The organism is Pseudomonas neuropathica (assembly GCF_051174785.1).
GTDB lineage: Bacteria > Pseudomonadota > Gammaproteobacteria > Pseudomonadales > Pseudomonadaceae > Aquipseudomonas > Aquipseudomonas neuropathica_A.
The window spans coordinates 5,796,552-5,851,828 of sequence record NZ_CP195111.1 but is presented as its reverse complement, the minus strand read 5'-3'; the positions used below and the strand labels follow the sequence as shown (position 1 = coordinate 5,851,828).

General features: G+C 58.3%; 58 protein-coding genes and 1 pseudogene (2 of these 59 cut by a window edge). 27 read left to right on the top strand and 32 right to left on the bottom strand.

Annotated elements, in window-relative coordinates; all coding sequences use genetic code 11:
- The 6 genes in view from ACRRSD_RS26420 to ACRRSD_RS26395 are tightly spaced (each overlapping or abutting the next) and all read left to right on the top strand, a layout consistent with a single transcriptional unit that may run on beyond the window.
- Positions 1-2,353, top strand: partial view of a monovalent cation/H+ antiporter subunit A gene (locus ACRRSD_RS26420; protein ID WP_435036229.1) — the 3' portion only. The gene continues 566 nt to the left of window position 1, outside the view; only the last 2,353 of its 2,919 coding nucleotides appear in the window; its start codon lies off the left edge, out of view; it ends in the stop codon at positions 2,351-2,353.
- Complete coding sequence (locus ACRRSD_RS26415; protein WP_007910763.1) at positions 2,353-2,697, top strand: Na+/H+ antiporter subunit C; 345 nt, start codon at positions 2,353-2,355, stop codon at positions 2,695-2,697. The genes ACRRSD_RS26420 and ACRRSD_RS26415 overlap by 1 nt, the downstream gene beginning before the upstream one ends.
- Positions 2,694-4,373: a monovalent cation/H+ antiporter subunit D gene (locus tag ACRRSD_RS26410; RefSeq protein WP_435036228.1), complete on the top strand. Its 1,680-nt coding sequence runs from the start codon at positions 2,694-2,696 to the stop codon at positions 4,371-4,373. The genes ACRRSD_RS26415 and ACRRSD_RS26410 overlap by 4 nt, the downstream gene beginning before the upstream one ends.
- Entirely contained in the window at positions 4,370-4,858 is a 489-nt protein-coding gene (locus tag ACRRSD_RS26405) for a Na+/H+ antiporter subunit E (protein ID WP_435036227.1), read from the top strand. The genes ACRRSD_RS26410 and ACRRSD_RS26405 overlap by 4 nt, the downstream gene beginning before the upstream one ends.
- Positions 4,855-5,133, top strand: a complete 279-nt coding sequence (locus ACRRSD_RS26400) for a K+/H+ antiporter subunit F (protein ID WP_007910754.1) — start codon at positions 4,855-4,857, stop codon at positions 5,131-5,133. Before ACRRSD_RS26405 ends, ACRRSD_RS26400 begins: the two co-directional genes overlap by 4 nt.
- Positions 5,130-5,492, top strand: a complete 363-nt coding sequence (locus ACRRSD_RS26395; protein WP_435036226.1) for a Na+/H+ antiporter subunit G — start codon at positions 5,130-5,132, stop codon at positions 5,490-5,492. The genes ACRRSD_RS26400 and ACRRSD_RS26395 overlap by 4 nt, the downstream gene beginning before the upstream one ends.
- A 134-nt stretch (positions 5,493-5,626) precedes the next feature.
- Here ACRRSD_RS26395 and ACRRSD_RS26390 read toward each other — a convergent pair whose 3' ends face one another.
- Positions 5,627-6,067: a DUF3995 domain-containing protein gene (locus ACRRSD_RS26390; RefSeq protein WP_435036225.1), complete on the bottom strand. Its 441-nt coding sequence runs from the start codon at positions 6,065-6,067 to the stop codon at positions 5,627-5,629.
- A 94-nt stretch (positions 6,068-6,161) separates the two neighbouring features.
- Here ACRRSD_RS26390 and ACRRSD_RS26385 point away from each other — a divergent pair, with 94 nt between their 5' ends.
- Together ACRRSD_RS26385 and ACRRSD_RS26380 are read left to right on the top strand one after the other, a co-directional pair.
- Entirely contained in the window at positions 6,162-6,551 is a 390-nt protein-coding gene (locus ACRRSD_RS26385; protein WP_435036224.1) for a DUF2946 domain-containing protein, read from the top strand.
- A gap of 92 nt (positions 6,552-6,643) precedes the next feature.
- Positions 6,644-8,776, top strand: coding sequence for a TonB-dependent receptor (locus ACRRSD_RS26380; RefSeq protein WP_435036223.1), 2,133 nt, complete (start codon positions 6,644-6,646; stop codon positions 8,774-8,776).
- Positions 8,777-8,866: 90 nt separating this feature from the next.
- Here the strand turns inward: ACRRSD_RS26380 and ACRRSD_RS26375 are convergent, their stop codons facing one another.
- The 3 genes from ACRRSD_RS26375 to ACRRSD_RS26365 form a co-directional block, all read right to left on the bottom strand.
- Positions 8,867-9,883: an ABC transporter substrate-binding protein gene (locus tag ACRRSD_RS26375; RefSeq protein WP_435036222.1), complete on the bottom strand. Its 1,017-nt coding sequence runs from the start codon at positions 9,881-9,883 to the stop codon at positions 8,867-8,869.
- 127 nt (positions 9,884-10,010) lie between these two features.
- A complete protein-coding gene (locus ACRRSD_RS26370; protein ID WP_435036221.1) occupies positions 10,011-10,208 on the bottom strand; it encodes a hypothetical protein in 198 nt (65 codons plus the stop codon).
- Positions 10,205-10,675 (bottom strand): hypothetical protein, encoded by a 471-nt coding sequence (locus tag ACRRSD_RS26365; protein WP_038366424.1) that lies wholly within the window; start codon positions 10,673-10,675, stop codon positions 10,205-10,207. The genes ACRRSD_RS26370 and ACRRSD_RS26365 overlap by 4 nt, the downstream gene beginning before the upstream one ends.
- Before the next feature lie 460 nt (positions 10,676-11,135).
- Between ACRRSD_RS26365 and ACRRSD_RS26360 the strand changes: the two genes are divergently transcribed.
- Both ACRRSD_RS26360 and ACRRSD_RS26355 read left to right on the top strand, forming a co-directional pair.
- Positions 11,136-11,348: a hypothetical protein gene (locus ACRRSD_RS26360; RefSeq protein WP_435038547.1), complete on the top strand. Its 213-nt coding sequence runs from the start codon at positions 11,136-11,138 to the stop codon at positions 11,346-11,348.
- Positions 11,349-11,398: 50 nt separating this feature from the next.
- A complete protein-coding gene (locus tag ACRRSD_RS26355; RefSeq protein WP_435036220.1) occupies positions 11,399-11,638 on the top strand; it encodes a DUF2789 family protein in 240 nt (79 codons plus the stop codon).
- A 6-nt stretch (positions 11,639-11,644) separates the two neighbouring features.
- Here ACRRSD_RS26355 and ACRRSD_RS26350 read toward each other — a convergent pair whose 3' ends face one another.
- The 3 genes from ACRRSD_RS26350 to ACRRSD_RS26340 form a co-directional block, all read right to left on the bottom strand.
- A complete protein-coding gene (locus ACRRSD_RS26350; protein WP_435036219.1) occupies positions 11,645-11,848 on the bottom strand; it encodes a hypothetical protein in 204 nt (67 codons plus the stop codon).
- A 113-nt stretch (positions 11,849-11,961) separates the two neighbouring features.
- A complete protein-coding gene (locus ACRRSD_RS26345; RefSeq protein ID WP_435038546.1) occupies positions 11,962-13,185 on the bottom strand; it encodes a methyl-accepting chemotaxis protein in 1,224 nt (407 codons plus the stop codon).
- A 609-nt stretch (positions 13,186-13,794) separates the two neighbouring features.
- Positions 13,795-14,199 carry a TraR/DksA family transcriptional regulator gene (locus ACRRSD_RS26340; protein WP_008084239.1) on the bottom strand — a complete coding sequence of 135 codons (405 nt, stop codon included), beginning with the start codon at positions 14,197-14,199 and terminating at the stop codon, positions 13,795-13,797.
- Positions 14,200-14,600: 401 nt separating this feature from the next.
- Here ACRRSD_RS26340 and ACRRSD_RS26335 point away from each other — a divergent pair, with 401 nt between their 5' ends.
- The 4 genes from ACRRSD_RS26335 to ACRRSD_RS26320 all read left to right on the top strand — a co-directional run bounded on the left by ACRRSD_RS26335 (position 14,601) and on the right by ACRRSD_RS26320 (position 18,404).
- On the top strand, positions 14,601-15,509 hold the full coding sequence (locus tag ACRRSD_RS26335; RefSeq protein WP_435036218.1) for a MurR/RpiR family transcriptional regulator: 909 nt from the start codon (positions 14,601-14,603) through the stop codon (positions 15,507-15,509).
- Between the two features lie 61 nt (positions 15,510-15,570).
- Positions 15,571-16,176 carry a glutathione S-transferase gene (locus ACRRSD_RS26330; protein ID WP_110720452.1) on the top strand — a complete coding sequence of 202 codons (606 nt, stop codon included), beginning with the start codon at positions 15,571-15,573 and terminating at the stop codon, positions 16,174-16,176.
- A gap of 2 nt (positions 16,177-16,178) precedes the next feature.
- Positions 16,179-17,285 carry a DNA alkylation repair protein gene (locus ACRRSD_RS26325; protein ID WP_435036217.1) on the top strand — a complete coding sequence of 369 codons (1,107 nt, stop codon included), beginning with the start codon at positions 16,179-16,181 and terminating at the stop codon, positions 17,283-17,285.
- Positions 17,286-17,411: 126 nt separating this feature from the next.
- Complete coding sequence (locus ACRRSD_RS26320; protein WP_435036216.1) at positions 17,412-18,404, top strand: hypothetical protein; 993 nt, start codon at positions 17,412-17,414, stop codon at positions 18,402-18,404.
- A gap of 615 nt (positions 18,405-19,019) precedes the next feature.
- Here ACRRSD_RS26320 and ACRRSD_RS26315 read toward each other — a convergent pair.
- From ACRRSD_RS26315 to ACRRSD_RS26255, 13 genes and pseudogenes are all read right to left on the bottom strand, one after another.
- A complete protein-coding gene (locus ACRRSD_RS26315) occupies positions 19,020-19,676 on the bottom strand; it encodes a DUF2931 family protein (protein ID WP_435036215.1) in 657 nt (218 codons plus the stop codon).
- A gap of 31 nt (positions 19,677-19,707) precedes the next feature.
- Positions 19,708-20,361 carry a DUF2931 family protein gene (locus ACRRSD_RS26310; RefSeq protein WP_435036214.1) on the bottom strand — a complete coding sequence of 218 codons (654 nt, stop codon included), beginning with the start codon at positions 20,359-20,361 and terminating at the stop codon, positions 19,708-19,710.
- Complete coding sequence (locus tag ACRRSD_RS26305; protein WP_435036213.1) at positions 20,361-21,902, bottom strand: T6SS phospholipase effector Tle1-like catalytic domain-containing protein; 1,542 nt, start codon at positions 21,900-21,902, stop codon at positions 20,361-20,363. The genes ACRRSD_RS26310 and ACRRSD_RS26305 overlap by 1 nt, the downstream gene beginning before the upstream one ends.
- Before the next feature lie 136 nt (positions 21,903-22,038).
- Positions 22,039-22,401, bottom strand: a complete 363-nt coding sequence (locus ACRRSD_RS26300) for a DUF6124 family protein (protein WP_016982978.1) — start codon at positions 22,399-22,401, stop codon at positions 22,039-22,041.
- 567 nt (positions 22,402-22,968) lie between these two features.
- Positions 22,969-23,787 carry a diaminopimelate epimerase gene (gene dapF / locus ACRRSD_RS26295; protein ID WP_435036212.1) on the bottom strand — a complete coding sequence of 273 codons (819 nt, stop codon included), beginning with the start codon at positions 23,785-23,787 and terminating at the stop codon, positions 22,969-22,971.
- On the bottom strand, positions 23,768-24,271 hold the full coding sequence (locus ACRRSD_RS26290; protein ID WP_435036211.1) for a GNAT family N-acetyltransferase: 504 nt from the start codon (positions 24,269-24,271) through the stop codon (positions 23,768-23,770). The genes dapF and ACRRSD_RS26290 overlap by 20 nt, the downstream gene beginning before the upstream one ends.
- Positions 24,268-24,485 (bottom strand): annotated as a pseudogene (locus tag ACRRSD_RS26285) (DUF4287 domain-containing protein). Before ACRRSD_RS26285 ends, ACRRSD_RS26290 begins: the two are co-directional and overlap by 4 nt.
- A gap of 350 nt (positions 24,486-24,835) precedes the next feature.
- Positions 24,836-25,525, bottom strand: coding sequence for an arsenical resistance protein ArsH (arsH, locus tag ACRRSD_RS26280; protein ID WP_435036210.1), 690 nt, complete (start codon positions 25,523-25,525; stop codon positions 24,836-24,838).
- Between the two features lie 12 nt (positions 25,526-25,537).
- Positions 25,538-26,008, bottom strand: a complete 471-nt coding sequence (locus ACRRSD_RS26275) for an arsenate reductase ArsC (RefSeq protein ID WP_435036209.1) — start codon at positions 26,006-26,008, stop codon at positions 25,538-25,540.
- A 14-nt stretch (positions 26,009-26,022) separates the two neighbouring features.
- The gene (locus ACRRSD_RS26270) at positions 26,023-26,370 is read right to left on the bottom strand and encodes a metalloregulator ArsR/SmtB family transcription factor (protein WP_435036208.1); all 348 of its coding nucleotides are present in this window, start codon (positions 26,368-26,370) and stop codon (positions 26,023-26,025) included.
- Between the two features lie 148 nt (positions 26,371-26,518).
- Entirely contained in the window at positions 26,519-26,941 is a 423-nt protein-coding gene (locus ACRRSD_RS26265; RefSeq protein ID WP_435036207.1) for a VOC family protein, read from the bottom strand.
- Positions 26,931-27,383 (bottom strand): GNAT family N-acetyltransferase, encoded by a 453-nt coding sequence (locus ACRRSD_RS26260; RefSeq protein ID WP_435036206.1) that lies wholly within the window; start codon positions 27,381-27,383, stop codon positions 26,931-26,933. Before ACRRSD_RS26260 ends, ACRRSD_RS26265 begins: the two co-directional genes overlap by 11 nt.
- Before the next feature lie 74 nt (positions 27,384-27,457).
- Positions 27,458-28,363, bottom strand: coding sequence for a LysR family transcriptional regulator (locus tag ACRRSD_RS26255; protein WP_435036205.1), 906 nt, complete (start codon positions 28,361-28,363; stop codon positions 27,458-27,460).
- A 133-nt stretch (positions 28,364-28,496) separates the two neighbouring features.
- Here ACRRSD_RS26255 and ACRRSD_RS26250 point away from each other — a divergent pair, with 133 nt between their 5' ends.
- The 3 genes from ACRRSD_RS26250 (at position 28,497) to ACRRSD_RS26240 (ending at position 33,098) form a co-directional block, all read left to right on the top strand.
- The gene (locus tag ACRRSD_RS26250; protein WP_435036204.1) at positions 28,497-30,158 is read left to right on the top strand and encodes a GMC family oxidoreductase; all 1,662 of its coding nucleotides are present in this window, start codon (positions 28,497-28,499) and stop codon (positions 30,156-30,158) included.
- A gap of 134 nt (positions 30,159-30,292) precedes the next feature.
- Positions 30,293-31,915, top strand: a complete 1,623-nt coding sequence (locus ACRRSD_RS26245; protein WP_095047447.1) for an MFS transporter — start codon at positions 30,293-30,295, stop codon at positions 31,913-31,915.
- A gap of 196 nt (positions 31,916-32,111) precedes the next feature.
- On the top strand, positions 32,112-33,098 hold the full coding sequence (locus tag ACRRSD_RS26240; protein ID WP_435036203.1) for a hypothetical protein: 987 nt from the start codon (positions 32,112-32,114) through the stop codon (positions 33,096-33,098).
- A gap of 19 nt (positions 33,099-33,117) precedes the next feature.
- On the opposite strand, the gene ACRRSD_RS26235 is transcribed toward ACRRSD_RS26240, so the two are convergent.
- Together ACRRSD_RS26235 and ACRRSD_RS26230 are read right to left on the bottom strand one after the other, a co-directional pair.
- Entirely contained in the window at positions 33,118-33,486 is a 369-nt protein-coding gene (locus ACRRSD_RS26235) for a DUF427 domain-containing protein (RefSeq protein ID WP_435036202.1), read from the bottom strand.
- Positions 33,487-33,792: 306 nt separating this feature from the next.
- Positions 33,793-35,199: a serralysin family metalloprotease gene (locus ACRRSD_RS26230; protein ID WP_435036201.1), complete on the bottom strand. Its 1,407-nt coding sequence runs from the start codon at positions 35,197-35,199 to the stop codon at positions 33,793-33,795.
- A gap of 277 nt (positions 35,200-35,476) precedes the next feature.
- Between ACRRSD_RS26230 and ACRRSD_RS26225 the strand changes: the two genes are divergently transcribed.
- The 3 genes from ACRRSD_RS26225 to ACRRSD_RS26215 all read left to right on the top strand — a co-directional run bounded on the left by ACRRSD_RS26225 (position 35,477) and on the right by ACRRSD_RS26215 (position 38,812).
- On the top strand, positions 35,477-37,420 hold the full coding sequence (locus tag ACRRSD_RS26225) for a DNA topoisomerase III (RefSeq protein WP_435036200.1): 1,944 nt from the start codon (positions 35,477-35,479) through the stop codon (positions 37,418-37,420).
- Positions 37,421-37,468: 48 nt separating this feature from the next.
- On the top strand, positions 37,469-37,972 hold the full coding sequence (locus ACRRSD_RS26220) for a GNAT family N-acetyltransferase (protein ID WP_435036199.1): 504 nt from the start codon (positions 37,469-37,471) through the stop codon (positions 37,970-37,972).
- 510 nt (positions 37,973-38,482) lie between these two features.
- Positions 38,483-38,812, top strand: coding sequence for a hypothetical protein (locus ACRRSD_RS26215; protein ID WP_093437124.1), 330 nt, complete (start codon positions 38,483-38,485; stop codon positions 38,810-38,812).
- Positions 38,813-39,069: 257 nt separating this feature from the next.
- Here the strand turns inward: ACRRSD_RS26215 and cynR are convergent, their stop codons facing one another.
- Positions 39,070-39,957 (bottom strand): transcriptional regulator CynR, encoded by an 888-nt coding sequence (cynR, locus tag ACRRSD_RS26210; protein ID WP_435036198.1) that lies wholly within the window; start codon positions 39,955-39,957, stop codon positions 39,070-39,072.
- Positions 39,958-40,078: 121 nt separating this feature from the next.
- Here cynR and cynS point away from each other — a divergent pair, with 121 nt between their 5' ends.
- The 3 genes from cynS (at position 40,079) to ACRRSD_RS26195 (ending at position 41,536) form a co-directional block, all read left to right on the top strand.
- Positions 40,079-40,546: a cyanase gene (cynS, locus tag ACRRSD_RS26205; RefSeq protein ID WP_435036197.1), complete on the top strand. Its 468-nt coding sequence runs from the start codon at positions 40,079-40,081 to the stop codon at positions 40,544-40,546.
- Positions 40,547-40,627: 81 nt separating this feature from the next.
- Positions 40,628-40,864 carry a DUF2790 domain-containing protein gene (locus ACRRSD_RS26200; RefSeq protein ID WP_435036196.1) on the top strand — a complete coding sequence of 79 codons (237 nt, stop codon included), beginning with the start codon at positions 40,628-40,630 and terminating at the stop codon, positions 40,862-40,864.
- Positions 40,865-40,876: 12 nt separating this feature from the next.
- Positions 40,877-41,536 carry a carbonic anhydrase gene (locus ACRRSD_RS26195; RefSeq protein ID WP_150652467.1) on the top strand — a complete coding sequence of 220 codons (660 nt, stop codon included), beginning with the start codon at positions 40,877-40,879 and terminating at the stop codon, positions 41,534-41,536.
- Positions 41,537-41,658: 122 nt separating this feature from the next.
- Here ACRRSD_RS26195 and ACRRSD_RS26190 read toward each other — a convergent pair whose 3' ends face one another.
- Together ACRRSD_RS26190 and glsB are read right to left on the bottom strand one after the other, a co-directional pair.
- Complete coding sequence (locus ACRRSD_RS26190; RefSeq protein WP_435036195.1) at positions 41,659-43,161, bottom strand: aldehyde dehydrogenase family protein; 1,503 nt, start codon at positions 43,159-43,161, stop codon at positions 41,659-41,661.
- 189 nt (positions 43,162-43,350) lie between these two features.
- Complete coding sequence (gene glsB / locus ACRRSD_RS26185; RefSeq protein ID WP_034152462.1) at positions 43,351-44,259, bottom strand: glutaminase B; 909 nt, start codon at positions 44,257-44,259, stop codon at positions 43,351-43,353.
- Positions 44,260-44,397: 138 nt separating this feature from the next.
- On the opposite strand from glsB, the gene ACRRSD_RS26180 reads away from it, so the two are divergent.
- Positions 44,398-44,886: a GFA family protein gene (locus tag ACRRSD_RS26180; RefSeq protein ID WP_435036194.1), complete on the top strand. Its 489-nt coding sequence runs from the start codon at positions 44,398-44,400 to the stop codon at positions 44,884-44,886.
- A gap of 158 nt (positions 44,887-45,044) precedes the next feature.
- On the opposite strand, the gene ACRRSD_RS26175 is transcribed toward ACRRSD_RS26180, so the two are convergent.
- The 3 genes from ACRRSD_RS26175 to ACRRSD_RS26165 all read right to left on the bottom strand — a co-directional run bounded on the left by ACRRSD_RS26175 (position 45,045) and on the right by ACRRSD_RS26165 (position 47,828).
- Positions 45,045-46,331 (bottom strand): ATP-binding protein, encoded by a 1,287-nt coding sequence (locus ACRRSD_RS26175; RefSeq protein WP_435036193.1) that lies wholly within the window; start codon positions 46,329-46,331, stop codon positions 45,045-45,047.
- Positions 46,332-47,039: a winged helix-turn-helix domain-containing protein gene (locus tag ACRRSD_RS26170; RefSeq protein ID WP_435036192.1), complete on the bottom strand. Its 708-nt coding sequence runs from the start codon at positions 47,037-47,039 to the stop codon at positions 46,332-46,334.
- A gap of 180 nt (positions 47,040-47,219) precedes the next feature.
- Positions 47,220-47,828 carry a tRNA-(ms[2]io[6]A)-hydroxylase gene (locus ACRRSD_RS26165; RefSeq protein WP_435036191.1) on the bottom strand — a complete coding sequence of 203 codons (609 nt, stop codon included), beginning with the start codon at positions 47,826-47,828 and terminating at the stop codon, positions 47,220-47,222.
- Between the two features lie 159 nt (positions 47,829-47,987).
- On the opposite strand from ACRRSD_RS26165, the gene ACRRSD_RS26160 reads away from it, so the two are divergent.
- A complete protein-coding gene (locus tag ACRRSD_RS26160; RefSeq protein ID WP_435036190.1) occupies positions 47,988-48,851 on the top strand; it encodes a universal stress protein in 864 nt (287 codons plus the stop codon).
- Positions 48,852-48,938: 87 nt separating this feature from the next.
- Here the strand turns inward: ACRRSD_RS26160 and ACRRSD_RS26155 are convergent, their stop codons facing one another.
- Positions 48,939-49,409 (bottom strand): DUF1289 domain-containing protein, encoded by a 471-nt coding sequence (locus ACRRSD_RS26155; RefSeq protein WP_026000439.1) that lies wholly within the window; start codon positions 49,407-49,409, stop codon positions 48,939-48,941.
- Positions 49,410-49,877: 468 nt separating this feature from the next.
- On the opposite strand from ACRRSD_RS26155, the gene acnB reads away from it, so the two are divergent.
- Complete coding sequence (gene acnB / locus ACRRSD_RS26150; protein ID WP_042704862.1) at positions 49,878-52,487, top strand: bifunctional aconitate hydratase 2/2-methylisocitrate dehydratase; 2,610 nt, start codon at positions 49,878-49,880, stop codon at positions 52,485-52,487.
- Between the two features lie 235 nt (positions 52,488-52,722).
- Here acnB and ACRRSD_RS26145 read toward each other — a convergent pair whose 3' ends face one another.
- The 3 genes from ACRRSD_RS26145 to ACRRSD_RS26135 form a co-directional block, all read right to left on the bottom strand.
- Complete coding sequence (locus ACRRSD_RS26145) at positions 52,723-54,003, bottom strand: HAAAP family serine/threonine permease (protein WP_435036189.1); 1,281 nt, start codon at positions 54,001-54,003, stop codon at positions 52,723-52,725.
- A 254-nt stretch (positions 54,004-54,257) separates the two neighbouring features.
- Positions 54,258-54,428 carry a hypothetical protein gene (locus ACRRSD_RS26140; RefSeq protein ID WP_191630892.1) on the bottom strand — a complete coding sequence of 57 codons (171 nt, stop codon included), beginning with the start codon at positions 54,426-54,428 and terminating at the stop codon, positions 54,258-54,260.
- A 50-nt stretch (positions 54,429-54,478) separates the two neighbouring features.
- Positions 54,479-54,673 (bottom strand): hypothetical protein, encoded by a 195-nt coding sequence (locus ACRRSD_RS26135; RefSeq protein ID WP_150650709.1) that lies wholly within the window; start codon positions 54,671-54,673, stop codon positions 54,479-54,481.
- Positions 54,674-54,914: 241 nt separating this feature from the next.
- Between ACRRSD_RS26135 and ACRRSD_RS26130 the strand changes: the two genes are divergently transcribed.
- Positions 54,915-55,277: the 5' portion of a tautomerase family protein gene (locus ACRRSD_RS26130; RefSeq protein ID WP_435036188.1), read on the top strand. It continues 21 nt past the right edge of the window; the window shows 363 of its 384 coding nt (coding positions 1-363); the start codon lies at positions 54,915-54,917; its stop codon lies beyond the right edge, outside the window.

Here is a 55,277-nt window from a genome sequence, read left to right as displayed (position 1 = left end):
CCTCGACAAGGTCCTGGCCGCCGGCGACATGATTCGTGCACACGTTCTCTACCCTATCCTGCTACCCCTCATTCTTATTGGCGCACTCAGCAAAAGTGCGCAGTTTCCTTTCCATTTCTGGCTGCCCCACGCGATGGCGGCGCCAACACCGGTTTCGGCTTATCTGCACTCGGCGACCATGGTCAAGGCCGGGGTGTTCCTGCTGGCGCGTCTATGGCCGTCGCTGTCCGGCAGCGAAGAATGGTTCTACATCGTCAGCGGCGCTGGCGCGTGCACGCTATTGCTCGGCGCTTATTGCGCGATGTTCCAGAACGATCTCAAGGGCCTGCTGGCTTACTCGACCATCAGCCACCTCGGCCTGATCACTCTGCTGCTGGGTCTGAATAGCCCTCTGGCGGCAGTGGCGGCGGTATTCCACATCCTCAACCATGCGACGTTCAAAGCTTCGCTGTTCATGGCTGCGGGCATCATCGACCACGAAAGTGGCACTCGGGATATCCGCAAACTCAGCGGGCTGATCAAACTGATTCCCTTTACCGCGACGCTGGCCATGGTTGCCAGCGCCTCGATGGCGGGTGTGCCATTGCTTAACGGCTTCCTGTCGAAAGAAATGTTTTTCGCTGAAACCGTGTTCATCAACGCCACGGCGTGGGTCGAAGCGGCGCTGCCAATCGTCGCGACCATTGCCGGTACGTTCAGCGTTGCCTACTCGCTGCGCTTCACCGTCGATGTGTTCTTTGGCCCGCCGGCCACCGACCTGCCGCACACCCCGCACGAACCGCCGCGCTGGATGCGTGCACCGGTCGAGCTGCTGGTGTTCACTTGCTTACTGGTGGGAATTTTCCCGGCGCAGATCGTCGGTCCATTGCTCGCAGCAGCGGCATTGCCCGTCGTCGGTGGCGAACTGCCGGAATACAGCCTGGCGATCTGGCACGGTCTGAACGCACCGATGATCATGAGTCTGATCGCCATGTCCGGCGGCATCATCGTCTATCTATTGCTACGCAATCAGCTCAAACGCGGGCGCTTCAAGTATCCGCCACTGGTGGGGCGCTTCAATGGCAAGCGCCTGTTCGAGCGCAGTCTGGTGGTGATGATGCGCCTGGCCCGACGCCTTGAGCGGCGACTCGGCACCAAGCGTCTGCAGATGCAGCTGTTCCTGATGGTGTTGGCGGCGGTACTCGCCGGTTTGATCCCGATGTTGCACAGCACGCTGAGCTGGGGCGACCGGCCGAAGATTCCCGGCTCGATCGTCTTCGTGACCTTGTGGCTACTGGCGATTACCTGCGCCCTCGGCGCCGCGTGGCAGGCCAAATATCACCGTCTCGCCGCCCTGACCATGGTCAGCGTCTGCGGGTTGATGACTTGCGTGACCTTCGTCTGGTTCTCCGCGCCCGATCTGGCGCTGACGCAACTGGCGGTCGAAGTGGTCACCACCGTGCTGATCCTGCTTGGCCTGCGCTGGCTGCCACGCCGCATCGAAGAAGTCTCGCCACTGCCAAGCAGCCTGCGCAAGGCACGCATTCGCCGCCTGCGCGACTTGCTGCTGTCGATTGCCGTCGGCGCTGGCATGGCGCTGCTGTCTTACGCGATGCTGACGCGGCAGACGCCGAACGACATATCTTCGTTCTACCTCAGCCGCGCCATGCCTGAGGGCGGCGGCAGCAACGTGGTCAACGTAATGCTGGTGGACTTCCGTGGCTTCGATACCCTAGGTGAAATCACCGTGCTGGTTGCCGTGGCGCTGACCGTGTTCGCCCTGTTGCGCCGCTTCCGCCCACCGAAAGAAAGCCTGCAACTGCCCGCCCAGCAACGCTTGCTGGCACCGGACGTGGTCACCGATCTGGTCAACCCGCGTTCGGCCAGCGACACCGCGCTCGGCTTCATGATGGTGCCGGCCGTGCTGGTGCGCCTGCTGCTGCCGATTGCGCTGGTGGTGTCGTTCTACCTGTTCATGCGCGGGCACAACCAACCGGGTGGCGGCTTTGTCGCCGGGCTGGTGATGTCGGTGGCGTTCATCCTTCAATACATGGTCGCCGGTACGCAGTGGGTCGAAGCGCAAATGAGCCTGCGGCCGCTGCGCTGGATGGGCACCGGACTGCTGTTCGCCACCGCTACCGGCCTGGGCGCGATGCTGGTCGGTTATCCGTTCCTGACCACGCACACCTGGCATTTCAGCTTGCCAGTGCTGGGTGACATCCATATCGCCAGCGCACTGTTCTTTGACATTGGCGTGTACGGCGTGGTGGTCGGTTCGACGCTGTTGATCCTCACCGCCCTCGCCCACCAATCGGTACGGGGTCACAAGACCGCATCGCTGCCCAAATCAGTCGCCAGCAAAGGAGCCGTCTGATGGAAGAAGTCATCGCAATCGCCATCGGCGTACTCGCCGCGTCCGGCGTCTGGCTGATCCTGCGGCCACGGACGTTTCAAGTGGTCATGGGCCTGTGCCTGCTGTCGTATGGCGTCAATCTGTTCATCTTCAGTATGGGCAGCCTGTTCATCGGCAAGGAGCCGGTGATCAAGGACGGCGTCACCCAGGACTTGCTGCACTACACCGACCCGCTGCCACAGGCACTGGTACTCACCGCGATCGTCATCAGCTTCGCCATGACCGCTCTGTTCCTCGTCGTTCTGCTCGCCTCGCGCGGCTTGACCGGCACTGACCACGTCGACGGCCGGGAGCCTAAAGAATGATGGCGATGACTCACCTGATCGCCGCACCGATTCTGCTGCCGCTGCTGACCGCCGCCATCATGTTGATGCTCGGCGAACGGCACCGACCGCTGAAGGCGAAAATCAACCTGTTCTCCAGCCTCGTCGGCCTGTTCATTTCGGTGCTGTTGCTGCAATGGACGCAAACCACGGGCGTGCCCGGCTCCATCGGCGTTTACCTGCCGGGCAACTGGCAGGCGCCGTTCGGCATTGTGCTGGTGGTTGATCGCCTGTCGGCGCTGATGCTGGTGCTGACCGGGATCATCGGCGTCAGCGCCCTGCTGTTTGCCATGGCCCGCTGGGACGGCGCCGGCTCGAGCTTCCACGCGCTGTTCCAGATCCAGTTGATGGGCCTGTACGGCGCGTTCCTGACGGCGGATCTGTTCAACCTGTTCGTGTTCTTCGAAGTGTTGCTCGCTGCGTCTTATGGTTTGCTGTTGCATGGATCGGGTCGGGCGCGGGTCTCGTCGGGGCTGCATTACATCTCGATCAACCTGCTCGCATCCTCTCTGTTCCTGATTGGCGCGGCATTGATCTACGGCGTCACCGGCACGCTGAACATGGCCGATCTGGCGCTGAAGATTCCGCTGGTGCCGGAAGCCGACCGTGGCTTGCTGCATGCCGGCGCCGGGATTCTCGCCGTCGCGTTCCTGGCCAAGGCCGGTATGTGGCCGCTGAACTTCTGGCTGGTGCCAGCGTACTCCTCGGCCAGTGCACCGGTGGCGGCGATGTTCGCGATCATGACCAAGGTCGGCGTCTACACCTTGCTGCGCCTGTGGACGCTGCTGTTCTCAGGTCAGGCTGGAGCGTCTGCGTTCTTTGGCGGCGACTGGCTGATCTACGGCGGCATGGCGACCATGGCCTGCGCGGCGCTGGCGATTCTCGCCGCGCAACGCCTGGAGCGCATGGCCAGTCTGAGCATTCTGGTGTCGGCCGGTATCCTGTTGTCCGCCGTAGGCTTCGCCCAACCGAACCTGATCGGCGCGGCGCTGTTCTATCTGGTCAGCTCGACTCTGGCGTTGAGTGCACTGTTCCTGCTGGCCGAGTTGATCGAACGTTCGCGCTCGGCCAATGAGATCCCGCTGGAAGACGAAAGCGAACTGCTGCCGCGCCCGCAGGAATCCCTGCAACCGCCCAAAGGCATCAACCTCGACGACGAGCAAAAAGCTGTGGTCGGTCAGGTCATCCCGTGGACCATGGCGTTTCTCGGCCTGAGCTTCATCGCCTGCGCCCTGCTGATCATCGGCATGCCGCCGCTGTCCGGTTTTATCGGCAAACTCAGTCTGATCGGCGCGCTGCTCAATCCGCTGGGTATAGGCACCAGTGCGCCGATTTCCAACGCCGCATGGGCGTTGCTGGCACTGCTGATCCTCACCGGACTCGCGTCGCTGATGGCGTTCTCACGCCTCGGCATCCAGCGCTTCTGGACGCCCGAAGAGCGGCCTTCGCCGCTGCTGCGCAAACTCGAATGCGCACCGATCTTCCTGTTGCTCGGGCTGAGCATTGCCCTGACCTTCAAGGCTGAGCCGCTGCTGCGCTACACCCAGGCTACCGCCGAAGCGCTGAACAATCCGCAGCAATACGTGATGGCGGTGCTTGGCACCCGTGCCGTACCGAGCCCGGAAGCCAAATCGGCGATGCTGGAGGTGCAGCCATGAAGCGTGTGCTACCTGCACCGTTGTTGTCGCTGGCACTGTGCGTTCTATGGCTGACCCTGAACCTGTCGGTCAGCCCGGGCAATCTGTTGCTTGGCGCGATATTGGGTTTTGCTGCACCGTTGATGATGCGCAAGCTGCGTCCGAAACAAGTGCGCATTCGCCGTCCCGGGACGATCCTGCGCCTGTTCTTTCTCGTCGGTCGTGACGTGGTGGTGTCCAACCTCATCGTCGCGTGGGGCGTGCTCAACGCCGGTCGGCGCCCGCCGCGCTCAGGCTTTGTCAAAGTGCCGCTGGACCTGCGCGATGCCCACGGTCTGGCGACCCTGGCGATGATCTGCACGGTGGTGCCCGGCACAGTATGGTCGGAACTGTCGCTGGATCGCAGCATTCTGTTGTTGCACGTCTGGGACCTTGATGACGAAGCGCAATTCATCGAGCACTTCAAGAGCACCTACGAGCGGCCGTTGATGGAGATTTTCGAATGAGCCCATTACTGTCGAATGCGATCCTGCTGACGCTGTTCCTGTTCTCACTGGCTATGGTGCTGACTCTGGTGCGCTTGTTCAAAGGCCCGTCGGCGCAGGATCGGGTCCTGGCGCTGGACTACCTGTACATCGTCGCCATGCTGATGATGCTGACCTTGGGCATTCGCTATTCCAGTGACACTTACTTCGAAGCGGCGCTACTGATTGCGCTGTTCGGCTTCGTCGGCTCGTTTGCCCTGGCGAAATTCCTGCTGCGTGGCGAGGTGATCGAATGAATGCTGAATTGTCTCTGTGGATCGAGATTCCGGTGGCGATCCTGCTGGTACTCAGCGGTCTGTTCACGCTGATCGGGGCGATCGGGTTATTGCGCATGAAGGATTACTTCCAGCGCATGCACCCGCCGGCGCTGGCTTCGACACTGGGGGCATGGTGCGTGGCACTGGCGTCGATCATCTGCTTTTCGGCGTTGAAGTCGGGGCCGGTGGTGCATGCCTGGCTGATTCCGATTCTGCTGGCGATCACAGTGCCGGTGACGACATTGCTGCTGGCGCGGGCGGCGCTGTTCCGCAAGCGCATGGCCGGGGATGATGTGCCGGCCGAGGTCAGTAGCCGGCGGACTGAAAGCGGTAGCTAGTCCAGCCTGTTCTGCGTCTGGTCTGGCCCCTTCGCGAGCAAGCTCGCTCCCACAGTTGGAATGCGTTCTCCTGTGGGAGCGAGCCTGCTCGCGAAAGCGACCTCAAGATCGCCTCAAAACCTGAAACCAAAACCTCAAACCCAAGCCACCGCCAACAACCCCGTCCCCAACACCGCACACAACGGCGAATACACCCAGGTATCCAGCCGCGCAAACCGCGAATCCTTCACTTCCTTGAAGAACCCGACCAGATTCGAATCACCAATCGCCCGGGCAAACATCAACAGCGCAATCGCGCTGATCACCCATTGCAACGCTTTGTGCGTCACCGCTGGCATGCCCCAGCCAACCCGCATACACACCAACGCAGCAATCACCAACAACGCCGCTGCCACGATCAACGTGAGCCAGCCTGACGGTTTGAACGCCGGCCGCACCGTTGCGACAAATCCGCGCACCGGCACCTGCGGCACCACCACCGCTGCCGCCCACTGCCCACCCAGCGCCCAATACACGTGCATCAAGGCGATCACCGCAAACGTTGTCACCAGCCATTGAGCCAACACAAAGGTCATGGTTGAAATCCTTGGAAAGGGATTTGAACAAATCATCCTAGTCGGATTTTTTTCAAGTGCACGACCGATCAGCGGTACGGTAAAGTGCCGCCCCATGAAATTCTCCCGTTCCGATCGCTCACTGCTGGCCTGGATGCTCTATTGCTGCGTCCTGTTCAATGTGTTCGCCTGCAGCATCGGTCACGGACAAATGGTCGGCATGCAGCTCAACGGTATCGGTGGCCAGTTCTGTACAGTCGACCCGGCCACTCAAGCGCCGCTCGTCAGCAATCCCACCGAAGAAAAACTGCCCACCCTGTCCAAGTCGTTTGGCTGCCCGCTGTGCTCGGTCGGCGGCGGCATGGGCCCGGCGTTCAACTCCAGCCTGACGCTGGCGATCCTGCCCGAACAACACAGCCCGCCGCTGGCGCCCATAATCAGCGCCGACCTCCCTGCCCGCTTCACCTGGCCTTCAGCCAACCCCCGCGCCCCACCGCTCGCCTGAGTGTCTCTGCCTTTTTGATTTGTCAGCCCACTGCGCCAACGCGCGGCGTTCGCCTGTGCGCTGACTCCTAGACAAGCATTCAGGATTCAATGATGAAACAACTCACTCTACTGGCGAGCCTGTGCGGCTGCCTGTCTGTCAACGTCTGGGCGCAATCCACCGTAGATCTGGCGCCGATCACCATCGATGGCGAGTCCGGCGCAGAGCCAGGCCTGAGCCTCGACCAATCCAGCGGCATGGCCTCGCGCCTCGGCTTGAGCGTGCGCGACACACCCGCCTCGGTGGCCATTGCCAATCGCAACGACATCGAGCGTCACGGCGCACAGAACTTCCAGGATGCCGCCAACACCTTGCCCGGGGTCAACGCCAGCGCGCCGCCGGGTTTCGGCGGTTTCGTTTCCTATCGCGGCTTCACCAGCAGCCAGATCACCCAGATGTTCAACGGCATCAACGTGTCCGGCGGACTCGCCAGGCCTGTTGACTCGTGGATCTACGACCGCGTGGAACTGGTCGGTGGCCCGTCATCACTGATCAATGGCGCAGGCTCAGTGGGCGGTTCGCTGAATTACGTGACCAAACTGGCCACCCGCGATGAACAGGCAGTTGAAGGCCGGATCAGCTACGGCACCTACGACACTACCGAAACGGCGTTTGGCCTCAACCATGCCCTGACCGATCCGAGCGCCGATGTTCAGCATTACGCAAGAGTCGACGTCAGCCACAACACCAGCAACGGCTACATCGACCGCCAGGAGCGCGATGCCTGGAGCGTGGCGTTCTCGCTGCTCAGCGACCTGACGCCCGACCTGTCGCACACGTTGGCCCTGGAATATCAGGACGAACACGAAGACAGTCCGTACTGGGGCACGCCCGTGCTCAACCCCAAGGCCGGTGAGTTGAAGATCGATAAACACAATCGCTTCAACAACTACAACGTCGAGGACGGTCGCTACGAGCAGCGAACGATCTGGGTGCGCTCGATCATCGACTACCGCATCAACGACAGCACCACCCTGCGCAACACGCTGTATCACCTCGACAGCCAGCGCGATTACCGCAACCTCGAAACCTACCAGTACAACGCCGACAACAGCGCGGTGAACCGCTCTACCGCGTATCAAGTGCGTCATCAGGGCGAGCAGAACGGCAACCAGTTCGAACTGCGTCACGACAACACGCTTTTCGGTCTCGACACGACGTGGTCGGGGGGCTTCGAATACAAGGTCAACCAGACCACCAACTCGCCGCTGAACATCAAGGGTGCGAGTACGGTGGACCCGAACAACTATCGGCCAGGGCATTTCTACGATATCCCCGGCACCAATCCAAAACTGATCAGCGACAAAACCAACGAGGTCACCACCAAAGCATTGTTCGTGGAAAATCGTTTGGCGCTGACCGACAAACTGTCGCTGCTCACCGGCCTGCGTTATGACGACATTGACCTCGACGTGACTAATCATCGCACTGTAACCGCCGCTAACCCCAAGCACCTCAAGCGTAGTTGGGAGCCGGTCACCGGTCGCGCCGGCCTGACGTACCAATTCATTCCATCGGCCAACGTTTACGTGCAATACAGCACCGCCGCCGAGCAACCAAACGGCACACAGGACTTTGATGTCTCGACCGGCAAGCAGTGGGAGATTGGTAGCAAGTTTGATTATCTGAACGGGCGTGGCTCGGCGACGATTGCCGCCTACACCATCGAGCGAAAAGACTTCGCGGTGACCGACCCGTTAGATCCGGCCGGCAGTATTCCGGTCGGTCAACAGACCTCTAAAGGTGTAGAGATTGCCAGCTCGTTACGGATCACCGACAAGTTATTGGCCGAAGGTAACTTCGCCTGGGTCGATGCGCAGTACGATGATTTCACCGAAAAGAATGCCGCCGGGGTGGTGGTGTCGCGCAAGGGCAACACGCCGACCAACGTGCCGGATCGGGTCAGTAATCTGTGGCTGACCTATGACTTTTCGCCGCAATGGCAAGGTGGAGTGGATGCGCGGTATGTGGCGTCGGTGTATGCGGACACGGCGAACACCATGACCGTGCCGTCGTACACATTGTTCGGCAGTTACCTCAGCTACAAGGTGGATTCGCACACCACCGTGACCGGCCGCGTGCGCAACCTGACCAATGAGGTGTATGCGGAGTTTGCGCATGTTTCGCCGGCGTATTACCTGGGGACACCGCGCACCTTCGAACTCGCGGTGCAAACGAAGTTTTAAAAGCATCGCGAGCAGGCTCACTCCTACAGGGAAAACGCATTCCAATTGTAGGAGTGAGCCTGCTCGCGAAGAGGCCGGCCGCTACAGCCTCTATTTCAGATCAGCCGACACCTTTTCCGCAACATCCTTCGGCAACCAGGCCTGCCACACATCAGGGTGCGCCTTCATGAACGCCACCGCCGCGTCACGCGGTGCCGTGTGCTTCTCGCTCATGTCCGCCAACGCCTTGTTCAACGGCTCGATCGGAAAATCCACTTTGCTGAAAAACTCGGCAATCTGCGGGTACTGCTTTTGAAACGGCGTAGAGACGCCGATCGAAAGCTTCGACGCCAGCGACCGAGTCGGTTTCGGATTGGGATTGTCGGCGTCAGTCAGTGTCTTCCACGCTTCGGCATCAAACGGCGGCTCCTCAAGCTGCACCAGTTTGAACTTGCCGAGCAACGGCGTCGGCGACCAGTAGTAAAACAGCACCGGCTTACCGCGACGAATCGAAGAACTGATCTCGGCATCCAGCGCCGCCCCCGAACCACTGCGGAAGTTGGTGTAATCGTCCTGCAAGCCGTAAGCGGTCAACTTCTGCTTGTTGACCACTTCCGAGGTCCAGCCGATCGGGCTGTTGAGAAACCGGCCCTTGCCAGGGTTCTCTGGATCCTTGAATACGTCCTTGTACTTTTTCAGATCACTGACACTGCGCAGATCCGGTGCCAGCGGCTTGATACCTTTGGCCGGGTCGCCCTTGATCACGTATTCCGGCACCCACCAGCCCTCGGTGGCGCCCTTGACCGTGTCACCGAGGCTGACGACTTTGCCTTCGGCCTCAGCCTTGACCCACACCGGACTGCGCCCGGCCCACTCCTCGCCAATCACCTGAATGTCATTGTTGGCCAGCGCGGTTTCCAGCGTGATGGTGGTGCCGGGCAAGGTGTCGGTCGGCAAGTCGTAACCCTTCTCGACGATGATCCGCAGAACATCGGTAATCAGGCTGCCGCTTTCCCAGTTCAGGTCGGCAAAATGGATCGGCGCCTGGGCGGCCATCACCGATGGCGCTGATGTCAGCAAACCGAACGTGGCCACGCTGGCGGCCAATAACCGTCGAAATCCGTTCATGCATTGCACCTCGTGCTGTTCACAGCAATGGCAGGTTGGCCTGACAGAAGACCGCAAGCCTCTGAATACTCAGTCAACTGACTGTAGCCGAGGTTCCTGCTTTTTCCGGGCCGCGCTCCGGACGAGGTTATGAATCAGACTTTTCCTGCAGGCTTTGCAGCTCGCGTCTGACCATGCTGGCGTATTCCGCAGGGCGCAACTGGTAAATCTGCGCAGCCAGCCAATTCAGCCAGACGCCTTGCAGTCCAGCCTTGGCGGCGAACAAACGCATAGCCTCCTCGCGCGCAGTGTCGAGGTTCTGCGCATGGAAATCCGACCGGCTCACTCGCTGGCCTTGAACGTCACCAGCTCGCCCTTGCGCCACTTGGCGGCTTTGGCGGTCACGGCTTTCAGGGTTTTGGTCAGGCCTTCCTGCAATTGCTGGTGGGCGGCGAACACGGTCACCACGCTGTGGCCTTCCTTGAACAGAATTGCGTGCCCGTCAGCGGTTTCGACGAAAGCGTAATCGCCCAGTCCATAAACCGTGAGTTTGATTTCGCGAAAGCGAATATCCATCTTGCCGCCTTCGCGGCTAGGCAAGACCGATGCACTGAAATGATCACCGACCTTGAGCTTGAGTCCCGGTTTGTCATCAACCACCAAGGCGCTTTCGGTGTCGATCTCGGCCACGTAAATGCCTTCGGCGTTCTGCTCGGTGATGTAAACAAAACGCGACTGAAACAGCTTGACCAGCTTTGCACGCAAATCACCCAGCACGAACAAAGCATGCATATCGAGATTACTGACTGCCAAAGAAACATCCCCACATCTGAAAAAACCGCACACGGAAAACGCGCACGGCAAAAAAACGGCCAGGCCGATGTCACTGCCAAATAAATCAATAAAGCCCTGATCGAGCAGAGTGCTCATTCAACATGAGGTTGGTAAGACTACTGGATTGCCATCCGCGAATCTCATCCTGATGTCGCCAAAGCTCGAAGGAAAATTCCTCACCGTCGGCAAGAGCAGTCTGACTACGAACTTTAGGGAAAATTCTCACGAAAAAAAGCACTTTTCCGACATATCACTGGCGAAAAATTGCTTTAGATAAGCCCTGTCGTCAACAGGTACTGGCGATTCTAGAGCAGTGATGCTCATTACGACTACCCGCAACGGCCGTAAAATCCCGGCCGACTGATGAAAAGGACTTCATATGTGCACTTTGACTCATTTTGCCACGTCGGCTGACGCGCGAATCAACACACCTCTGACGATGCACGTTGCCGGGCTCGATAACCTGCCGACATCTTCTAACAATCACCGCACCTCGCATTTTCAAGTGGTCCCGGCAGGCATCGCCTTCTTTCACATCAAGGAGATATCCACGGGGCGAGTCAGAGGTTTCCGCGGCGACCACAACGAAGCATGCGCCCTTGCCCGCTCACTTGAATCAAAAATCGAACTCCACGCCAGCGGCTGCCTCTGATAAGGGTAATGAACGAAAAAGCCGCACCGGCGCCGACCCAGGAGTAGATGATGGAACTGCCAACCGAGCTTAACTTGACCATCCTTTTTGACCAGCTAGGCCTGCCGTCGGACGAGGCAGCGATCAACGATTTCGTGGAAAATCATCCGCTGGACTCGGACACCAAACTCATCGATGCCGATTTCTGGACGCCTCAACAGGCACAATTACTCAAAGAGTGGCTACGTGCGGACGGAGAAGAAGCTGTCATTGTCGATGAGCTAAATGTGCGCCTGCATCGCGGCAAGTAATCCTGATCAGTGCAGGCTGTCGCCGGACTCGATGTTCAGCTGTTCGAGCCACGCAGCCTTGCACTCCTCGGCTTCGTCGCGACTGGCGAACGCGGTACCGCGACGTTCTCCATTAAGCAGCACCACCCAGCAAACGCTGCGACCCATTGCGCGCAAACCGGCCGGTACGCCACTGCCGATCATCACGGCAACATCAACTCTGCACTGCATGCAGCCCTCCCGAAATCATTAGCAACCTAACTAAGTGGCCAGATTAATGGTTTCTCTCGGGCGGAAACAGCAAGCTCCGTGCACAGATTCATTGCACCGGAAGTAACAATCCCTCAACGCGGCTTTTCCGGCTTATATCCCAGACGCAATCCACCCCAGTGCCGGCCCTTGATCATGATCGGCACAGACAGATCATGCATCAGCTCACCGGTGTCGCGGGTGTAGGTCTGCAACAACACCGGTTGCTGATGGCTGCCGCAACGAATACCGGTGCGGTCGGCAAACTTGCGTTTGGTGCGATTGTTCACCGCGTCGACCTGTGCATCGCCGGTCAACGGCTGACTGAACAACTGATTGTGCGTCGGCACATAACCCTGCTGCGTACAGGCAATGGCAAACACCAGTCCTTCGTGACGCGGCAACAATGGCTCCTGAATCGCCGGCAGCACCTGATCGGTGTAACGATCGAAACGGGTTTGAAATTTCGCCGGCTGCGTATTCGGGATCGGCTGATACTGACGATCGAACAAGTCCTCAAGGCTGATCCGGCCCTGCTCGACATCCGCCTCGAACCGCGCAGCAATCTGACTTGCCCCTTCGCGGGCCAGATCGTAAATACGCTGGTGATAGTCATCCAGCCCGACTTCGGCCAGACGCTCACTGATGGTTTCCGCCTGCCCTTCCATTTGCACCGCCGCTTCGGCAAGGCGGCGAGTCTGTTGATCGCTGATCGCCAGATCGCTACGCATCTGCTCGATCGCTTTGAACAGGCTGTCGAGTTGTTCGCGATTGGTTTCTGCACCTTGGGCGATTTCACCGACCTGGGTTTCCACCCCGGCGGCCAGTCGCGCGATGTTCTCCAGATGCTGACCGGTGTGCTCGACCTGCTCGACACCGGTCTGTAAATCACTCGACAACTCGCGAATCTGCTCCACGACCTGCGCCGTGCGTTGTTGAATGTCAGCGACCATCTCACCCACTTCACCGGTGGCCGACGCCGTGCGCGCCGCCAACCCGCGAACTTCGTCCGCCACCACCGCAAAACCGCGACCATGCTCACCGGCCCGCGCCGCCTCGATCGCCGCGTTCAACGCGAGCAGATTGGTCTGGCTGGCAATCGACTGAATCACCAGCGTCACACGCTGAATATCGTCGCTGCGCACACTCAAGGCTTCGATCAATTCACGGCTGGCATTGGCGCGCTGACTGAGTTGATGCATGCGCGAGATCGAATCCACCAGTTCCGTGCGCCCTGCTGCGCTGCTGTGATGCGCCTGACTCGCCGCTTCAAGCGCTGCCCGGCTGAGCTGCGAAGTCGCGTGCTCGGTGGCGATCATCACCTCGGCATTGCTGACGATCTGCGCCGCCGCATCGAGTTGCGATTCGAGTTTGCTCGCCAGTTCCTTGACCGAAAACGCCACACCCGCCGCCGACAAGGCGTTATGACTGGTGGTGTAGGAAAGGTCACGGGTCAGTTCGGACATGGCGCTGCCACTGTCGGCAGGCTGGACATCAGGGATAGCGCGGGAGCGCAGGCGCGGCAGCCAGACAATCAGCACCGCCAGCGGCATGCCAATGTACAGCGACCATTCACCCAGCGTCATGCCGGCCAGCAACAGCATCAGGGCGATGCTTTGCAGGGTTGGCGCGATCCAGCGTTTTTTCGGCAAAAGCACTGGTGCAGGCAAAGCCCCAACCAGAGATCCATCTCTCGTCATATCAACACCCCACGCTTGTTCTCATTGTTGTGACTGCATTAAACGCCACTACAGCGCCATTATCCATGGTCCGTTAGTCGTGGGGTCTGTGGCAGGTCAATGGAACGGCTCGGGATTGTTGCAGACGAGCAAAAACAAAGATCGCAGCCTCCAGCAACGCCTGTGTAGGGGTTGCCGAAGGCTGCGATCTTTTCAAGGCGCCCCTATCGAAAGGGTCACCTCACAGAATCAGGCCTGACGCTGGTGCTTGTCGATCTGCTCGTGACGCTCTTGAGCTTCGATGCAGTATTTGGTGGTCGGGCTGATCAGCAGGCGCTTCAGGCCAATGGCCTCGCCGCTGTCATCGCACCAGCCAAAACTGTCTTCCTTGATGCGCTCAAGGGCTTGTTCCAGTTGCGGCAGCATGCGCTGGTCGCGATCGATCGCGTTCACCAGCCAAGTGCGCTCTTCTTCAACCGAAGCCGCGTCCGCCGGGTCAGCCGGGGTGTCCAGGCTTTCGATGGCGATACGGTTTTGCTCAATGCGCTCGTGGGTTTCGACTTTCATGTTCTGCAACAGCTCAGTGAAGAAAGCGTGCTGCTCGGAATTCATGTAGTCATCTGCCGGCATGGCCAGCAACTTGTCCTTTGTCATTGATATCTCTATAAAAAAACGTGCATTAAGGCGAATTAGGGAGCGTTTCGGCGAACCGCGTACGGTCGGCGAAAAGGCATCGTTTATTGCAAATGCCACCCGGCACTCAATTTACGAGGGGCGGCAGTCTAAGGCCCGATCGAGGCCTCAGCAACTGTAAATACAGGGAATTTGTCCGACAAAGCCCGGAAACTGCTCTTACACAGCGTTTACACGGCCATCGGAGTGCGTTTATAGCAAGAAATTCAGTCGAGCGGCTGTATATAGAAGACAAACGGCTAACCACGCAGCGCCCAGATGCAATTTTTTACCACGCACTGCATCGTTTCAGCAAAGCAGAACCGCAAAAGCCCCCCTACTATCAGGCCCACCGTGAGATCAAACAGCCTGAAGGATGACCTATGCCCCGCCCCGATCTGCCGGCCAACGACGAAGTTTCACTCGCCAGCCCCCCGATCAATGCCGAGCGCCTGCTGCAACTGATCACCGACGAATACGACGCTCTGCCGCGCCAGCTCAAACGCATCGCCAGCTACATCAGCCAGCAGAGCGACCGCATTATGGTCGACCGCATCAGCGACATCGCCCGCGAGTGCGAAGTCCACCCTTCCGCCATCGTCCGATTCTCGCAACGCTTCGGTTTCAGCGGCTTCAGCGAAATGCAGGCGCTGTTCCGCAGCGCCTACACGCACAAAGCCTCGCCGGTGCAAAACTACCAGCAACGCATCCGCAGCATGATCGCCAACCAGTCGCAGCAAGCCTGCGCCGGCGACCTCGCCCGCGAATGCATCGACGCCACGCGCTCCGGCATCGAACGCCTGGGCCGCGAACTCGACGATACCGCGTTCGAAAAAGCCGTCGACCTGATCGTCAACGCCGACAACATTTATGTCGTCGGCGTGCGCCGCTCCTTCGCCGTCGCCGACTACCTCGTTTACAACTTGCAACACACTCAGAAGCGCATTCACCTGGTGTCCGGGCTAGGCGGCAGCTATCGAGAACAAATGCGCAGCGTGCGCGCCAACGATCTGGTCATCGCCATCAGCTTCGTGCCCTACGCCAAGGAAACCCAACACTGCCTGCGCTTCGCCCGCCAGCAGCAGGCCAACACCCTGATTCTCACCGACAGCCACCTCTCGCCGCTGGCGAAACTCGCCAACAGCGTATTGCTGGTCAACGAAGGCAGCGCCCTCGCCTTTCGTTCGCTGAGTGCGACGCTGTGTTTATGTCAGGCCTTGTTTGTGGCGGTGGCGTATCGGCTGGAACTGAATGTCGATGAGATTCACGAACAACCCGGCTTTGACGACTGACAATTGCCTCAACGTCGGCTAGGTTATGCCTTCCCACCGGTTTGACTTGAAGGAACGCGTCATGAAACTGATCGGCATGCTGGACTCCCCTTACGTGCGCCGCGTGGCGATCTCCGCCAAACGCCTTGGCATCGACCTCGAACACGAGTCGGTCTCGGTGTTCCGCCACTTCGAGCAATTCCAGCAGATCAACCCGGTGGTCAAAGCCCCCACGCTGATCCTCGACGACGGCGTGGTCCTGATGGACTCGACCCTCATCCTCGACTACCTCGAGGCCAGTTCCGGCAAAAGCCTGCTGCCAACCGACCTGAAACAACGCGCCCAAGCCCTGCGCCTGATCGGCCTCAGCCTCGCCGCCTGCGAAAAAGCCGTGCAACTCTACTACGAACGCAACCTGCGCCCGGCCGACATTCAATACCAGCCGTGGGTCGAACGCGTCGAAGGCCAACTCGCCGCCGCGTTCACCGCCCTCGAGCAAGAACTGGAAAAAACCGGCCTGCCCACCGACGGCACCCTCACCCAGGCCGGCATCAGCCTCGCCGTCGCCTGGAGCTTCACCGACCTCGTCGTCCCCGACCAGATCGACACCCGCCGCTACCCCCACATCGCCCAATACACCGCCTACGCCGAAACCCTCGAAGCGTTCGTCAGCACCCCGATGACCTGACCATGAGCACCACCGACACCGCCGCCCCGGCGTTAAAGGAAATCTTCAACGCCGAGCGCTTGCAACACATCGCCCGCGAAATGAGCGCCGTGTACCCGGCGTTCAAGGCAAAGGCGTTTCTCAAGCACGCCCAGGACGGACTCGCCGAATTATCAGTGATGCAACGTATGGCGCGTGTCAGTGAAAGCCTGCACGCCGTGTTGCCGCTGGATTACCAAGATTCCCTGGAAGTGCTTTTCGAACTCGCACCACGGCTGAACAGCGGATTCGTCAGCATGTGTTTGCCGCATTACGTCGCGAGCTATGGCGCGCACGCGTTCGACACCTCCATGGACGCCCTGAAGTACTTCACCACCTTCGGCTCCTCCGAATTCGCCATCCGCCACTTTCTGCGCAGCGACCTCGGGCGCTCACTGGAATTGATGCACGACTGGACCCGAGACGAAAACCACCACGTTCGACGACTCGCCAGCGAAGGCAGCCGCCCTCGTCTGCCTTGGTCGTTTCGGTTGGAAGCGGTGCAGGCGGATCCGCAGTTGGCCGCCGGGATACTCGATCGGTTGAAGGCGGATGAGAGTTTGTATGTACGCAAGTCTGTGGCGAATCATTTGAATGATGTGACGAAGGTGCATCCGGAGTGGGTGTTGGACACGATTGAGGGTTGGTCGCTGGAGAACAAGCACACGAGCTGGATTGCGAAGCATGCGTTGCGGAGTTTGATCAAGCAGGGGGATTTGCGGGCGCTGACGGTGATTGGTGCCGGGGCGAAGGCTGAGGTTGAGTTGTTGGATGTGCGGGTTGAGCCGGCGGTGGTTAGGTTGGGGGAAGCGATTACGTTGTCGTTTGTGGTGAAGTCGACGGTGGCGCATGAGCAGCGGTTGGTGATTGATTATGCAATTGACTATGTGAAGGCGAATGGCGGGGTTTCGGGGAAGGTTTTTAAGTTGAAGACGGTGGTGTTGGCGGGGTTTGAGAGTGTGGTTGTGGGGAGGCGGCAGGTGATTAAGGATTTTACGACGCGGAAACATTTTGTGGGGCGGCATGGGGTGCGGGTGATGGTTAATGGGGAGGTATTAGGTAGTACCGTATTCGACATCGTTGCTGGATGACACCACAGATAGACTTCGTTGAACTGGCGTTACTGGTCAGGTATGGATTGACGGCTGGGACTGTTTTCGACCAGCAGCGGACCTCGAAGGGCATTAGGGGCCAATCATTTAGTTTAGGAGGAAGCAATGAGCAAAGAGGATCGCTTTAAACAATCCGTCATTGCCACACTGGCAAAAAGAGCAGCTAATCGATGCGCAAATCCTGAGTGCGGAGCCGTTACAAGTGGTCCAGCGGGCGAGCCCAGTGGTTCAGTGAATGTGGGAGAAGCCGCGCATATATATGGGGCCCACCCTGGCTCCGCTAGATATGATGAGAAAATGGCTTCTTCTGATCGCGGTGCGATTACTAACGCGATCTGGCTGTGTGGAAATTGCCACAAGAAAATAGATGATGATGCTAACAAATACCCACCCGGCCTCTTGTTCGAGTGGCAACGTGAACATGAAAAGCAAATTTCTGAACAAGTTGGCAAAACCGCTGCAGAGGCAAGACATAGATATGAGAAAAGACACTTAGAAGAATTTGGAAGGTTAAGCTATCTCGCTGAGCGACTGATCATCGAGAAGGATGCGTATTGGGAGTACTTACTCACTGCTGAGGTGCTAAGGTTTGAAATGGCTCCAACAATACAACGCTGGGATGCGCTGAAGCGTGGATTATATTCAAAACCTATTCAGCGCATCGAGAGAGAAGATACGTTTCCATGGCTGAGTGACAAGTCACAGGAGATACTTCTAATCGTTGCAGCATTCAGCAATCTCACCAATTCAGAATTAGCCCGAGCGTGGGGCAAGCCAGGCGAAGCAGGGAGCGATATGGACATCGTCAGTGTTTGTAGACTCTATGCAGAAGCTTGTTCCAATACATTACTGTGGGAAGAATCAGTTCGTTTCACGAGAGTGGATGACGATTTTTCGGAAGTCCGTGACCTATTCATTGGCGTCGCAGGGGATGTAATTGAGCAAACTGCCAAGATTCCTGGGTTTCTAACAGAAATGGTGGCGCCCAGACCCACTTCCGGAACTTACAGTCTAGTACTTAACATCGATCTACCCCGTGATTGGGAAAAGAAAGTCACTGCGGGTTTGAAACGGGCTGAGCGAGCATCTCGCCGTTAATCATTTACCCAAACTAATAAATGACATGAGAGGTGAGTCGTGGACAGACCAGCATTAAACTTGGCCTACCCATTTAACTTTGCTTGATGACGTTCTACCAACCCTTGTACGGAAATTCAAACCTGTCGATATGCCGTTTGGACTTTCGCCAACAGGGCACGCACAACACCCTTGACTCTATCTTTAATAAACAGAAAAAATTATTTTTTAAACTTCAACTCTTTACACTCTATCTCTTCGTAGCCCCCACCCCCCCTTATAAAGCAAAATCGAACTCACACCCAGTTCGCACTGTAAAAAATCAACCAGCATTTTTAGCTTGCAGTTTTTATACATAGAACTCGGATAAACCACTGTAGCTTTACCGGGACTGTCATCGTAAGTCCTAACGAGAAACTCATCCACTTCATTCCGAATCACATAGTTGAAACCACAGTATTCATAGCCCTCGTCGTGTTCGAAATCATCAAATCGTGTAGCGCTTTCAATTTTCAAAATAGCTTTCCGTAATCTGACTAGCGCCAGCCAATCGTTATCCGACACACCGATAGCGTACAAGAGCGGCCTCGTGAAGTGCCTTACTCAGTGTGACCATGAAGGTCAAAATCAAGCTACTCACCAACTTTCGTAGGGAATGCCGTATTTCTCGATATACCGCTTGGCCTTTTCGCTTATGGGATAAGCATACTGACCACCGTTCTTGCCCAACTCGGGCCCCAGCGGCTCCAGCTCAGCCTGAGCGCGGGCTACTTTAATTGGTCGACGACACAAATCTCTGACCCACACTTGCACCACACCACCAGGGGCGAGTCCCAAATAGACGGAGGCCATGAAGCGTGCTGTTTTCTCGGGAGTTTCCGGGCAGCGCTGATGGGTAGACGTCACCATCACTTGCCTGGCTTCTTCAGGGATATCTACCCATGCCCGGTAAGTTTTTTGCTCTGGTATCGATTGCCAGCGGACGAAGATGCGCTTGGGTGGCCCAGCCCCAATAACCGGTTTGCCTGTACCTCCAACACCAATCCAACCACGCGCAGATTCTTTGTCATCATTCGGCTCTGCACCGCTGGCGTTACCTCCTCCGGCTCGCAGAGATATTTTGCCTTCAATGTCTTCCACAGAGCTGTCTTCAACCCACGCGTTCATGAAATTGGGCTTGATAAACGCCAGCTCCCACCAAGGGTATTTGGGATCGTTTTCCCCCGAGTTGGAGCTCGTGACGTGACAACCGGTGAAGATCAAAACGGCCAAGAGGGTTAAGAGCATTCTCATTGCCAAGCGCTCAACTATTCAATTCCCGCTACTACCAACTTCCGTACGGAATGCCGAATTTTTCGATGTAACGTTTGGACTTTTCACTAACGGGGTACGCGTAACGCCCTTGGTTCTTGCCTTGACTAGGCCCTAGCGGTTCGATCTCCGCCTGTGCTCTGGCGACTTTGACAGGATGGTGGCATGAGTCCCTGACCCAGACTTGCACGACACCACCGGGAGCCAGGCCCAAGTAGATAGATGCGTTATACCGCCCCTCTTGTTCAGGTGTTTTTGCGCAGCGCTGGTTGACGGACTCAAGCATGAGTTGTCTGGCTTGCTCTGGAATGTCCACCCAGACCTTGTACGTTTGCGGTTCAACAATGGATTGCCAACGGACATAAATACGTTTGGGAAGATCAGCACCAACAACAGCTTTACCTGTGCTTCCCACGCCGTGCCAACCACGGGCAGAGTCAGTGCCGTCTTCCGGTTGACCGCCTGAGGCGGATCCTCCGCCAGTGCGCAAGAAGGTCTCTCCCTTGATGTCTTCTACTGCGGTGTCCTCGACCCAAACCTTCATGTAATGAGGCTCGGTGAACGCGAGCTCCCACCATGGAGACCTAGGATCATTTTTTGTGGACAGCGGATCGGCGTGACAGCCGGTCATGAGGATTGCACAAAGCAGGCTTACAAGAAATTTCATCAAAAAAGCGTCCAATCGGGTACGTGAGGATGTTGTACGCGTATGCCGTCAGGCGTGGGGGCGTTGATGTACACCGCTCTTACACCGCTTCCATCTCTCCTGCCCAGTGGATGGTTCCAGTTTGCGGAAGTGTGAATGTACTTGAGTTTGAGCATTCGCTCCTCGTCTAGCGTAATGCTGTAGTCACCAGCGACAAATCGATCACACATAGCCTGAAGTTCTGATGGCAGTGCCAGATCAGGCGTGTCTGAAATATCGTTGAAACGAACGCCTTTATCTTTCGCCAGTTTGTGCATCACCCGCAGATAAACTCTCGACAACAGGCCACTAACCGGACGTTTGAGCTGTACAGCAGCGTAGACGTGTTTGACACGCGGGCTCATCCGATCTTGCGGACTGTTCGGCATTTGAAGCGCAGGCGGCGTTACGATTTCCAGCATCTCAGAAGGCCAGCCATTCGCTATCCACTGATTTCTTACAATCACCGCGTCGCGGTAAATCGAAGTGTTGAGCACATCAGTTTGGAGAGGGACTTCCAGTGCTTGCATAGGACTGACAAGCACGCACTCCTCCGCTTCATCGAGGTAACTACCTCCGATATCAGAGTGAACACCTGGCAACGTAATCTCCAGATGAGCGGGCTTTACACGGCTCAGAGCGAAGTTACCTCGGCATTCATCCCGCGCGACCAAGTGAACGACGTCGGTAAAAAAACGCCGGTCCAGGTAAAGTTTGATGCCCGTTGCAACAGGACTTTTCACGTTGCCGAAATTGGACCAACCAGCAATCGACGGAACTGTATCGAATAGCCCGATAAAGCCCATTCTGATGTCGCCATTGTATTGCTCATTGAAGGTCTTGCTGAACGCTTCAGAATTGCTTCGCAGGACTTCACCTAAGGGGCCTTGCTTTCCCCGCACCACCTCATTGGAAAAGTGTCGAGCGGCAGCTGCACCACGGCTGAATCCAAATGTGTCGAAGGTCAGCGAAGTCACCTCACTACCTGGGTTATCGTCCAAGAGTTCTTTGATACGCAATTTAATCGATGCAAACGAAGACTGAACTCTACCTGCAACTCCAGTATCACCTCGTCCGGTGCCACCTCCGAGGGAGCTGTCTTTCTTACCAGCGCTGGTGCCAATTCCATCGACATAAATCATACGGAAAGCTTGCTTTCGGAGCCCTTCACCTTCGGCCCCCTCTGGGGCGTCATAGAGCTCACTTAGTTTTTTAACATTGGTGAGTCCCGCGCCATAGCTGCTGTCGGGATCACTCATGTAAGGCTGGCAACTAGCAGGAATATCCTGCGGCGCAATCGGATGCTGCGCCCCACACAGCAATCCAGCCGCCGTGTTATTCGCATTATTCCCAGTGCCATCAAAGAAAACTCCAATCCTCAACGCGATCCCGATTTTCTCAGGTTCGCGCGCAGGTTCTTTCCCGTGTTTCTCATATTCCGCCCAACGCTGGGCGTGAATATCGACGGGTTTGGCTTCTTCGTAACGATAATTTTTCGGGGGGTTGGGTACGTAGCCACTCATCCGTGATTCCTGGTTCTGATCCTTGAGAACGGCCCGAAGGGTGACAGCCGAGGCTGGGGGGCGCAAGCCGTGGCCGTGTGCCAGCCAGGGTGTGACCACGGAGTTCGACGAGGGTTTCCCCTCGTCGGGGTGGGGGTTAGCTGGCGATTTCGACGTTATCCAGCGCTTGGTTGACGGCGATTTCGCCGAGCATCACGACTTGGGCGATGCCCAGTGCGGTTTTGCGGTGCGGGGTGTCGAGCATGGCGGCGAAGTTGAGGAGCATTTCGCTGGCGGAGCCGAGGGTTTCGCTGGCGTTGGCGAGCAGGGATTCGCTGTTGTACTTCGGGTTGGCGAGGTACATGCGTTCGGGCTGTTGGGTGCTGGCCATGATTTGGCTGGCGGGTTTGAGGTAGTGGTCGAGGGCGCGTTCGGCGGCTTCGTGGAATCGCTTGGAATCGGGGGATTCGTAGGGGGATGTGGGGTCGGTTTCTGGTGGGTTGGGTGTTGGTTTGATCATTGATGAAGCTCCTACGTCAAAAAAAGGAGCCATCACTCTCGCTACCAAACGAGGGTGGCGGCCATGCGCAGGTTGGTAGACCGGGACGTAGAAAACCGGCGCGCCCGAAGACGCCCTGTGCATGACCACCATAAAGCCGTGTCGAACAGACACTGCGAATCATGATGCTTATGCAATCTACGAAAACTCAGGGCTACCAAACCCGATCGCTGTTTTTCAGCGACCGACAGACGATAAAACCAGCGACCTAGACGCACAAGCCGGCGGATTCTGGCTTAGTCGTAGGTAACGGCGCAAGGCATTGTAGGGTTTCGGTGGTTACTTGAGGCTTCGTTTAAACAGTGGTGGTTTTTACTGTTTATTTCGGTCAGTGGTTGATGGGGTGATTGGGTGGGCGTCTTCGCGAGCAAGCTCGCTCCCACAGGGGATGTGTGGTGGATTTGGGGTGACTGGGCTGGCGTCTTCGCTAGCAGGCTAGCTCCCACAGGGGTTTGTGGTTGGGTTGGGATTTGCGGTGGCTGGGCTGGCGTTATCGCGAGCAGGCTCACTCCTACAGGGGGATTGTGTTCACTTGAGGTCGAGTTGGGTGTCGGGGATTGTGCCGGAGAAAGTGGGTTCTACCGGGCCGCTCAGGGTTACGGAGCCTGAGCCATTCCAGTGGACGGTAACGGGGCCGCCGTCGCATTCGACGTTGACGGTGTGGTCGAGCAGGCCTCGGCGGATGCCGTTGACCGCTGCGCCACATGAGCATGAGCCGGAGCCGAGCGGGATGGCGCCGTTGCGTTCCCAGATGCGCAGGCGGATGTACTGGCGGTCGATGATCTGCACGAAGTGGACGTTGGTTTTTTGCGGAAATAACGAATGGGTTTCGAGGCTTGGGCCGAGGGCGGCGATATCGATGGAGCTGAGGTCGTCGACGAAATAGGTGCAGTGCGGATTGCCCATGTTGCAGGCGGTTGGAGCGCCGGCGAGCGGTAGAAAAAGCGTGTCGTGTTCTTGCGCCAGAGGGATGTCTTGCCAGTCGAACAACGGTTCGCCCATGTCGACGGCGATCAATCCGCTGGGCGTGCGTTCGCAGGTGAGCAAGCCACGGTTGGTGCGCAGGGTGATCGATGTCCGGCCGGCTTCGCGCATCAACCTGTCCGCCACGCCACGGGTGGCGCTGCCGCACACGTCGAGCGCTGAGCCATCGGCGTTCCAGAATTCCACGCGCGCATCGGCGTCCTCGCAATCGAGGACCACGGCGAGTTGGTTGAAACCGACGCCGCGATGACGATCACCCAGGCGCCGGGCGAGTTGGCCGGTGACGGGGTTGGCAATGTTGCGTGAGTCGATCACGACGAAGTCATCGCCGTTGGCGTGCATCTTATGGAAGGTGAGTGGCATTCGCTGCGCCTCTGATGCGCGTCATGCTGATCAGCGCTGAACGTTTGCCACCCGGTGCCGGGCGCTCTTCGATGGAGAGCGGCACGAAGCCAAGTTTTGGGTAAAGCAACAAGCCTGCGGTGTTTTCATTGAAGCAAGACAGTTGCACTTCCTTGGCCTGGTATTTTTCGAAACCCAGCGCGGTCATGGTTTCGACGATGTATCGCGCAACACCCTGACCTCGGGCGTAGGGCGCGACGATGACGTTGCCGATGCAGCATATGCCATCGTGCTCAGCGCGGTAGAAGTTGGCGAAGCCGACGAATTCGCCGTTGGCCAGAAAAGCCGTGGAGTCGAAGCGTTGGCTGATTGCGCTGTGCATCTGCTCTTCCGTCAGCGGGAAGTTGGCTTTCGGGAACATGAAGAACAGCTCTTGTTCGCCCTGGGGAAAGCTGCAGAGGGTGTTGACGTCGTCGGCCGTCACTGGCCGGTGGGTGAAATTCATCGCTGCCCTGCCCCCGCCAGATGATGCGCGACCAAGGCGTTGGCGTGACCGTGGCCGATGCCGTGTTCATCCTTGAGCCACGCGACCAGTTCCATGTGTTTCTTGTCGCTGATGTCGGCGAGCAGGTTCAGCCAGTGATCGATGGGCTGGCCGTATTTTTTTCGATGGAGGGAAAGTATGACGCCGGGCCTTTTACCTTGTTGTCTTCGCTCATGCTGCAAGCTCCCTGTAGTCACGACGGAGGGTCGGCGGACGCTCCTTGTCGGCAGGTCATAGAGTGAACGCGAAGTGCGGTTCCGGCAACTGCCCCGCGCTGCCAGACACCACAAAGCCCTGTGGGAGCAAGCTTGCTCGCGAAGGGGCCGTGTCAGCCAACATCTTCATAGGCTGACACACCACTTTCGCGAGCAGGCTCGCTCCCACAGGGTTTGTGGTTGAAGAGGATTATCGTTTGCCTGCCTGCGACCTTGTCGATTCCCGACGGGCGACCGCGCCCCGCATCGCAACGCAGCACCCGCGAACCACCGCAGAGTTGAGTCCGCCCTCTCTCGCCGAGGGACAGCCTCAAATCGAACGATGATTCACCCGCGCCATCAATTGCTCGGCACTTTCCTTACGCTCGGAATAACGATCGACCAGATGCGCCTGTTGATCGCGCAGCAGCACGGTGAACTTCACCAGTTCTTCCATCACATCCACCACACGATCGTAGAACGGCGACGCTTTCATCCGTCCGGCGTCGTCGAATTCCATATAGGCCTTCGGCACCGAGGATTGGTTGGGGATGGTGAACATGCGCATCCAGCGGCCCAACACGCGCAACTGGTTGACCACGTTGAACGACTGCGAACCGCCGCAGACCTGCATTACGGCGAGGGTCTTGCCCTGGGTCGGGCGTACCGCGCCGAGTTCCAGCGGGACCCAGTCGATCTGCGCCTTGAACACGGCAGACATCGCGCCGTGCCGTTCGGGTGAGCACCAAACCTGCCCTTCCGACCACAGCACCAGATCGCGCAGCTCCTGCACCTTCGGATGGTCGACCGGAACGTCGTCGGGCAGCGGCAGGCCAGACGGGTTGAAGATGCGCGTTTCAGCGCCGAAGTGTTCGAGCAGGCGTGCGGCCTCCTCTACCAGCAAACGGCTGAACGAGCGTTCTCGGGTCGAGCCGTAGAGCAGCAGGATGCGCGGTTTGTGTTTATCCAAAGCAGAGCCTTCGAACAGCGAATGATCAAGATTGGGCAGTTGTTCTGACATGTGTCCTCCAGCTCAGAGAGAGCCAATACGATCCAGCTCACGCTGGAGTTCAGCGCGGCTGAGTGCTTTAAATGGCAGGCCGAGGAAGGTCGCGCAGCGCCGCTCGATGATCGCCAGCGTGGCAGCAAACGCCGCGTCCACGGCGGCATCGTCGCCGGTAACATCCGAGGGATCTGCCAGGCCCCAATGGGCTTTGAGCGCGGGGCCAAAGTACACCGGGCAGCTCTCGCCGGCGGCCTTGTCGCAGACGGTGATGACAATGTCTGGTGGATTGTCTTCGAACGCGCCATTGCCTTTGCTGTACAGGCCATCGATGGCAATGCCGGCCTGTTGTAGCGTCGACAGGCTGCGTGGCAACACTTGGCCCTTGGGGAAACTTCCGGAACTCACGGCCTCGAATCCGGGGCGCGCCAGATGATTGAACATGGCTTCGGACAGGATGCTGCGGCAGCTGTTGGCCGTGCACATAAACAGAATTCGCATGGTTTCTTGCTTCCTCAGCAGCAGGCGGTTTCACGGACAGGACGCCCGTCCATGTTCTGCAAGCGGGCGGCGTTGTCCTTGAGCCAATCGGCGTTGGCTTTGGACGTCACTTGCAGGATTTCGCGCACCCACGCCGGCAGCTCCGGGTTGAGACGGTAATAGACCCACTGGCCCTGACGGCGATCGAGCAGCAAACCATTGCTGCGCAGTTGCGCGAGGTGGCGGCTGATTTTCGGTTGGCTGTCGCCGAGTGCGCACATCAGCTCGCAGACGCAGAGTTCACCTTGTTCAGCGATGAGCAGCATGGCGCGGACGCGGGTTTCGTCGGCGAGGCTCTTGAAGACTTCGGTGGGGGTGATCATGGGATGGGCTCATCACATACGGAAATCCGAATATACGGATATCCATATATAAATCAACCCGGCAAATGCCCCTGGCCAAAGAGCCCTGTGTGAGTACCTGTCGTCACCCTCCGCCAGACAGTGCCAACCTGCGAACGGAGCGTCAGGTCTATATCGCCGGCGCGACGATCTCTACTTTGATCTTGTCCGGATCCTCACAGTAGAGGGCGTAGTGCTCCGGGCCGCCGGCGTGCGGATAGGCGCTCTCGTAGAGAAGACGAAAACCGGACGTTCGCAGCCAATCCGCCATTTCATCCACTTGCGCCTGTGAACCCGCCTGAAACGCCAGATGATTCAAACCCACGCCCCGGCGGTTGAAGCCCTGTTGCAGATCGCTTGCCTGAACGAACACCAGGTAGGTGCCGTTGAGAATAAAGCTGCGCCCGGCATGCCAGTTTTGATGCTGCGCATAACCCAGCATCAAGAGAAGCGGCTGCCAAAAGCGCAGCGAGACTTCCAGCGATGAGACATTGATTTCAACGTGATGAAGCATGCCGGTTTTGGGTTTACTGCCCAGATCGCTATTGGTCATCGGCGGCATTTCCTTGGGTTGCGCCAAGGGTTTTCAACAGCGTATGCCGACTCCACGGACCGCAGTACTCAGGCACGTGCGCGATTAATCGGTATCCGCAGCGGATGTACCAACGGGCGACGTCGTCATCCAGCGTTTCGATCAACGCATCTACGCACGCCCTTTCAACCGCTAACGCCTCAAGCTTGTGCAACGCCTGAGCACCCAGCCCGGTTCCGCGCCATTGCGCGTCGATCCACAGGTAATTGACAAACAGGCGCCGGAATTCGGTTCTGCCGGTAGCGCCGCCGATCAGTGTTCCCTCCTCCATGAGCGCACAGGCGATGGCTTCAGCGTGCCCGCCGCGCGCCTCAGACAAGGTTCGGCCATGCTGTAAGACGCCGTCACTGATGGCCTTCAAGGTGTCCGCATTGATGTCGCGAACGGTAAGCCATTCCCTCATTGCTGCTCTCCATTGCCAAAGGCTTTGGCGCAGTTCAAGCAAAAGCGGCGCCAACAGCAGCACAGCCAAAAGGATTAACGGTTGCCGGCCTGCGATCTGCCCAGCAACAACCCCTGCTCCGCCTCACACAACCCCACCACATAATCCCAGACCACCCGTAGCCGCACCGACTTGTGCAACTCCCGTCGCGTGCTGATCCAGTAGCTGCGCTCGATGCTTTCATCCGGCAGCAACGGCACCAGATCGGGATCCGACTCGGCCATGTAGCAAGGCAGCACTGCAATGCCCAATCCCGACCGCGCCGCTTCCTGCTGCGCAATAACACTGGTGCTGTGAAACACAACCCGAGGGCTGCGGCAGAAGCTGTTGAGAAACATCAGTTCCTGGCTGAACAGCAAATCATCGACATAACCAATCCACGCATGCCGCCCAAGGTCTTCGCGGCTGTGCAATGGCGGGGCTTTATCGAGATAGCGTTGGCTGGCGTACAACGCGAGTCGATAGTCCGTAAGTTTGCGCGTAACCAGCATGTCCGCCGCAGGGCGCTCGAGATGAATGCTGATTTCCGCCTCGCGGTTGAGGATGCTGACAAAGCGCGGCACCGCGACCAGTTCCACTTCCAATCCCGGATAGCGTTCGAACAAGCCGATCATGCGGCTGGCGAGAAACTTGATGCCCAGTCCTTCGGTGACGCCGACACGAATCTTGCCCAGTGGCGCGGTGGATTGGGTGATCTCTTCCTGCGCCAGCAGCGCAACGTTTTCCATCGCTTCAGCGTGTTTAAGCAACGCTTCCCCCGCCGGGGTCATTTCGTAGCCTTGCGCATGCTGGACGAACAGCGCAGTGCCGAGGCTTTTTTCGATGGCTTCGATATGGCGGGCGACAGTGGCGTGGGTGGTGTTGAGGCGGCGGGCGGCGGTGAGCAGGCGGCCGCTGCGTTGCAGTTCGAGAAAAAACCGCAGGTCATTCCAGTCGAACATGGCGTGTCCTTGTCAGCTATGGTCTATGCAGGCTGTTTGAAAACGCACAGCGGCTGCGCAAAAACTAACATTCTTTTAACGAAAGCTAACAACTAGAGTGTCCGACAATAAAAACAAAAAGCGAGGTCAGGGAATGCAGACTTCCCTCGATGAATACGACTACATCGTGGTCGGCGCCGGCCCTGCCGGATGTTTGCTGGCCAATCGGCTGTCGGCAGATCCGCAGCAGCGCGTGCTGTTGCTCGAAGCCGGCGGGCGCGACAACTATGCGTGGATTCACATTCCTGTCGGTTACCTGTTCTGCATCGGTAACCCGCGCACCGACTGGTGCTTCAAGACCGAAGAACAACCGGGCCTCAACGGCCGCGCGCTGAGTTATCCGCGCGGTAAAGTGCTCGGTGGCTGTTCGTCCATCAACGGCATGATCTACATGCGCGGCCAGGCCAACGACTACGACGGCTGGGCGGCCGAGGGCAATCCGGGCTGGTCCTGGAACGACGTGCTGCCGCTGTTCAAACAAAGCGAAAACCATTTTGCCGGCGCGGCTGAATTTCATGGCGCCAAGGGTGAATGGCGGGTTGAACAACAGCGGCTGTCGTGGCCAATTCTGGATGCCTTTCGCAGTGCCGCCGAGCAGAGTGGCATCGCCAGCATCGATGACTTCAATCAGGGCGACAACGAGGGTTGCGGCTACTTTCAGGTCAATCAGAAATCCGGCGTGCGCTGGAACGCGGCGAAGGCGTTTCTCAAGCCTGTACGTGACCGGGCGAACCTGACGGTGCTGACCGGGGTTGAGGTGGATCGGGTGTTGTTGGAGGACGGTCGCGCCTCGAAAGTCGGTGCGCGCCACGAAGGCCAGATCAAACAGTTCAAGGCGCGCAAAGAGATTGTCCTGTGCGCCGGTGCCGTTGGCTCGCCAAGCATTCTGCAACGTTCCGGGATTGGCCCGCGACCGCTGCTCGAACGCTTAGGCATCGGCGTGATTCATGAGTTGCCCGGCGTTGGTGGCAACCTGCAGGATCACCTGCAATTGCGGCTGATCTACCAACTGGAAAACGCGCGCACGCTGAACCAGATCGCCGGCAGCGTGTGGGGCAAGATGGGCATGGGCCTGCGTTATCTTTATGACCGCAGCGGGCCGCTGTCGATGGCGCCGAGCCAGTTGGGCGCGTTTGCGCGTTCGGGGCCAGAGCAGACCTCGGCGAATCTTGAGTACCACGTGCAGCCATTGTCGCTGGAGCGCTTTGGCGAACCGTTGCACAGCTTCCCTGCCTTCACCGCTTCAGTTTGCGATTTGCGTCCGCAGAGTCGTGGACGCATCGACATTCGTTCGGCGGATCCGCAGGAAGCGCCGCTGATTCAGCCCAACTATCTCAGTCATCCTGAAGATCTGCGCGTGGCAGCGGATGCGATTCGTCTGACCCGACGCATCGTCAGCGCCCCTGCCCTGCAATTATTCAAACCGGTCGAGTACTTGCCCGGCGCCAACCTGCAAAGTGAAGAAGAATTGCAGCAAGCAGCGGCGAAGATTGGCACGACGATTTTCCACCCGGTCGGCACCTGTCGCATGGGCAATGACGGTGACGCGGTGGTCGATGCGCAATTGCGCGTCCACGGCGTGCCTGGTTTGCGCATTGCCGACGCCTCGATCATGCCGCGCATCACCTCGGGCAACACCTGTTCGCCTACGCTGATGATTGCCGAGAAAGCGGCACAGCTGATCCTGGCTGGACCTGTACACAGTCCAAATGTGGGAGCGAGCCTGCTCGCGAATGCGGTAGCACATTCAACATAAACGTTGACTGACACGACGCCTTCGCGAGCAGGCTCGCTCCCACAGGAATCATCAACAGATTCAAGGCATCGCGCATCACCCGGACACGCAACACCAGTGGAACAACAAAAACAATCACTGTGAGGGATACCGATATGTCAGAACACGTTCAGCCGCTGGACGCCGTGCGCAGCGCGGAGACCAGCCCGGATACACGCAAAGTCATCTTCGCTTCCTCACTGGGGACGGTGTTCGAGTGGTATGACTTCTTCCTCTACGGCGCCCTCGCGGCGGTGATCAGCAAGCAGTTTTTCGCCGGAGTCAACGACACCACGGCGTTCATCTTTGCGCTGATGGCCTTCGCCGCAGGCTTTATCGTGCGGCCGTTCGGGGCGCTGGTGTTCGGTCGGTTGGGGGACATGATCGGGCGCAAATACACCTTTCTCGCGACGATCATTCTGATGGGCGTCGCGACGTTCTGCGTCGGTCTGCTGCCGACCTACGCCAGCATCGGCATCGCCGCACCGATCATTCTGGTGGTGCTGCGCATGCTTCAGGGCCTGGCGCTCGGCGGTGAATACGGCGGCGCAGCCACCTATGTGGCCGAGCATGCGCCAATCGGCAAACGCGGCTTCCACACCAGCTGGATTCAGTCCACCGCCACCCTCGGCCTGTTGCTGTCGCTGCTGGTGGTACTCGGTTGCCGCTACTTCACCGGCGACCAGTTTGAAGTCTGGGGCTGGCGCATTCCGTTCCTGCTGTCGATCGTGCTGCTGGGCATCTCCACCTGGATTCGCCTGAGCCTGCACGAGTCGCCGGCGTACCTGAAAATGAAAGAGGAAGGCAAAACCTCGAAAGCGCCGATCCGCGAATCCTTCGGCAAATGGGAAAACCTCAAAGTCGTGCTGATCGCCCTGTTCAGCATCAACGCCGGGCAAGCGGTGACCTTCTACGCGGCGCAGTTCTACGTGCTGTTCTTCCTGACCCAGTTTCTGAAAATGGACCCGGCGGTGGCCAACACGTTGCTGATCATCAGCGTGGTCATCGGAGCACCGTTCTTTATCTTCTTCGGCTGGCTGTCGGACAAGGTCGGGCGCAAACCGGTACTGATGCTCGGCTTGCTGCTGGCCACGGCGCTGTACTTCCCGATCTTCAAATCCCTCGCGCATTACGCCAACCCGGCGATTGATCAGGCCAGCCGTCAGGCGCCGATCACCGTGCTGGCGGATCCGGCGACCTGCACCTTCCAGTTCGACCCGGTGGGCAAAGCCAAATTCGACAGCCCGTGCGACAAGGTCAAAACCTTCCTGGTCAAGCAAGGCCTGCCCTACTCCAGCGCCGCCGCCCCGGCCGGCAGCGCCGTGCAAGTGAGCGTCGGCGACGTCAAACTCGATGGCTTCGACGAGGCTGCACTGCGTGGCGCGATCACCCTCGCCGGCTACCCGCAACAGGCTGATCTGCAGCAAATCAACAAACCGATGATCGTCGCCCTGATCGTGGCGCTGATCATCATCTCGGCGATGTGCTACGGGCCGCTGGCAGCGCTAATGGTCGAACTGTTCCCGACGCGCATTCGCTACACCTCGATGTCGCTGCCGTACCACATTGGTAACGGCTGGTTTGGCGGATTCTTGCCGACGGTGTCGTTTGCGCTGGTGGTGTATACCGGGGACATCTTTTATGGGCTGTGGTATCCGGTGCTGATTACCGGGGTAAGCCTGGTGGTGGGGATGATCTGTTTGCGTGAGACGAAGAATATCGATCTCGACAAGAACTGAGTGCATCAAAAAATCCGCTTCAGGCCAGCTCTGAAGCGGATTTTTTGTGGGGGATTTTCATCGACACATTGATAGCACTTCAATACTATCGCGACGGGATGGAGCGCCACCTACGCGGCGTGAAAGAGCGGTTCTGTAACAAGCTGCCCCACATTTTAATCAGCAAAGTTTCGCTGTTTTTTTCAAGGAAGAAAATATGGTCACTACACCGCAATTCGATGAAGCAGAATTGCTGACCCTGATCGACCGGATGCTACGTATTGTGCCTGGCGGCAATGGCGGAAAAGCCAAAATTCGTCAGGTGACGCAGAGACAGGAACGCGTCAGAGGCGGCTATGATGCCGTTGCAACCAGCGTTCAGCCCTTCTATATCCAGGCCAAAACATCCGAATTCCACCCCGCTGCCTCCAAAAGCAAAATCATTGCAGCGCGAAATAATATCCCGGTTAACTCAAGCCCAGGTGTGTTTACTTTTTATCTTCGCAAACACGAAGGGACCACTGAGCCCCTGCAACATAACGCCTTGTATTGGCTTTCGTTACGCTCGACGGCAGCCTATGTCTGCCCGACTTTTGTCTCTGAGAGCGAACTGGAAAAGCGGCTTGATCTGGCTTTGGAACTTCGACGCCATGAAATCTGGAACTACCAGAAACATTGCTATACCGAATTCAATGACGGTAAATCGCAAACCATTCAGGCTCGCCATTTTCATGGGTTGATGACGATCGTTCCTCATAGGATGGTGGATCACTATCTGCATCGCTACAGCTATGACAAAGAGATCAATCCGAGCATCGTTTTCCACTCGGAGCCCGAATATGTCGGCTACGCGAAATCCCTGGACTCCTTCTTGCTAACTCTGACCAACGAGGCCTCGACTACTGACAAGGGTTTTGCAAATAAAGCCCGCAGGCCCCTCTCTTTTGAACGGTTCAGAGAAATGCAACTGAACTGGATCGATGAAGCATTCGACCCAGCAACTCAAGGTTTCCACATCTCGCTGCCGGAAGTATCCAGAACACTTCGGTCGACGAGATTTTCAAATAACACCTATTTTCAGGAGTCCTCCGGAGCTCTGGCCTATTTGAGAAAAATGAAAGGGGAAGATTTGTCGGTTTTCTTTGGTTCACTGCTGAAAGAAAAATATGGTGTTTATCAGAATCTCCTGTTGAGAAATGACTGATCGACGGTTTGTGCACTGCTCAATCTTCAGCTTTCAGCACCTCAAACTTCACCTGATCCGGATAAAACGCCACATAGTCCTTGATCGACTGAACCGAGATTTTCGGTTTCTCATAAGTCCACACCGCGTTCGCCCCTTCATGCCCCGGCACTTGGAGGCTGAAGTAATTGGCATCGCCCTTGTACGGGCAATAACTGGTGTGATCGGTGCGGGCGAAATATTTTTCGTCGATGTCTTCGCGGGGGATGTAATAGACCGGCGGGTAGTTGGCTTCGTTGAGGATCAGTACGTGGGAGGACGCGGCGACCTGGATGCCGTGGAATTTCACTATCAGGCAGCCGGGAAGTTGTTCGAGGGCAATGACGGGACTGGGGCCGGAGGCTTTCATGGGGGTTCTCCTGGATACGGCGAAGAGACCGGTTCAGGTATAGCCCATTGGTGCGGGTTGGGTTGGGTTTACAGCTGAACGGCCCATCAACTTCAAAAGCCCCTCACCCCAGCCCACCCGAAACGTCGGACCGCCCCGAGGGAGAGGGAGCCTACGGTGGTGTCTTTCGGTCTACATCGACCTGAACGTGCGGTTTCGATTATGGATTCGGCAATGCGCTATCAGGTCGATGTATTTCTGTAGCATCCCCCAATCAGTCCCCTCTCCCACTGGGAGAGGGTTAGGGTGAGGGCCGTTCTTCAGGCATCACGCAAGGATATCAGTCGCCACCGCTTGCCCCACCACACCCACGGCAAAGTCCACCGAACCCTGCCCCGTCAGGTCAACCATCAGGCTGGTCTGATTGGTCTGCGCGAAGTAAGTCAGAATCGCATCGCCCGCATGCCCAGTGAAACCGCTGACAAAATTCAACGACGCTGCGCCCGTGGCGAAACCGGCGATCCCCGACAGGTCGATCTTGTCCAGGCCGCTGGTGAAATCCATGATCCAGTCCGGCGCCGTCATGGTCGAATCGTTGGCCGCGCCAAACACGAAGGTGTCTGCGCCGGCACCGCCCCACAAGGTATCGCCGCCGCCAGCACCGTAAAGGATGTCATTACCGGCACCGCCGACCAGTTCGTTGGCAACGGCGTTACCGATCAGCAGGTCATTGCCTGAACCACCGATGGCATTTTCCACGGTCACGCCGTGCGCGATGGACACGTTACCGACCAGACCACCAACATCGGAGAACGAGCCTGCATTGAGGTTAATCTTCTGGTTCTGGCTGAAGCCGGAGAAATCCAGTGTGTCATTACCGCCGCCATCCCACACCGAGAAAACCACTTTGGAGGACGCCGAAGAGGCGCTGTAGAAATCGCGCTCGGCATTGGAGTTGAAGCCGTACGTGGTGTCATCGGCGCGGGTCGCGTAGTTGGCACCATACAGTTTCTGCACCGCGACGATATCGTCCAGCAATGGCGCCGAAGCGTACGCGCCGCTGCCGTCCTTGCTGAAGTTCTGGTCGGTATTGGCTTCACTCCAGTAGCTCATCAGGCTGTAGCCGCGGGTATCTTCAGCGTACTTGGCGTCGTTATAGGTCGGGTTGCCATTACCGGCGTTGTACGCGCCCGGGTGTGAAAGGCCCAAGGTATGGCCTATCTCGTGGGTCAGGGTCTGGCGCCCGTAGTTGTTGGTGTCCGGGTTTTTGTTGACCTGATACTGATCGTTGATCAAGTACCACGACTGGCCGTCATAGCTGCCGCCGCTCGGCAGGTAAGCGAACGCTGCGCCACCGGTGCTGACATCGTAATTACCGAACGTCATGTGGCCATCGCCGCCCTTGCCTTCAGTGAAGGTGACGTTGGCGACATCAGCCCAGGATTGCATGGCCAGCACGGCTTGGGCCTTTTGCTGGGCGCTGAACTCGCTGAAGTTGCCCAGTTTGACGTTGTAGTTCGCCGGCTTCTCGGTCAGGAAGGTGTAACTGAGGTCGATCTTGCCGTCAGCGTTCTTGTCGCCCCATGACAGGCCTTTGCGCAGGATTTCATCAGCAGCCTGGTCGGCGGTGAATGAGGGTTTGCCATTGACCAGCCCGACACCACGGTCATACAGGTGGCTGAACGTATCGATTTCGTCGAAGGCGCTGCTGGTTTTCGATTTGGCTTGAGCCATGATGGACTTCCTTGTTTCTGAGTAGTCAGTGTCGACAGACCACGGCGATCTTCTGGCGAGATCGTCCTGTCACTCGCGTGTTTGAATCGGCGAAAAACCTGACACAGGCGCATACCGGGCGCTAATCAATTTCTCGATAGCCCGGTCTGCGTCCCTGTATTGCCCGTCACCTGCTGCAACGCTTTTTATCTGTATATCCATACAGATAAAAGTTGCCCCTGACGCCAAGTCCGGCCATTCTGTGCACCTGTTCCGACCTTGATCGACGATGGTGGTTATGCGGCTGTACCTCTGTGAAAAACCCTCCCAGGCCAAAGACATTGCGGCCGTGCTCGGCGCCAAGCGTCGGGGCGACGGCTGCTGGCTGGGAACGGATGTCACGGTGACCTGGTGCATCGGCCACTTGCTCGAAACCGCGCCGCCGGATGCCTATGACGCGCGCTACAAGCGCTGGGTGCTGGCCGATCTGCCGATCATTCCGGACAAGTGGAAAATGACCGTCAAGCCGCGTACCGCCAGCCAGTACAAAGCAGTCAAGCGCCTGCTCGGCGAGGCCAGCGAACTGATCATCGCCACCGACGCCGACCGTGAGGGCGAGATGATCGCCCGGGAACTGGTCGAGCACTGCCGTTATCGCGGGCCGATCCGTCGGTTGTGGCTGTCGGCGCTGGACGAAGCTTCGATCCGCAAGGCTTTGGCCGCGCTGAAACCTGGGGCCGAAACCTTCAGCCTGTACCACTCGGCGCTGGGCCGCTCGCGAGCGGACTGGCTGATCGGCATGAACATGAGCCGGCTGTTCACGCTGCTCGGTCGGCAATCGGGTTATCAAGGCGTGTTGCCGGTAGGCCGGGTGCAAACGCCAACCTTGCGGCTGGTGGTCGATCGCGACCGCAGCATCGCCGATTTCGTGCCGGTGCCATTCTGGGCGATCGATGTCGATCTGCTGCACAACGGCATCCCGTTTACCGCGCAGTGGCGGGCGCCTTCGGATGTCTGTGACGATCAGGATCGCTGCCTGAATCAGGCGCTGGCCGAGCAAGCGGCGGCTGCGATCAGCAGCGCTGCGAGTGCCCGGGTGGTCAAGCTGAAAACCGAGCGCATGCGTGAGGTGGCGCCCCTGCCCTTCGATCTCGGCACCTTGCAGGAAGTCTGTTCGAAGAAGCTCGGCCTCGGCGCGCAGGAAACCCTCGACATTGCCCAGGCGCTCTACGAAACCTACAAGGTCATCACTTACCCGCGCAGTGATTGCGGTTACCTGCCCGTGAGCCAGCACAGCGAGGCACCGGGGATTCTCGCCGCGTTGCGTCAGGCCGATCCGGGCCTTGAGGCGCTCAACGGGTTTCTGGAGCCGCAACGCAAATCCCGGGCATGGAACGACGCCAAGGTCAGCGCTCACCACGGCATTATCCCTACCGCTGCTGCGAAGAATCTTGAACGCCTGAGCGGCAAGCATCGCGCGGTGTACACGCTGATCCGCGCACGCTATCTGGCGCAGTTTCTGCCAAATCACGAATACGATCGCACCCAGGCCGATTTCGATTGCGCCGGTGAGGCGTTGCGCGCGGTCGGCAAGCAAATCATCGAATCGGGCTGGAAGCGTGCTCTGCCCGAAGCACTGGCAGCGGCCAAGGGCCGCGAGGCACCCGCGCCGCAAACCTTGCCGGCACTTACGCAAGGCGTGGAGTGCGCGGTGGCTGACGTGAAGTTCAAGGATCTGTGGACGCAACCGCCCAAACCCTACACCGAAGGCGATCTGATCAAGGCGATGAAAAACGTCGCCAAACTGGTAGAAGATCCGCTGCTCAAACAGAAACTCAAGGACACCACCGGTATCGGCACCGAAGCCACCCGCGCGTCGATCATTCAGGGTTTGATTGACCGTGGCTATCTGGTGAAAAACGGCAAGGCCCTCGCTGCTACGCCGGCGGCGTTCAGCCTGATCGACGCGGTGCCACGCGCGATTGCCGACCCCGGCACCACGGCGATCTGGGAGCAGGCGCTGGACATGGTGCAAAGCGGCGAAATGAGTCTTGAAGAGTTCGTCACCAAGCAAGCGGCATGGATGAGCAAACAGGTGACGCGTTGCTCCAGCCTCAGCCTGGCCATCAGCGGCCCGCCACCGGCCGGTAAAGCGGCGGCACCGTGGAAGAAGAAACGCAAATCGACCCGCAGCAAAACCACGGGTACGACAAAACGCGCAGCGAAACCGTCAGGCAAATAAAACCCGCTAGTGTTTCTGCAAGGCTCAGCACTTTCAGGAATCCGGCGCATGGCCAATATCGAACTGCACCCCGCTCAGCGCGATGAGCTGGAAATCATCGAAAACCTCATGCAGTTCTACATGTACGACTTCAGCGAGTGGCTGCCGCTGAAGCTCGCCGAACACGGCTTCTTCTCTATCCAGCCGAAAATCGACTACTGGCGCCACCCGGCCACTCGACCGTTCCTGATCCAGGTCGACGGCGAACTGGCCGGCTTCGTGACCGTCGATAAGGAAATCCATATCCCTGGTGCCGAACACAACATCGGCTACTTTTTCATCGCCCGGCGCTTTCGTGGCCAAGGCGTCGCGCAGTTTGTCGTCTCTGCCCTCTTGAGCCAGATCCCCGGTCAATGGCAGATTTTCCATATCGACGCCAACCTGCCGGCACAGCGCTTCTGGGCTGGGCTCATCCCGCAATTGAGCGGCGGCGATTTCACCCGCCAGCAGCGCGAAGTGGACGGCTATCCGTGCACCTTCTACGTGCTGAACACACCTTTTTCCGTTGCCTGAACGGATTCTTTCTCATTCCAAAACAGCTTTGTCCGACAATATGTAGTGAACAAAAATAATCACTACAAAACCGTTGACGGCGTCGTTTTGCTTTTGCATGATGAAGACGTTCCCCGATCGGGAACATCGGTAACACGCTTGAGCAAACTCGTCTGACCGCCGAGTTGTTTTTTCCGGATACACGCTGCCCACAAGGCAGATTGAAGAAGCTGACCTGGCCTGAACGTCCAGTACAAGGACGAGAAGCGCTGGCGAAAATTCTCAAGACGCTTGTGGTCGACACGGTAAATGTCGTCAAGGAGCCTCCCGGTTTTCGCTGCTTCTCCTCGTTGTGACGCTATTGCGTAGCAGTTATTCAACACGACTACATGCAACAGATGCACGACCCCGTATTGCACACGGGCGAGCGCTGACGTCCTGGTTTCGGTGCCAGGGATCAACTAACCGATGGGCTACCTGTATTAGCGAATCAACTTTGAAAGATCACCAGACTGGTCAAGGGGCAATATCATGAATCTGAACAATCAACCAACTATCGAAGAACTGGCTCGTATGTTCGCTGCGCAAAAAGACAGCCACGACAGCCATATTCTCTGGATCAGCAAGTCGGGGCAGGTGCATATCGACTGCCTGGCGACCCATGCTGACGAAGACGAGTTCGACCGCAACCATCAGAACCTGCTGGCCCGCTTGAAGATGTACCGCCGTGGCCACGGTTATGTTGGCAAGAAGGCTGCGGCCGACAAGGACTTCATCGGTAATGTTCTGCAAACGCTGAAACAGGCGTGGGATTCGATGCAGAACAAGAATGAAGTTCGGGTGATTGATCGGTTCTGCTGAGTTAGTCATTAAATAATTGAAAGGCCTGCTTCCTTAAGGGAAGCAGGCCTTTTTTGTTCGCTTGCATTGATTTGGCGTGACTGGAGTTGTAGCCCCTCACCCCAGCCCTCTCCCGGAGGGAGAGGGAGCCGACCGAGTGTTCTCAAGTCATCCGTTAACCCGGAACACCGCGTTGATTATGGATTCAGCAAAACACTCTCAGGTCGGCGTATTACTCCAACATCCCTCGGTCAGTCCCCTCTCCCACTGGGAGAGGGTTAGGGTGAGGGGCTTCCCATGTCCAACACCAATTCCACAAACGCCACCGCCGCCGCACTGTGATAATTATTGCGCCGCCGCAACACAGCCGCCCCACGCTGCGGCGCTTCACTCTCCACGCGCAATCGGTGCAACGCCCGGTCCTCAGTCGCAATCGCCTGCGGCAACATCGTCGCCATCGGCGAACAACGCACCACTTCCAGCAACGTACTCACCGAATTCACCTCGATCCGCACCTGCGGCGTAATCCCCTGCTGACGGAAATACTCATCCACCGATAACCGCGTAATGAAGTCCGGCGCCAACAAGGCAAAATCCAGTGACGCAATATCTTCCGGCGTCAGTACCGAATTGCTGGCATACAGCGGATGCTCCCGCCCGACCATGATCCCCAACGTCTCGGTAAACGCCGGAATACACTCGATATCAGGGCTGCGTACCGGCGTAAAGGCAATCGCAATATCCAGCGAGTCATCCGCCAGCCCCGCCTCAATGTCGTCCATCGACAACTCGAAGATCTCCAGATGTATCCCCGGATACCGTGCGGCAAAGTCGCGCACCAGCGGTCCGACCAGATACGCCATGAACGTCGGCGTCATCGCTAGCCGCAATGTCCCGCGAGACAAATCCTTCACGTCATGTAACGCGCGTTTACCCGCCTCCAACTCCACCAGCACCCGCCGCGCGCATTCGATGTAGGCCTCGCCGGCATCGGTGGGTTTGACCGTACGCGAGGTGCGATCAAACAGGTTCACTCCCAAGGTTTCCTCCAGTTGGCGAATCTGCTGCGACAGGGTCGGCTGCGACACATGCAACGCCTCGGCGGCACGGGTGAAGCCGCCGTGATCGGCAACGGCCAGCAGATAACGCAAATGTCGCAGCAGCATGGGAATCACCATCTATAGGCAGGACTTATGCCAAGCATTGTATATCGGTCTTGGACGCTATGAATGAATCGGCAGAAGATCAATCCCACACAGCAAGCCAACCCCAGAAAGGAGTGCCACCATGCAACAGTCCCACGCCTACAACGACACCAGCCTGGCCCTGACCACCCGCATTCTCGACGCCAAGGCACGCAAAGGTCTGTCGTGGCAGGATCTCGCCGACGGCACCGGCCTCAGCCTGGCGTACGTCACCGCTGCCCTGCTCGGCCAGCATCCGCTGCCGGAAAACGCCGCCCAAGTGGTCGGTGACAAGTTGGAGCTAAGCGTTGAAGACGTCGCGGCGATGCAGATCATCCCGCTGCGTGGCAGCCTCAGCGGTGTGCCGACCGACCCGACCATCTACCGCTTCCACGAGATGATCCAGATCTACGGCACCACCCTCAAAGCCTTGGTTCACGAGCAGTTCGGCGACGGCATCATCAGCGCAATCAACTTCAAACTCGACATCAAGAAAGTCGAAGACCCGGAAGGCGGTTCCCGCGCCGTGGTCACCCTCGACGGCAAGTTCCTGCCCCTGCGTCCATTCTGATCCGCACTGGCCCGCACCCTGCGTGCGGGCCAACCCAACCCAAATGGCTACCCGTCATCCAACAGATCTGGAGGCTGCCCCATGCAAAAAATTCTGTTGATTGTGGCCCTGCTCGGCGGTTTTCACGCCCAGGCATTTGCCGCTGACGAGGCCGTCGCCTACCGCTACGGCATGCAGTTGGATATCGCCCAAGTGCTGAGCATTACCCCGGTTGCCGATGTGTGTGGCGTGGTGCCGGTGGAGATGACGTATCTGGACAGCCACGGCGGCAAACACATTCTTCAATACAGCGAATTCGGCAGCGGTTGCTCGAACTGAGAGGACAACACCATGAAAAACCTGATTGATGGCTTCCTGAAATTCCAGAGCGAAGCGTTCCCGCAACGCACCGAACTGTTCAAACACCTGGCGACCACGCAACAGCCCGGCACCTTGTTCATCACCTGTTCTGACAGCCGTGTCGTGCCGGAATTACTGACCCAGCAAGAACCCGGCGAGCTGTTCGTGATCCGCAATGCCGGTAATATCGTGCCGTCCTACAGCCCGCATCCGGGCGGGGTTTCGGCGACGGTGGAGTACGCGGTGGCGGTGCTTGGAGTGACCGACATTGTGATCTGCGGGCATTCTGACTGCGGTGCGATGACCGCGATCGCGAAGTGTAAATGCATGGATCACCTGCCTGCGGTCAGCGGGTGGCTGCAGCATGCCGAGTCGGCGAAAGTGGTTAACGAGGCGCGGCCACATGCCAATGATGCAGCGAAATTGAGTTCGATGGTGCGCGAGAACGTGATCGCGCAACTGGCGAACATTCAGACCCACCCGAGCGTGCGTCTGGCTCAGGAAAAAGGCCTGCTGAACCTGCATGGCTGGGTGTATGACATCGAGACCGGCTCGGTCGATGCGCTGTCATCGGACCGCCGCACGTTTGTGCCGCTGGCCGAGCAACCGGCGACTTGCGCGATCCATGCACAAACCACCCACGCGGCCTGAGCAACTGATCGTTCCCACGCTCTGCGTGGGAATGCCTCAGGGGACGCTCTGCGTCCAGTGACGCGGAGCGTCACGGGCTGCGTTCCCACGCTGGAGCGTGGGAACGATCATTGTCCGCCAGATCAACGTTTTACCGTGAGATCGATCTGGGTCATGCGGCTACGCACGGTGAACACGCCATCCCCCGAAAGAATCGCACTGCGTGCAAACAAGCGCCCGCTCTCCCAGTTCGAAAGACCCAACTCCGGCTTGTTCAACGCGTACTGCCCATCGACCCAACGAGTAATGCCATTGCCCACAAACGGCGCATTCACCGCGTTGTAAAAGCGCTCCTGCACTTGCGCATCCTCACTGATCAACGACACGGTAAATTGCGGACTGTAACGATTGAACAACGCAATCGCCTGATCCAGGTCATCGACGATCATCAGGCTGACTTCCGGGGTTTCTTCCCATTCCCACTCGCGGCCCAATTCGGACTCTGCCAAGGGTTCTGCCAGTGCTTCGGTCTGATAACCCTCGGCGCGGTAGACCTCGACCGTCGCGTTCTGCCACTCACTCGGCAAGCAGCCTTCGCTGCCTTCGACGATGTGCAATTTGCAGCCCTGGCCACGCGCGGTGCCGGCCTGTTGCAGCGCATCAAGAAACAACGGCACCAGTTCCGCCGCGCGATCACGCTGGATCAGGCAGACGTTGAGCGTGTTGCACACTTTACGGTCCAGCGAGTTGCGCACCACGGCGGCAAAGCGTGTGGCGTCCGCAGCACGGTCGGCGATCAACCACGCGCCACCTGTGCCGTGCAGGCTGACGGCGGTGCCTGCCTGCTGAGCAATGCTGCCCAACTGACTGACCGCGCGACCCGAACCGCGCGCCACCGCCAGCGACAAGCGTCGATCAGCGAACATCGCCCAACCGGCCGCATGATTGACGCTTTCCACTAACGACACCGCACCGGCCGGCAGACCGGCATCGGCCAGCGCCGGGTTCAAGGCGTGAGTGACGATGGCTTGCGCAGTGCCCAACGCATCGCTGCCAATGCGCAGCACAGCGGTATTGCCGGTGCGTAAAACACCGGCGGCGTCGGCGAACACGTTCGGCCGACCTTCAAAGACAAACGCGACGATGCCCAACGGCGACACCACTTGCTCGACCTTCCAGCCGTCGTGCTCGACGCTGCTGATGACTTTACCGCGCGTGGCGGCGGCATCTCGCCAGGCGCGCAGACCAGCGATCATGTCGCGGCGCATGCGCTCATCGGCGAGCAGTCGGGTGGTGGAACGGCCGCGCGCCTTGGCTCGCTCGATATCGGCGAGGTTGGCGGATTCGATCTGCGCCCAGCACGCCGGGGTTTCCAGTCGTTGCGCGAACAGGTCGAAAAACTGGCTGATCGCCTCATCGGACACCGCCGACAACGCGGTGAATGCCGCTGCCGCACGCTCAATCGCCACGGACGCCGCCTGTTGATCGGCCACGGGAATCAGCAGCAACTCACCACTGACCTGCTCGACCAGCAGGTGGTCACCGGGCTGAAAGCGCGCGGCCAGTTCGGGGCTGACCACGGTGACGCGGTTACCAGCGAAAGGGATCGGCGTGCCAGCGACTAGACGTTCGAGCGCGAGAGACATGAAGCGGATTCACCATGCAGGGAGCGGCCGGAAAATGTATAGGAACACAATCCTCCAAAGCAACCGCTAACCCTGTGGGAGCGAGCCTGCTCGCGAAAGCGCTGGATCTGATACATCAATGTTGGCTGACCTGACGCCTTCGCGAGCAGGCTCGCTCCCACAGGGTTTTGCGGTGTTTGGCGGATCGGGTCAGAAGACTGACCAGCCAATCCGCGAACTGAGCATCTCCAGCGCCGCCATGCCCGCCAGCGAGTTCCCCGCCGCATTCAACTCCGGCGACCACACGCACACCGTGAACTGCCCCGGCACCACCGCAACAATCCCGCCACCGACGCCGCTCTTGCCTGGCAAGCCGACGCGATAAGCGAAGTTGCCCGCTTCGTCGTACAGCCCGCTGGTGGCCATGATCGAGTTGACCTGCTGGGTTTGCCGGCGCGTCAGGATCTGTTCGCCGCTGTGTTTGCAGAACCCGTCATTGGCCAGAAAGCAGAAAGCCCGGGCCAGATCAATGCAGTTCATGCGCAACGCGCAGTGGCTGAAATAGCTGCGCAGCACCGCTTCAACATCGTTGTGAAAGTTGCCGAACGACTGCATCAGATACGCCATCGCCGCATTGCGCGCGCGGTGCTGGTATTCGGAGTCGGCGACTTTGCCGTCGATCATGATCTGCGGATTGCCCGACAGGCGTCGGACAAAGTCGCGCATCGACAGGGTCGGTGCGGCGAAGCGCGACTGGTTGATATCGCAGATCACCAGCGCACCGGCATTGATGAAAGGATTGCGCGGCCGGCCGCGCTCGAATTCCAGCTGCACCAGCGAGTTGAACGGCTGCCCGGATGGCTCATGGCCGAGGCGCTCCCAGATCGCTTCGCCGGAATGGTCGATCGCCTGCACCAGGCTGAACACTTTGGAAATACTCTGCACCGAGAACGGCGTCTCGGCGTCACCGGCGCAGTACATCTCGCCGTCGTTGCCGTACACGGCGATGCCCAGTTGATTGGCCGGCACGGTGCCGAGAGCAGGAATGTAGTCAGCCACCTTGCCCTGCCCGATCAGCGGGCGGACAGCGTCAAGAATCTCGTTCAACAGCGCTTGCATGCCGGGTTCCGAAGTCTCGCCCCATGGGATTGCGGGGACACTGGGGCTAGACGCTGCGCCCGCCCGTCGAATCACACCGGCCTGCATCGCACTGAATGTTCTAGGCTCAACCGCACATTCAGAAACCGGAGAGCACCCATGCATCTCGAAGGCTCCTGCCATTGCGGCGAGGTCACGTTCAGCCTCACCAGCGCCCATCCCTACCCTTATCAACGCTGCTATTGCTCGATCTGCCGCAAGACCCAAGGCGGTGGCGGTTATGCGATCAACCTCGGCGGCGACGCGACCAGCCTCAAGGTGCGCGGGCGCAAACACATCAGCGTTTACCACGCGAAGATGAAAGACGAAGGCGACAAACGCGCCCATCGCAGCACGGCCGAGCGGCATTTCTGCTCACTGTGCGGCAGCGGCTTGTGGTTGTTCAGCCCGGAATGGCCGGAGTTGATCCACCCGTTCGCCTCGGCCATCGACACAGCATTGCCGGTGCCGCCGGAGCACACGCATTTGATGCTTGGTTCGAAAGCAACCTGGGTCGAAGTCGAGGCGAAACCCAAGGACCGGCAATTTGACGAATATCCCGAAGAATCGATTGCCCAGTGGCATGAGCGCCTCGGCTTGACCCGCTGAACCGTGCCCCCTGTAGGAGTGAGCCTGCTCGCGATAGCGGTGGATCAGACACACCCATGCTGACTGTCCCGACGCTTTCGCGAGCAGGCTCGCTCCCACAGGAGAACGCACTCCATTTGTGGGAGCTGCTCGCGAAGGGGCCGGTACAGGCCACAGCATTAATCCAGATGCGCCCAAGTCATCCGGAACGACGCCCCACCCCAAGGGGAATCGCCCACCTCAACCTGCCCGCCATGGGATTGCGACACCCGGCGCACCAACGCCAGGCCCAAACCAAACCCGCCGGTGCGGCGATCCCGGCTGGCATCCAGCCGCGAAAACGGCTCAAAGATTTTCTCCCGCCCGTGCACCGGCACTCCCGGCCCGTCGTCATTGACCCGCACTTCGTAATAATCACCCGTGCGCACCAGCGTCACTTCAACGCGCTGCTCGGCGTAGCGAATCGCATTGCGCAGCAGATTGATCACCGCCCGCGCCATGAATCGCGGTTCGATGCGCACGGTGTCGAGCCGGCAGTCACCGATCAGCAACTGCACGCCCGCCGCTTCGGCCTCCAGCGCCACGCTGCCGACCACGCTGTCGAGCCAATTGGCCGCCTGAATGTTTTCACGCTTGATCACCGTCGCGCCGCGCTCGAGGCTGGCGTAAGTGAGCAGTTCGGAAACCATCTCCTCCAGCTCACCGAGGTCGGCGTACATGTCGGCAATCAGCTCGCGGTTCTGGCTGGCATCCGGTTGCTGCTTGAGTTGATCGAGTTCAAACGACAGCCGCGCGATCGGCGTGCGCAATTCGTGGGACACGGCATTGGTCAGTTCGCGCTGATTGGCGATCAGACCCTCGATGCGCGCCGCCATCAGGTTGAAGTGCTCGGCCAGATCGCGGATGTTCGAGCGTTTCGACAATTGAATGCGCACCGACAGATCGTTGTCGCCGAAACGCTCGGCGGCCAGACGCAGTTTCTCCAGATCACGCCAGTGCGGACGCACCCAGAAAAACAGGACGATGCCGATCATCACGGCAATCATCAGGTAGGCGCCGGCTATGTAGAACGGCATCAGACTCGGCTCGGCCGGCAAGCGGATGCTGAGCAGTTGCGGGCCATCGTCAATCGCCGAAATGTACTGGGTGTATTTGTCACGGATCACCAGCAGCCCCTTGGCCAGCTCGGCTTTTTCCGTTTCGCTCAGTGTCAATTCAGAGGCGTCGACCAGCGTCAGCCCCAAACCGTAATGCGGGCGGATCGTTTCCAGCTGGTTTTCCCGGGCCGGGCCGTCGAGGTCATGCAACTGCTGAGCCAACGTCCACGCTTGCCCCCGCACAGCCTCGCGGTTGTAGTCCTGCATCTGATAATCGAGCAAGGCATCAAAGGTGCGTTCAACCGTCTGCAACGCCAGCACCAGACCGATCGTCATGACCAGAAACAGCCCGAAAAATAACCGCAGCATCTAAAGCTCCCACGCGAACGGATTGAACAGATAACCCTTGCCCCACACGGTCTTGATACACATCGGCTCGCGGGGATTGTCCTTAAGCTTGTTGCGCAACTTGCTGATGTACACGTCGACGCTGCGATTGAGCCCGTCGAAGGCAATCCCGCGCATACGATTGAGAATGTCATCACGGGACAGCACCTTGCCGGCGGCGCTGGCCAGCAACCACAGCAGCTCGAATTCCATGGTGGTCATTTCGATGACCTCGCCCGCCAGCCGCACTTCACGGCAACTGCGGTCAACGCTCAACTGGCCAAACTCCATAAAACTCACCACGTTGCTGTCCGGCACCTGCCGCCGTTGCAACGCGCGCAGCCGGGCCAGCAACACCGGTGGCTTGATCGGTTTGATTACGTAATCATCGGCGCCGGACTCCAGACCGAGGATATGGTCGAGATCGTCTTCCTTGGCCGTCAGGATCACGATCGGCGTGTCCGACACGCTGCGAATCTCCCGGCACACGTGCAGACCGCTCTGCCCCGGCAACATCAGGTCGAGCACCACGACTTTCGGCCTGAACTCCAGAAAGGCAGCCACGGCCAGGTCGCCGCGATGCACCGTGCGTACCTCGTAGCCGTGTTGTTCGAGAAAGTGTGCAATCAGCGCAGCGAGACGCTCATCGTCTTCCACCAGCAGGAGTTTGCCAAAACCCAGGTTATCCATAACGACCGTCTGCCGCCCATGTGTGAAGTGGTCGGCATTATGGCGGCTTTCGTGGGGGTGGCGTTTGTTTCAGGCAGCAAAAACCGGCCGCTGGGGCCGGTTTTTGACGATGTTTCATACTCTTAAGAGTTTTTTACAATAAAGGAAAAAGATCGCAGCCTTCGGACGATCTTTTGATCTTCAGACAGTGGCAGGCACACCGCTGTGGAAGCGAAACTCTTCATCCGGCGACTCGATCAGTTCCTGCTCGGCGACGCGGACTTTTTCGATGACCTGGGCAATATCTTTCGCATCGCCGTACTGATAAGCCAGCTTCAGATAACCCTGAAAATGCCGCGCCTCGCTTTTCAGCAGGCCAAAGTAGAACTTGCCGAGTTCTTCGTCCAGATGCGGCACCAGCGCTTCGAAACGCTCGCAACTGCGTGCTTCGATAAACGCGCCGACCACCAGCGTATCGACCAGTTTCACCGGTTCATGGCTGCGCACGACCTTGCGCAAGCCCGAGGCGTAACGACCGGCGTGGAGCTGGCGCAGTTCGATCTTGCGCCGTTTCATGATGCGCATGACCTGCTCGTGGTGCACCAGCTCTTCCCGGGCCAGACGCGACATCATGTTGATCAGGTCGACGTGGGAATGGTACTTGGCTATCAGGCTCAGGGCAGTGCTGGCGGCCTTGAACTCGCAGTTCTTGTGGTCGATCAGCAGGGTTTCCTGATCGGCCAGGGCGGCCTGAACCCAGGCGTCGGGGGTGCGGCAGCCAAGGAATTCGTGGATTTCGGGAAGGATCATGGGGCTCACGGTAAAGGGTGTTCGAGCGAAGGGCGCCGATTATACCGGCCTGTCCGCAGACCACCAGCCGCGCGCGTTGATATGCATCAAGTCGCGCACGATCGAGCAGCAACTATAGTTGTGCAACGCCGTGCCTTTTCTTTGCTGGAGACTCCGCTCATGCAAGCCATTCGCAGCATTCTGGTGGTCATCGAACCCGAACATTCGGAAAGCCTGGCGCTCAAGCGCGCCAAGTTGATCGCCGGCGTGACCCAGGCCCATCTGCACCTGCTGGTGTGCGACAAGAAGCACGATCACGCCGGCATGCTCGGTGTGCTCAAATCCTCGTTGCTGGCCGACGGCTACAGCGTGACCACCGAGCAGGCGTGGAACGAGAGCCTGCACGAAACCATCATTGACGTGCAGCAGGCCGAGGGTTGCGGGCTGGTAATCAAACAGCATTTCCCCGACAGCTCGCTGAAAAAAGCCCTGCTGACCCCGGCGGACTGGAAACTGTTGCGCCACTGCCCTACCCCGGTGCTGCTGGTGAAAACCGCAGGTTCCTGGAAGGACAAGGTGATTCTGGCGGCGGTGGACGTGGGCAATGCCGATGGTGAGCACCGGCATCTGCACACGACGATCATTGATCATGGCTACGACATTGCCAGTCTGGCCAAAGCACATCTGCATGTGATCGCTGCGCATCCATCACCGATGCTGTCCGCTGCTGACCCGACACTGCAACTGAGTGAAACCATCGAAGCACGTTATCGCGAGCAATGCCGAGCGTTTCAGGCGGAATTCGATGTCGATGATGAACATCTGCACATCGAAGAAGGCCCGGCGGATGTGTTGATCCCGTTCATGGCGCACAAGCTGCAAGCGGCAGTGACCGTGATTGGCACCGTGGCGCGCACCGGGTTGTCCGGGGCATTGATCGGGAATACGGCGGAAGTTGTGCTGGATGCACTGGAGAGCGATGTGCTGGTGCTCAAACCGCAGGAGGTTGAGGATCATCTGGTGGAGTTGGCGGTGAAGCATTAAAGATCAAAAGATCGCAGCCTTCGGCAGCTCCTACAGGTAGAACGCATTCCCATGTAGGAGCTGCGGCACGCTGCGATCTTTTGACCTTCAGGCGCCAAAGGCATCCTTGAGAAATCCGGGGGCAATGTAGCGCTGATAGTGCGCTTCCGACAGCAGGAAGAATTCCCGATCAATGGCATCGCGCAGTTCCGGCAGGCTCCAGTCGCGAAACTCCGGCAGCAACACCATCCCGTACGCTTCCAGATTAATGATCACCCGCGCGCCACGGGCGATCAGCTGATACGCCCAGCAATACTCCGACTGATGCGGCACGAAGCGGATCTTGCGTTGTTCGAGCTGCTCGCGCAGGCGCGCCGAATCGAAAATCTCGACCTTGGCCGCCATCACTTGTGACAGCAATTGCTCCAGACGCAACCACACCGCGCGTTTTTCCTCCTCGTTGTACCCATTCCAGTGGATGACTTCGTGATGGAAACGCTTGCAGCCACGGCACACCAGATCACCGTAAACAGTGGAGCAGAGGCCGACGCAGGGGGTCTTGATGGTCTGATTGGGCATAAGATAGGCAAAACACTGAAACGCGGAACAGGTCGGCATGTTAGCCCTTTGTCGAGCATTGATCACCCCTCAAACATCAGGGTCTCAGGCGTACTGAGTGTTTGGCCCGGCCACGCGCATTGCCACGAAAGTCCAATAGAGCGCGACTTACCTTTAAATTTTTTTTGCCGTAGAATCAGCCAGCCTTTTAAGGCGCCAATGTCCGTTAGAAGCTGTTTTCAAAGCGTCACGAGCACAGTCGTTCCTTCAGAGCGGTGTTGGCGAGGGATTTTTCCAGCGGGGAAAAATCCAGCGCCAACCCTCATCAGCTCCCCGTTCTGCAGGCGTAAAACTTTGAAAGCAGCTTCTGTAAGGAATTGCCGGTAATTCTGGCCGAACGACCCACAACGTCGTGAGGAGCATGAGTACGGCAATTTCGGGATGAGCGTCCCGGACACCCATTTGGGACCACTGATGAGGGTAATAACTGTGCTTGAAGCCTACCGCAAACATATCGAAGAGCGTGCAGCCCTGGGTATCGTTCCCCAGCCGCTTAACGCCGAACAAACAGCAGGCCTGGTCGAGCTGCTGAAAAACCCTCCGGCTGGCGAAGAAGAATTTCTCGTTGACCTGATCACCAATCGCATTCCACCAGGCGTGGACGAAGCGGCCTATGTCAAAGCCGGCTTCCTGTCTGCACTGGCCAAGGGCGAAGTTTCCTCCCCGCTGCTGGACAAAAAGCGCGCTGTAGAATTGCTCGGCACCATGCAGGGCGGCTACAACATCGTCACTCTGGTTGACCTGCTGGACGACGCCGAGCTGGCGCCAGTCGCTGCCGCGCAACTCAAGCACACCCTGCTGATGTTCGATGCGTTCCACGACGTCGCGGAAAAAGCCAAGAACGGTAACGCTCACGCTAAAGCCGTACTGCAATCCTGGGCTGACGGCGAGTGGTTCAAAAACCGTCCGACCCTGGCCGACAAGATCAGCCTGCGCGTCTTCAAGGTTACCGGCGAAACCAACACCGACGACCTGTCCCCTGCTCCAGATGCCTGGTCCCGTCCAGACATCCCGCTGCACGCCCTGGCCATGCTGAAAATGGCCCGTGACGGCATCGTTCCTGATCAGCAGGGCGCCATCGGCCCGATGAAGCAGATCGAAGAAATGCGCGGTCAAGGCTTCCCGATCGCTTACGTCGGTGACGTGGTCGGTACCGGTTCTTCGCGTAAATCGGCGACCAACTCGGTACTGTGGTTCTTCGGTGACGACGTTCCTTACGTGCCGAACAAGCGTGCTGGCGGTTTCTGCTTCGGCAGTAAAATCGCTCCGATCTTCTACAACACCATGGAAGATGCCGGCGCACTGCCAATCGAGTTCGACGTTTCCAACATGAACATGGGCGACGTGATCGACCTGTACCCGCATGCTGGCAAAGTCTGCAAACACGGCACCGATGAAGTGCTGACCACCTTCGAAATGAAGACCCCGGTGCTGTTGGACGAAGTTCGCGCCGGCGGCCGTATCCCGCTGATCATCGGCCGTGGCCTGACCGAGAAGGCTCGCGCCGAACTGGGTCTGCCACCGTTCGACCTGTTCAAGAAGCCGGAAGCCCCAGCTGAAAGCACCAAGGGTTTCACCCTGGCGCAGAAAATGGTCGGCAAGGCTTGCGGTCTGGCAGAAGGCCAAGGCGTTCGTCCTGGCACCTACTGCGAACCGAAGATGACCACCGTAGGTTCTCAGGACACCACCGGTCCAATGACCCGTGACGAACTGAAAGACCTGGCGTGCCTGGGCTTCTCCGCTGATCTGGTGATGCAGTCGTTCTGCCACACTGCGGCGTATCCAAAGCCGATCGACGTGACCACCCACCACACCCTGCCTGACTTCATCATGACCCGTGGCGGCGTTTCCCTGCGTCCGGGCGACGGCATCATCCACTCGTGGCTGAACCGCATGCTGCTGCCAGACACCGTCGGTACCGGTGGTGACTCGCACACCCGTTTCCCGATGGGCATTTCGTTCCCGGCCGGTTCCGGTCTGGTTGCGTTTGCTGCGGCCACCGGCGTTATGCCGCTGGACATGCCGGAATCGATCCTGGTGCGCTTCAAAGGCAAAATGAAACCTGGCATCACCCTGCGTGACCTGGTTCATGCGATTCCTTACTTCGCTATCCAGAACGGTCTGCTGACCGTCGAGAAGAAAGGCAAGAAAAACGCCTTCTCCGGCCGCATCCTGGAAATCGAAGGTCTGGAAGGTCTGACCCTGGAGCAGGCGTTCGAACTGTCCGACGCCTCGGCCGAACGTTCGGCTGCCGGTTGCACCATCAAGCTGTCGAAAGAGTCGATCACCGAGTACCTGAACTCCAACATCACCCTGCTGCGCTGGATGATCGGTGAAGGTTACGGCGATGCGCGTACTCTGGAACGTCGCGCTCAAGCGATGGAAGCCTGGGTTGCCAACCCGGAACTGATGGAAGCCGATGCTGACGCCGAATACGCCGAAGTCATCGAAATCGATCTGGCCGACATCAGCGAGCCGGTACTGTGCGCGCCGAACGACCCGGACGACGCCCGTCTGCTGTCCAGCGTTGCTGGCGAGAAGATCGACGAAGTGTTCATCGGTTCGTGCATGACCAACATCGGTCACTTCCGCGCTGCCGGTAAGCTGCTGGATCAGGTCAAGGGTCAGCTGCCAACCCGTCTGTGGCTGTCGCCGCCGACCAAGATGGACGCTCACCAACTGACCGAAGAAGGCTACTACGGCATCTACGGCAAGGCTGGCGCGCGCATGGAAATGCCAGGCTGCTCGCTGTGCATGGGTAACCAGGCACGCGTTGAGCCGAACAGCACCGTGGTGTCGACTTCGACCCGTAACTTCCCGAACCGTCTGGGCGACGGCGCGAACGTCTACCTGGCTTCGGCCGAGCTGGCGTCCGTGGCTTCGATCCTGGGTCGCCTGCCGACCGTCGAGGAATACATGGAATACGCTGGCAAGATCGACAGCATGGCGGCCGATATCTACCGCTACCTGTCCTTCGACCAGATCGCCGAGTTCCGTGAAGCTGCTGCGAACGCCAACATCCCGGTCGTTCAAGCCTAACGCTGCAACGCAATGAAAAAGCGCCGCCCATCGTGAGATGAGCGGCGTTTTTTTATGCCTGTTGGGGGGGGGGGGTGCCTGTTCGGGCCTCATCGCTGGCAAGCCAGCGATGACAGAGTGTCAGTCGACATCATTGCTGATGACTCACCGCTTTCGCGAGAAAGCTCGGCTCCCGAGCCCAAAAAAAACCGCTGTGCCCGGGCAGGCACAGCGGTTCTTGTCGATTGAATCCGCGTTACATCGTCAGCTTGTAAACCAGTGCCGAAATCGCCACCAGACCCACTGCCGTCACAAACATGTTAGACGCCTGACCACGATAGCGTGCCATCGCCGGAATCTTGCGAATCGCATACATCGGCATCAGGAACAGAATCGCCGCAATGACCGGACCGCCGACGGTTTCGATCATGCCCAGAATGCTCGGATTCAGCGTCGCGATGATCCAGCAGATCACCAGCATGAACGCCGCTACGATGCGATCCAGTGCCTTCGCGCTCGGACGCTTGCCGCTCTTCACGATCAAGCCCTTCAGGCCCTCACTGGCACCGATGTAGTGACCGAGGAACGATTTGGAGATCGCCACGAATGCAATCAACGGTGCCGCAAAGGCGATGGTCGGGTTGCTGAAATGATTGGCCAGATAAGACAGGATCGACAGATTCTGCTCTTTTGCTTCCGCCAATTGCTCCGGCGACAACGTCAGAACGCAACTGAAGACGAAGAACAGCACCATCAGCACCATCAACGCGTGTGCGCGGGACAGAATCTGCGAGCTGCGCTCTTCAGCGTGGACGCCATAACGACGCTTCTGATCGACCGCAAATGCCGAGATGATCGGCGAATGGTTGAACGAGAACACCATCACCGGAATCGCCAGCCACAGTGTGTGCAGCAGCGCGGACGGTGCCGGCACCTGCGATGCCGTGGTCAGGATGCCGCCGTTCCAGTGCGGAATCAGGTAAACGGCGAGGAACAACAGCGCGACAATAAACGGATAGACCATCAGGCTCATGGCCTTGACGATCGCCTGCTCACCGCAGCGCACCACGGCCAGCAGACCGAGGATCAACACGAACGACAGCAGCGCGCGCGGTGGCGGCGTGATGTGCAGTTGATGCTCGAGGAAACTGGCGACTGTGTTGGTCAGGCCGACGCTGTAGATCAGCAGGATCGGGAAGATCGCGAAGAAGTACAGCAACGTGATCAGTGCACCGGCCTTGATGCCGAAATGCTGCTCGACCACTTCCGTGATGTCGGCGCCTTCGCGACCGGACAGCACGAAGCGGGTCAGCCCACGGTGTGCGTAGAAGGTCATCGGGAAAGCCAGCAGCGCAAGAACCACCAGCGGCCAGAAGCCACCCAGCCCTGCGTTGATCGGCAAAAACAGGGTACCGGCGCCGATGGCCGTTCCAAACAGTCCCAACATCCAGGTGGTGTCCTGGCGATTCCAGCTCGAAAGTTCAGCGGGTGCTGCTGCATCAAAGCGCTCTTCGACGCTATTGGCCTGATCATTCATCCGGTCGGATCTCCGCATTCCGGTCACTTGCCACTCGGTCAGGACGCGTCGGAAAAAACCGACAGACATGCTCCGGCCGAAACAGGGGCGCGATTCTCCGTGATAAATGAGCAGAAGCAAAGACTTAGCTGAGGAATGGTTGTGCGGAGCAGATCAGTGAGTTGTCGTTTTCGGGAAAAACACTGTCGCATCCAGGTACGTGCAGTGTCGTTTTCTGAAAAGCGTCTGTACCGTGTATTAGCGGCAAAATCTGATCAGATCGTCCGACCCACGAAGAAACCAAGTGACCAGCAAAACATTCCAAAAGCTAACATTGCCCAGATCGGGTACATATCGCGCTTGTTTTTTATGCGTATTCTTTCAACCCACTCATCGTGTTCCCGCTCCATTTCTTCCATTCGGGCTTTGCGATCATAGGTACTCATGCGACTTTCCTTTTTGGGTCATGGATCTGACATTTGTAAAACGCGAACAATCAAAACCTGAAGAAAACGCCTGCTACTGCGGTGATTGCTGTCACCACCCCGGCTACTACTGCAAGCGGATATAAACTCGTCTCTCTGTTAAGCTTTTTTTCTTCCGCCACGAGCTTTTGTCTTTCAGCCACAAGTTTCCTTGATTCATTTTCCAGCCTGTCGAGTTCCAGATTTTCACGATCGTTTTTGTACATTTGCCTTCCTTGGCTGTTGGCGGTGACTACCCTGGCTGCTTTGTACTCTCATAATTTCGCTTTGTTCACCTGTCCGGATAGCGGACGAATCTGTCGAATTCGTAGGCAAAATCCGCGAGTCAGGTAGGCAGCCTCATAGAGAGACCTTTTAGAAAACACTTCGCGATCAAGTACCCGTGCCTTTCAATTTGCCCCACATGATCTAGCGTGAGATGAGTCCCCTGCCCTGCGGAGCCTTCCCATGCCACTGGTTCGCGTCGATATCCAGCAAAACCCCGACCCCACTTTCGCCAAACGCATCGGCGAGCACATCTACGCGGCCCTGCGCAGTTGTATCGATGTGCCCGAGCACGACAACTTCCAAATCCTCACCGAGCACGACAGCCAGCATTTCGTCTACGACCCGCAGTATCTAGGGATCCAGCGCAGCGATGGCGTAGTGTTCATTCAGATCACCATCAGCGAAGGGCGCACGGTGGAGAAAAAGCAGTTGCTGTTCAAAACCATCGCCGAAAGCCTGCACACACAATTGGCGGTGCGCCTGGAAGATGTGTTCATCAATCTGGTCGAGGTCAAGAAAGAGAACTGGTCATTCGGCAATGGC

Bases quoted from the DNA above. Each gene is read 5' to 3' on its own strand.
- ACRRSD_RS26415 (WP_007910763.1), top strand. From the start codon at position 2,353: ATGGAAGAAGTCATCGCAATCGCCATCGGCGTACTCGCCGCGTCCGGC.
- ACRRSD_RS26410 (WP_435036228.1), top strand. From the start codon at position 2,694: ATGATGGCGATGACTCACCTGATCGCCGCACCGATTCTGCTGCCGCTG.
- ACRRSD_RS26405 (WP_435036227.1), top strand. From the start codon at position 4,370: ATGAAGCGTGTGCTACCTGCACCGTTGTTGTCGCTGGCACTGTGCGTT.
- ACRRSD_RS26400 (WP_007910754.1), top strand. From the start codon at position 4,855: ATGAGCCCATTACTGTCGAATGCGATCCTGCTGACGCTGTTCCTGTTC.
- ACRRSD_RS26395 (WP_435036226.1), top strand. From the start codon at position 5,130: ATGAATGCTGAATTGTCTCTGTGGATCGAGATTCCGGTGGCGATCCTG.
- ACRRSD_RS26390 (WP_435036225.1), bottom strand. From the start codon at position 6,067: ATGACCTTTGTGTTGGCTCAATGGCTGGTGACAACGTTTGCGGTGATC.
- ACRRSD_RS26385 (WP_435036224.1), top strand. From the start codon at position 6,162: ATGAAATTCTCCCGTTCCGATCGCTCACTGCTGGCCTGGATGCTCTAT.
- ACRRSD_RS26380 (WP_435036223.1), top strand. From the start codon at position 6,644: ATGAAACAACTCACTCTACTGGCGAGCCTGTGCGGCTGCCTGTCTGTC.
- ACRRSD_RS26375 (WP_435036222.1), bottom strand. From the start codon at position 9,883: ATGAACGGATTTCGACGGTTATTGGCCGCCAGCGTGGCCACGTTCGGT.
- ACRRSD_RS26360 (WP_435038547.1), top strand. From the start codon at position 11,136: ATGCACGTTGCCGGGCTCGATAACCTGCCGACATCTTCTAACAATCAC.
- ACRRSD_RS26355 (WP_435036220.1), top strand. From the start codon at position 11,399: ATGGAACTGCCAACCGAGCTTAACTTGACCATCCTTTTTGACCAGCTA.
- ACRRSD_RS26350 (WP_435036219.1), bottom strand. From the start codon at position 11,848: ATGCAGTGCAGAGTTGATGTTGCCGTGATGATCGGCAGTGGCGTACCG.
- ACRRSD_RS26345 (WP_435038546.1), bottom strand. From the start codon at position 13,185: ATGATCGCCACCGAGCACGCGACTTCGCAGCTCAGCCGGGCAGCGCTT.
- ACRRSD_RS26340 (WP_008084239.1), bottom strand. From the start codon at position 14,199: ATGACAAAGGACAAGTTGCTGGCCATGCCGGCAGATGACTACATGAAT.
- ACRRSD_RS26335 (WP_435036218.1), top strand. From the start codon at position 14,601: ATGCCCCGCCCCGATCTGCCGGCCAACGACGAAGTTTCACTCGCCAGC.
- ACRRSD_RS26330 (WP_110720452.1), top strand. From the start codon at position 15,571: ATGAAACTGATCGGCATGCTGGACTCCCCTTACGTGCGCCGCGTGGCG.
- ACRRSD_RS26325 (WP_435036217.1), top strand. From the start codon at position 16,179: ATGAGCACCACCGACACCGCCGCCCCGGCGTTAAAGGAAATCTTCAAC.
- ACRRSD_RS26320 (WP_435036216.1), top strand. From the start codon at position 17,412: ATGAGCAAAGAGGATCGCTTTAAACAATCCGTCATTGCCACACTGGCA.
- ACRRSD_RS26315 (WP_435036215.1), bottom strand. From the start codon at position 19,676: ATGAGAATGCTCTTAACCCTCTTGGCCGTTTTGATCTTCACCGGTTGT.
- ACRRSD_RS26310 (WP_435036214.1), bottom strand. From the start codon at position 20,361: ATGAAATTTCTTGTAAGCCTGCTTTGTGCAATCCTCATGACCGGCTGT.
- ACRRSD_RS26305 (WP_435036213.1), bottom strand. From the start codon at position 21,902: ATGAGTGGCTACGTACCCAACCCCCCGAAAAATTATCGTTACGAAGAA.
- ACRRSD_RS26300 (WP_016982978.1), bottom strand. From the start codon at position 22,401: ATGATCAAACCAACACCCAACCCACCAGAAACCGACCCCACATCCCCC.
- dapF (WP_435036212.1), bottom strand. From the start codon at position 23,787: ATGCCACTCACCTTCCATAAGATGCACGCCAACGGCGATGACTTCGTC.
- ACRRSD_RS26290 (WP_435036211.1), bottom strand. From the start codon at position 24,271: ATGAATTTCACCCACCGGCCAGTGACGGCCGACGACGTCAACACCCTC.
- arsH (WP_435036210.1), bottom strand. From the start codon at position 25,525: ATGTCAGAACAACTGCCCAATCTTGATCATTCGCTGTTCGAAGGCTCT.
- ACRRSD_RS26275 (WP_435036209.1), bottom strand. From the start codon at position 26,008: ATGCGAATTCTGTTTATGTGCACGGCCAACAGCTGCCGCAGCATCCTG.
- ACRRSD_RS26270 (WP_435036208.1), bottom strand. From the start codon at position 26,370: ATGATCACCCCCACCGAAGTCTTCAAGAGCCTCGCCGACGAAACCCGC.
- ACRRSD_RS26265 (WP_435036207.1), bottom strand. From the start codon at position 26,941: ATGACCAATAGCGATCTGGGCAGTAAACCCAAAACCGGCATGCTTCAT.
- ACRRSD_RS26260 (WP_435036206.1), bottom strand. From the start codon at position 27,383: ATGAGGGAATGGCTTACCGTTCGCGACATCAATGCGGACACCTTGAAG.
- ACRRSD_RS26255 (WP_435036205.1), bottom strand. From the start codon at position 28,363: ATGTTCGACTGGAATGACCTGCGGTTTTTTCTCGAACTGCAACGCAGC.
- ACRRSD_RS26250 (WP_435036204.1), top strand. From the start codon at position 28,497: ATGCAGACTTCCCTCGATGAATACGACTACATCGTGGTCGGCGCCGGC.
- ACRRSD_RS26245 (WP_095047447.1), top strand. From the start codon at position 30,293: ATGTCAGAACACGTTCAGCCGCTGGACGCCGTGCGCAGCGCGGAGACC.
- ACRRSD_RS26240 (WP_435036203.1), top strand. From the start codon at position 32,112: ATGGTCACTACACCGCAATTCGATGAAGCAGAATTGCTGACCCTGATC.
- ACRRSD_RS26235 (WP_435036202.1), bottom strand. From the start codon at position 33,486: ATGAAAGCCTCCGGCCCCAGTCCCGTCATTGCCCTCGAACAACTTCCC.
- ACRRSD_RS26230 (WP_435036201.1), bottom strand. From the start codon at position 35,199: ATGGCTCAAGCCAAATCGAAAACCAGCAGCGCCTTCGACGAAATCGAT.
- ACRRSD_RS26225 (WP_435036200.1), top strand. From the start codon at position 35,477: ATGCGGCTGTACCTCTGTGAAAAACCCTCCCAGGCCAAAGACATTGCG.
- ACRRSD_RS26220 (WP_435036199.1), top strand. From the start codon at position 37,469: ATGGCCAATATCGAACTGCACCCCGCTCAGCGCGATGAGCTGGAAATC.
- ACRRSD_RS26215 (WP_093437124.1), top strand. From the start codon at position 38,483: ATGAATCTGAACAATCAACCAACTATCGAAGAACTGGCTCGTATGTTC.
- cynR (WP_435036198.1), bottom strand. From the start codon at position 39,957: ATGCTGCTGCGACATTTGCGTTATCTGCTGGCCGTTGCCGATCACGGC.
- cynS (WP_435036197.1), top strand. From the start codon at position 40,079: ATGCAACAGTCCCACGCCTACAACGACACCAGCCTGGCCCTGACCACC.
- ACRRSD_RS26200 (WP_435036196.1), top strand. From the start codon at position 40,628: ATGCAAAAAATTCTGTTGATTGTGGCCCTGCTCGGCGGTTTTCACGCC.
- ACRRSD_RS26195 (WP_150652467.1), top strand. From the start codon at position 40,877: ATGAAAAACCTGATTGATGGCTTCCTGAAATTCCAGAGCGAAGCGTTC.
- ACRRSD_RS26190 (WP_435036195.1), bottom strand. From the start codon at position 43,161: ATGTCTCTCGCGCTCGAACGTCTAGTCGCTGGCACGCCGATCCCTTTC.
- glsB (WP_034152462.1), bottom strand. From the start codon at position 44,259: ATGCAAGCGCTGTTGAACGAGATTCTTGACGCTGTCCGCCCGCTGATC.
- ACRRSD_RS26180 (WP_435036194.1), top strand. From the start codon at position 44,398: ATGCATCTCGAAGGCTCCTGCCATTGCGGCGAGGTCACGTTCAGCCTC.
- ACRRSD_RS26175 (WP_435036193.1), bottom strand. From the start codon at position 46,331: ATGCTGCGGTTATTTTTCGGGCTGTTTCTGGTCATGACGATCGGTCTG.
- ACRRSD_RS26170 (WP_435036192.1), bottom strand. From the start codon at position 47,039: ATGGATAACCTGGGTTTTGGCAAACTCCTGCTGGTGGAAGACGATGAG.
- ACRRSD_RS26165 (WP_435036191.1), bottom strand. From the start codon at position 47,828: ATGATCCTTCCCGAAATCCACGAATTCCTTGGCTGCCGCACCCCCGAC.
- ACRRSD_RS26160 (WP_435036190.1), top strand. From the start codon at position 47,988: ATGCAAGCCATTCGCAGCATTCTGGTGGTCATCGAACCCGAACATTCG.
- ACRRSD_RS26155 (WP_026000439.1), bottom strand. From the start codon at position 49,409: ATGCCCAATCAGACCATCAAGACCCCCTGCGTCGGCCTCTGCTCCACT.
- ACRRSD_RS26145 (WP_435036189.1), bottom strand. From the start codon at position 54,003: ATGAATGATCAGGCCAATAGCGTCGAAGAGCGCTTTGATGCAGCAGCA.
- ACRRSD_RS26140 (WP_191630892.1), bottom strand. From the start codon at position 54,428: ATGAGTACCTATGATCGCAAAGCCCGAATGGAAGAAATGGAGCGGGAA.
- ACRRSD_RS26135 (WP_150650709.1), bottom strand. From the start codon at position 54,673: ATGTACAAAAACGATCGTGAAAATCTGGAACTCGACAGGCTGGAAAAT.